This is a genomic window from Aureimonas altamirensis (assembly GCF_023702225.1).
GTDB lineage: Bacteria > Pseudomonadota > Alphaproteobacteria > Rhizobiales > Rhizobiaceae > Aureimonas > Aureimonas altamirensis_B.
On record NZ_JAMQCO010000006.1, the window covers coordinates 172,120 to 228,547 of the forward strand.

The following is a 56,428-nucleotide window of genomic DNA, read 5'->3' on the forward strand; positions in this document are numbered from 1 at the left end:
CCGCCCCATATTACTTCCGGCTTGCTGAACGGCTCCCGGACGGGCATCGATAAGCCATGAACGATCCCTCCGTCAGCCTGTTGCTCGTCCTGGCCGCCACCTTCCTGATGGCAGGGCTCGTCAAGGGCATCACCGGCATGGGCCTTCCAACGGTCGCGATGGGCGTCCTCGGCGCGCTCATATCGCCCCTCGCGGCGGCCGGGCTGCTTCTGGTGCCGTCCTTCGTCACGAATGTCTGGCAGCTTCTGACCGGCGGAAACCTTTCCGCAATCGTCGCACGCCTGTGGACCATGATGCTTGCCGTGGCCGCCGGAACGCTGGCCAGTGCCGGCATTATCAGCGGTACCGGCACAGGTGCGGCCACCGCGGCACTGGGAGCGACCCTTATCCTTTATGCTGGCTACACCCTGCTTGCCCGCCAGATCACCATTCCGCCCAGGCACGAACCGTGGCTTTCTCCGCTTGTGGGGTTCGTCACGGGGCTCGTGACGGGCGCGACCGGCGTCTTCGTCATCCCGGCGGTCCCGTATCTGCAGGCGCTCGGCCTCGAGCGCGACGATCTGGTCCAGGCGCTGGGCCTGTCGTTTACCGTGTCCACCGTCGCCCTTGCACTGGGAATAGGCATGCATGGCGGTTTGGAGTTCGCTGATATCGGCCTGTCCGCGCTGGCGGTCCTTCCGGCATTGGCGGGCATGGCGCTTGGCCAGAGGCTGCGCAAGCGGATCAGCCCGACGGCATTCCGGCGCGGCTTTCTGATCTGTCTGCTGCTGCTTGGCTGCGAGATGCTCTTGCGGAGCATCCGCGTCTGAGTGGTGCGGGTGGTCGGGGTCGAACCGACACTCCTTTCGGAACCGGATTTTGAGTCCGGCGCGTCTACCAATTCCACCACACCCGCACGGTGCAACGTGCCGGACACGCAATCGATTCCGGCAGGGACGTGCTCCTATACGACAGCTTCGTCCGCATTTCCAGATACCGTCTCTCATTCTTGAATAGCTCGACCAGTGCTGCATACTGGTGTTGAGGGCAGGAAGGGAATCGCCATGGGCAAGCTTCTTCGCGGCTGGCGTCTCGTCGCCGTTCTGGCGGTGGTGGCGCTCCTTCTCTTCCTCCTCTTCGGGCGGGGCGGCGACGATCTCGGCAGCTCCTTCGCCAGCGGCAACGGCCGTATCGAGGCGGTGGAAATCGACGTCGCCACGAAATCGCCCGGCCGGCTCAGGTCCATCGACGTGGAGGAGGGCGCCTTCGTTACTGCGGGGCAGGTTCTTGCCCAGATGGATACCGATCAGCTTACAGCGCACAGGCGTCAGGCCGAAGCGGAATTGCGCCGCGCCACCATCGCCGTCGAAACCGCGAATGCGCAGGTGGCGCAACGCGAAGCGGAGCTGCGCGCTGCCGCCGCCGTGGTGGAGCAGCGCAAGGTGCAGCGCGACGCCGCGCAGCGCCGCCTGGAGCGCTCGGAACGCCTGTCGCGCGGCAATACCGTATCGCAACAGGTGCTGGACGACGACCGCACCGCCCAGCAGGGAAGTGTCGCGGCTCTGGCCGCGGCCGAGGCGCAATACGCGGCCGGCGAAGCCGGCGTCAACGCGGCGCGGGCCTCGGTCGTGGATGCGGAGGCGGCCGTGGATGCCGCGCGCGCCGCCATCGAAAGCATCGATGCCGATATCGCCGACGCCACCCTGACGTCCCCGAAGGACGGGCGGGTACAATACAAGGTCGCCCAGCCGGGCGAGGTTCTGGCGGCGGGCGGGCGCGTGCTGAACCTCGTGGATCTGACCGACGTCTACATGACTTTCTTCCTGCCTACGGCACAGGCGGGACGGGTGTCCATCGGCAGCGAGGCGCGCCTGGTTCTGGATGCGTTGCCCGACGTGACCATCCCGGCGACGATCTCCTTCGTCGCCGATGTCGCGCAGTTCACTCCGAAGACGGTGGAGACGGCCGACGAACGGGAGAAGCTGATGTTCCGCGTGCGGGCCCGGATCCCTGCGGATCTGCTGCGAAAGTATATCGACATGGTCAAGACGGGCCTGCCCGGGGTCGCCTATGTGCGGCTGGACCCGGATGTGGAATGGCCGGCGCGCCTGTCCGACAACCTGGCCGAGTAGGCCCGCATGGACGCTGTCGCGCCCGTTGTACGGCTTGGAGGGATCCGCCTCGCCTACAAGGCGGTCAAGGCCCTGGACGGGATCACGCTCACCATACCGGCCGGCATCACGGTCGGGCTGATCGGGCCCGATGGCGTCGGCAAATCGAGCATGCTCTCGCTGATCGCCGGCGCGACGGAAATCCAGACGGGCACGGTTTCTGTACTTGGCGGCGACATGGCGGATGCGGAGCACCGCCGCCTTGCCGGTCCACGCATCGCCTACATGCCGCAGGGGCTCGGCAAGAACCTGTATCCGACCCTGTCGGTCTTCGAGAATGTCGATTTCTTCGGTCGTATCTTCGGCCATGACAAGGCCGAGCGGCAGCGGCGTATCGCCGATCTCCTGGAGGCAACCGGGCTGACGGCCTTCGCCGGGAGGCCGGCGCAGAAATTGTCGGGCGGCATGAAGCAGAAGCTCGGCCTGTGCTGCGCGCTGATCCACGACCCCGATCTTCTCATTCTCGACGAGCCGACGACCGGCGTCGATCCGCTGTCGCGGCGCCAGTTCTGGGAGTTGATCGACGTCATTCGCAAGAGCCGCCCCGGCATGAGCGTGCTGGTGGCAACGGCCTACATGGAAGAGGCGGCCCGCTTCGACTGGCTGGTAGCAATGAACGACGGCAAGGTTCTTGCCACCGGCACGCCGGACGAGATCCTGGGACGGACCGGGCAACACAGCCTCGATGCGGCTTTCATAGCGCTCCTGCCCGAGGCGGAACGCCGCGGACATGCCGACATAGCTATCGCGCCGCGCGTGCCCGATGCGGATGAGGAGATCGCCATCGAGGCCGAACATCTGACCATGCGTTTCGGCGATTTCACCGCTGTCGACGACGTCAGTTTCCGTATTCCGCGCGGGGAGATCTTCGGGTTTCTGGGTTCCAACGGCTCGGGAAAATCGACCACCATGAAAATGCTGACCGGGCTGCTGGCGGCCAGCGAAGGTACGGCCCGGCTGTTCGGCCGCGAGGTGGACGCGAGCGATCTCGATATCCGACGCAAGGTCGGTTACATGTCTCAGGCCTTCTCGCTCTATACCGAGTTGACCGTCCGGCAGAACCTGGCCTTGCACGCAAGGCTGTTCCGGCTTCCCGAAGGCGAGATCACCGACCGTGTCGACGACATGCTGGCCCGCTTCGACCTGGAGGACGTCGCAGACAGCTATCCGGACGCCCTGCCGCTCGGCGTGCGCCAGCGGCTTTCGCTCGCCGTAGCGCTGATCCACAAGCCCGACATCCTCATCCTGGACGAGCCGACCTCGGGCGTCGACCCGGTCGCGCGCGACGCGTTCTGGCAACAACTGATCGACCTGTCACGCAAGGACAAGGTCACGATCTTCATCTCGACCCATTTCATGAACGAGGCCGAACGCTGCGATCGGATTTCCCTCATGCATGCCGGCAAGGTGTTGAAGTCGGACACGCCGGACGGGATCGTGAGGGCCGAGGGCGCCGCTACCCTTGAAGAGGCGTTCATCGCCGTTCTGGAACGCGCCATGGGTCCGCAGCCGAAGCCTCGCGCCCCGGAAGCCGGCACGAAGTCGACCGGCGAGGCAGCCGTCAGGCGTACGCGCCGCCGCTTCGACCCCCGCCGCATGCTCAGCTACACGCACCGCGAGCAACTGGAACTCCGGCGCGACCCGATCCGCGCGACGCTCGCCATCCTTGGCAGCGTCATCCTGATGTTCGTCATCGGTTATGGCATCAACATGGATGTCGAGGATCTGAGCTTCGCCATACTCGACCGCGACGACTCTTCCATCAGCCGCGATTACGCGCTGAATATCGCAGGCTCCCGCTATTTCATCGAACACGCGCCCCTGACGAGCTACGAAGAGATGGACCGCCGCATGCGCGACGGCGAACTGAGCCTAGCGATAGAGCTGCCGCCCGGTTTCGGGCGCGATCTGCTGCGTGGCGGACCGGTGGAGGTGGGCGCCTGGATCGATGGTGCGATGCCGATGCGCGCCGAAACGGTCAGCGGCTACGTGCAGGGCATGCATCAGCAATGGCTGGCGCAGAAAGCACGCGCGCTTTACGGCGACAGGGCCGCCGCCGGCAGCTTCAATATAGAGACGCGTTATCGCTACAACCCGGACGTCCGCAGCCTGAACGCCATCGTTCCGGCGGTCATACCGCTGTTGATCCTGCTTATCCCGGCCATGCTGGCGGCACTGTCCGTGGTGCGGGAAAAGGAACTAGGCTCCATCGTGAACTTCTACGTCACGCCCGTCACACGACTGGAATTCCTGCTCGGCAAGCAATTGCCCTATGTCGTTCTCGCGATGCTCAGCTTCGCGCTTCTGACGGTTTTCGCCATCGTCGTCTTCCGCGTGCCGCTGACGGGCAGCTTCCTGACCCTGGCGACCGGCGCCCTCATCTATGTCGTTATCGCGACGGGAATGGGCCTTCTCATCTCGACATTCATGTCCAGCCAGATCGCGGCGATCTTCGGAACCGCGCTGCTGACGTTGATACCGGCCGTGCAATATTCGGGGATGATCGACCCGGTATCGTCCCTGCAGGGCGCCGGGGCCTTCATCGGCAGGATCTATCCCACCAGCTACTTCATGACGATCTCGCGCGGGACCTTTTCCAAGGGGCTCGGCTTCGCCGAACTCGGCGGGGCGTTCGTTCCGCTGCTCGTGACCGAGCCGGTCCTGCTGGTGGCCGGAGCGCTCCTCCTGCGCAAGCAGGCCCGCTGATGGGCGCGATCTTCCACCTCGGCGTCAAGGAACTGCGCGGCTTGATCCGGGATCCGATGCTGTTGATCCTGATCGTCTACGCCTTCACGCTGTCGGTCTATACCGGGGCCCGGGCGCTTCCCGAGACGCTCAACCATGCCCCGATCGCCATCGTGGACGAGGATCGCTCGCAAATCTCCGAGCGTATCTTCACGGCCTTCTACCCGCCTTATTTCACACAGCCCGCCGACATCCTTCCATTCGAGATGGATGCCAGGATGGATTCCGGCCGGGATACGTTCGCGCTCGACATACCGCCGCAGTTCCAGCGCGACCTGTTGGCCGGCCGTCAGCCGACCATCCAGTTGAACGTCGACGCGACCCGCATGTCGCAGGCTTTCACGGGGAACCGGTCCATCCAGGAGATCGTGACCGGCGAGGTCGGGCAGTATCTGGCGCGCAGCGGCGGCCGCACCGAACTGCCGGTAGAACTGTCCTTGCGCGCGCGCTTCAACCAGGAACTCGACAAGGGCTGGTTCGGCTCGATCACCAACGTCATTTCCTCGATCACGCTGCTATCGATCGTATTGACGGGGGCTGCGCTGATCCGCGAGCGCGAGCATGGCACGGTCGAGCACCTGCTGGTCATGCCCGTGACGCCGTTCCAGATCATGGCCAGCAAGGTCTGGTCCATGGGCCTCGTCGTGCTGATCGCGGCGACGGCCTCGCTGCTGCTGGTGGTGCGCGGGCTGCTCGGCGTTCCGATCGAAGGCTCTGCGACGCTGTTCCTGTTCGGCGCCGCCTTGCAACTCTTCGCGACGACGTCGCTCGGCATCTTCCTGGCCACGCTGGCCGGCTCGATGCCGCAATTCGGCATGCTGCTCATCCTCGTGCTGCTGCCGCTCCAGGTTCTGTCCGGTTCCATGACCCCGCGCGAGAGTATGCCGGACATCATCCAGACGATCATGCTGGCCGCGCCGAACACCCATTTCGTGATCCTGGCACAATCGGTTCTGTTTCGCGGGGCGGGCCTGTCCGTCGTGTGGCCGCAATTGCTGGCGCTGGCGGCCATCGGCACGGCCCTTTTCGCCATTTCACTGCGGCGGTTCAGGACGTTCCTGCGCTGATTCTCAGGCTGCCGCCTGCTCTCGGAGCCTTGTCAGTGCCTCGACAAACCGGTCGATGCTGCCGGCGAGCGGCCCGGAATTGTCGATCCGTACATGAAGGCGCGCGGATGCCGGAACGTCCAGCGGTACGGCGCGCGCCAGCCGCGCATCCACCTGCTCCTCCGTCTCGCGTCCGCGTGCCAGAAGCCTGGCGCGCAACACGGCGCCGGGCGCCGTGATCTCGATGACGGCGAGGCACGGAAAGATCTTCGCGGCGGGAGCCAGGGCCCGCCGCGACAGGTTGGCGACGGCGATGCCGCCGGCACGCGTGTGATCCAGCGCCGAAGCGGGCAGGGCGTAGGACAATTCGTGCGCGTTCCAGGACAGGCTGAAACGTCCCGTCGCCTCGGCCGCCCGAAAAGCCTCCGGCGTCATCGCCTCGTTGTCCTCGCCCCCACCTTGCGCGCGGGTAATGATACGCCGGACGAACAGCATGTCGGGATCGCCGGCCGCGCGTTCGGCAACCGCCGCCAGGACGGTGTCCTTGCCGGCTCCGCTGGGGCCCACCACGGCCACGAGGCAACCTTCCGGCTCACGCAACGCGCAGACCCTCCCGCCAGACTCCGGCGACGATGGGCGGCTCGCCCTGCATGGTGCGGATTCGAACCATATCCGCACGCAGGCCCGGCGCGAGGCGGCCCCGGTCGTTCATGCCCGCGGCCTTGGCCGGGGTATCCGTGACGAGGGCGATGGCGTCGGGCAGGCTCATGATATCGTCTTCGGCAAGAAGGAATGCGGCCTGCAACAGGCTGAAGGGCACGTAGTCCGACGACAATATGTCGAGATGGCCGGTCTCCACCAGATCGCGGGCCGATATATTGCCGGAATGGGAGCGCCCGCGCACCACGTTGGGTGCGCCCATCAGCACGCTCATGCCGGCCTCGTGCGACAGGCGCGCCGCCTCCCGCGTGGTCGGAAATTCGGCAAGCCGGATTCCCAGCTCGACGCCCTCCGCCACATGCTCGGCGGTCGCGTCGTCATGCGAAGCGATGGGGATGGCCCGCTCACGGCATCGCGCTGCCAGGCTGCGGCGGTTGGGCGCGGCGAAGGAGGCCGATTCCGCCAGCCGCCGATCGCAGAACCGCTGGAAGTCGGCGTCGCTCATGCGGCGCTTGCCCTGATAGTAGGTCTTGTAGGCATCCAGGCTGACGAATTGCCGCTGCAAGGGGGCGTGATCCATCAGCGAGGCCAGTCGCACGCGCTCATTTCCGGCGATCGCATCGAACTCGTCCACCACATCCGGCACCGACACCTCGCAGCGCAGATGGATATAGTGATCGGCGCGCAGCCGCCCGGCGTCCATCGCGGCTCCGATGGCGCCGGCCATCTCGCGCGCGTCCTCGCCCTTCAGTTCGGTATCCCCGTCGAGGCCGACGCGCAGCGCGTCGAAGACGGTGGTTATCCCGGAGGCGGCGATCTGCGCGTCATGCGCCTGCAGCGCCGCCATGATGTTCCAGCGCACTTTCGGACGCGGCACGAAATGGCTTTCGACATGGTCGGTGTGCAGCTCAACGCAGCCCGGAACGAGCGTGTCTCCGCCCAGATCCTCGCCATGTGCGGCGCCGTCAGAGATGTCGGCAATGCGGCCATCGCGGATCTGGACCGCGCCGTGCACGATCCTGTCGCGAAGGACGATCCGTGCGTTACGCATCACTGTTTCCTGGGTCACGGGATAAACTCCGGATGGGGCGCGCGGACGGCGAGAGGGCAACGTGCGGCCACGGTGAAGGGGGCGCCCGGATAGGGCTCGATGAAGAGGGCGAGCGCGTCGAGCGTGAGCCTGTCGCGCAGGAAGGGCGCGAAGCGCCGTTTCAGATGCATCAGGAGGGGGGCGCTTTCCGCGCCGAGCCGCCCTGTCAGCGTCATGTGGAAACGGAAATCGTCCAGCACATGCGGGTAGCCGAAGCGGTCGAGATTGGCGCGCTGACGTTCCGTCAGCCGGTCGGGCCGGCGCTTCGACCGCTCCTCCTCCGTCATGGATGCGCGAAACGGCTCGAAATGGCGCACGGTGTCGGCTGCGAGGGCCTGGAGGTCGGCGTCTTCGACGGCCGGCGCCAGCGCGATGTATCCGCCGGGCATGGTCTTCACCTCCAGCGGCGGCATGGGGATGGCCGCGCGTCCGGACGTGAAGTCGGCGAGGGCGTCGGCGAGCATGTCGAGGTCGCGTCCGGCCGCCAGGCGAAAGGGGGCCTTGATCGTGGCGTGGAAGCCGTATCGCGCCGGCTCCGCGACCGTCGGGTCGATCCCGATATCGGGTGCGCGTGCGGGGCCGCCGGTAAAGGGATTACGGCCGAGCCATTCCGCCGCAGCAAGCGTCAGGGGGGAATCCGCTGCGGGAGTGTAGTAGAGGCCGGCGCGCATCAGATCACCATCCGGCGCAGGCGCTGCGATATGAGATCCATGATCGAGACGGTGACGACGACGATAATCAGGATGGCCGCCGTTTCGGCGTAATAGAAGCCGCGCACGACCTCGAACAGAACCTGTCCTATTCCACCGGCTCCGATGAGGCCGAGAACGGTTGCCGAACGGATGTTGGATTCCAGCCGATACAGCGAAAACGACATCCAGAGCGGCAGCACCTGCGGTATGACGCCGAAGATCACCTCCTGCACGCGGCTCGCGCCGGTGGTGCGGATGGCCTCGATGGGGCGCGGGTCCACTGCCTCCACCGCTTCGGAAAACAGCTTGGCGAGAACGCCGGTCGTGTGCACGAAAAGGGCCATGACGCCGGCGAACGGCCCGAGGCCGACGGCCACCACGAACAGCACGGCGAAGACCACCTCGTGGATGGCGCGGCACAGATCCATCAGCCGTCGCGTCGGCTGCAGCACCCACCACGGCACCATGTTGTGCGCGGAAAGGATGCCGAGCGGGATGGAGAAGACGACGGCCAGGAATGTGCCCCAGATCGCGATCTGGATGGTGACGAGCATCTCTTCCAGATAGAAGCGCCAGTCGGCGAAGTTGGGCGACAGGAAGCCGCTCAGATAGTCCGCCATATTGCCGGCATCGGTGAAGAGATAGGGCCAACGCTCCATCTCGGCCGGGCCCCAGCTCCAGGCAAGGGCCACGACCACTCCGGCGGCAAGCGCCGGCATCTGCCAGCGGGCGCCCTTCGCCGTCCGTGCCGGCGACGCGGCCCCGGCTCCCGTCATGTTCGCGGTATCGCTCATCTTCGATCCTTTCCGGCGGACGGCGACGGCGCGCCGCCGTCCGCTTCGGCGTGAAAACCGGGGTCAGCCCTGCGGCGCGGCGGCCAGCTTTTCCTCGAAGGTCTTCTTCATCGATTCCAGCTCGGCGATGCGGCCGGCGCGCGCCTCTTCCGAAAGGCTCGTGTCGGAGCGTGCCTGGCCGATCGCCTTCTCCGCTTCCATCACGCGGATCGGGAGCAACTGGTCGTCGCTGGATGCGCGGAACGGGGCCCATTGCAGCCCGGCAAGCACGGCGCGCTCATGGGCGACGTCGCCGGTGGAGTCGTCGGTGCCGTAGGTCAGGATGAAATCGCGCACCTTCTCTTTGGTCTCGTCGGACAGATCCTTGCGCCAGACCAGCGGATCGGACGGGATCAGGGGCGAGCGCCAGATTTCGCGGATTTCGGCGAAGGCGTCCGGAGCGTTCGCCTCGATCAAGGCCATGGATTCGGTGTTGTTGGCCGCTGCGTCCAACTGGCCCTTGGCCACGGCCATCGCATTCGTTTCGTGGTTTGCGTTGGTGACGTTGCGGAAGCAGGATTTCGGGTCCACGTCGCGCGCCGAGAAGACGAAGGTCATCGGCACGAGGAAGCCGGACGTGGAATTGGGATCGCCAAGCCCGAAATTGAGGCTGTTGTCGCATTTCAGAAGATCGTCAAGCGACTGGATGGGCGAATCCTTGGGCACGATGATGACCGACCAGTAGCCGGGATCGCCGTTCTCGGCGACGGTCTGGGCGAAGACCTCGCCATCGGCGCGGTCCACCGCCTCCATCGCCGACTTGTTGCCGTACCAGGCCATCTGCACCTTGCCGAAGCGCATGCCCTCGATGACGCCCGCATAGTCGGACGCGAAGAACGGCTTGATCGTCAGGCCGGTCTTCTCGGCCATGTCGTCGAGGAAGGGCTTCCAGTTCGAGCGCAGGTTCTGCTGCGACTCGGTCGAGATGATGCCGAAGTTGATGTCTTCGGCCAGCGCGCTGGTGCCTGCCATGAGGGCGAGCGAAAGGCCCGCAATGCTTTTCATGATCGCGTTCATCTGATGTCTCCGGTTGTATCTTCGTCAGGCGGGTTCGGGGACGCGCCTTGCGTTGCGCCACTGGGCCGGGCTCGGCCGCGGGGCGTCTGCGGGCTCCGCCGGGCTGTCCGGCAGGACCAGCTCTTCCGAGGCCGCGCCGTAAAGCTCGGCCAGGAAGGCATTGGAAAGAGCGGTGGAAGGGCCGTCATAGACGATGGCCCCGTCGCGCATGGCGATGGTGCGCGGGCAGTAGCGCCGCGCATACTCCACCTGATGCAGCGACACGAGGACGGTAATCCCCTCGCGTTCGTTGATGTCGGCCAGAACGTCCATCACGCGGCGCGCCGACGAAGGGTCGAGCGCGGAGATGGGCTCATCCGCGATCAGGATGCGCGCGCCCTGCACCAGTGTGCGGGCGATGGCCGCGCGTTGCTGCTGGCCGCCCGAGAGGGTGGAGGCGCGCTGCCGGCCCAGATGTCCGATATGCACGCGCTCCAGCGCGCTGCGGCCAAGCTCGCGCTCCGCCTTGTCGAACAGGCCGAGCGTCCCGCGCCAGCGCGGAATGCGCCCGAGGCAGCCGACCAGAACGTTCGTCAGCACCGAAAGGCGGCCGACGAGGTTGAATTGCTGGAAGATCACCGAGATATCGCCGCGCATGGTGCGCGTCTGCGTCGACAATCGTCCGCCCTCTTGTGTCGTCCTGCCGAAGATGGCGATCCGGCTGGCCGCGCCATCACCCTTTTCGAGCCCGGCGATATGACGGATCAGCGTACTCTTGCCCGATCCGGAAGCACCGATCAGGGCGACCATTTCGCCGGGCGCGATCGCCAGGGAAACGGCATCCAGCGCCTGCGTCGTGCCGAAGCGCTTGGAAAGGCTCGCGACTTCGATTGCGTTCATGGAAGGGTCCTCTTGCAACTGCAGGAAACTGACGGTTGAGGATCAGGCGGTGATGACGGCGGGATGAACATTCGATGACAGCCCGCCGGGCGACACCGGCGATGTCCGCGCCGAAAAGCCGGAGACGTCGACGATGCGCGTGGCGACGGCATCGCGGACCGGCCGGTCGTGGAAAATGCCCAGTATGGCGACGCCGCCGCGCAATTTTTCGAGGATCATGTCGGTGACGACATCGCGGTTGGCTGCATCCAGCGATGCGGTGGGCTCGTCCAGCAGCAGCACCCGGTGATCGGTGATGAAGCCCCGGGCGATGTTGACGCGCTGCTTCTCGCCGCCGGAAAACGTGGCCGGGGGAAGATCGTACAGGGCTTCCGGCAGGTTCAGCCGCTGCAGCATGGCACGAGCGCTGTCGCGGGCTTCCTCGGCAGGCGTTCCCCGCGCGACGAGCGGTTCGGCGACGACATCGACGGCGCCGATGCGTGGCAGGGCCCGCAGAAACTGGCTGACATAGCCGATCCCGTCGCGGCGGGCGGCCATGATGGCGCGCGGATCGCCTTCGGCGATGTCGACGACGCCATCCGAAGTCGCCAGGCCGATAAAGCCCGTATCGACGGCATAATTGCCGTACACCATCCGCAGGATCGACGATTTTCCGATCCCGGAAGGGCCGCCCAGCACGACGCATTCGCCGGCCGGGACGTCGAATGAGACATTGGCGACGACCGGCAGCACGATGCCGCCGCGCAGATGCATCACGAAACTCTTGCCGACGCCGCGGACGCTGAGGGCGGGTTGTTCGAGGGCCATGGGTCAGCTCTCCAGGACGGAAGAAACGAGAAGCTGCGTGTAGGGGTGGCGGGGATCGTCGAGCACGCGGTCCGTCAATCCGGCCTCCACGAGCCGGCCGCCCTTCATCACCAGCATGCGCTGCGAAAGCAGCCGCGCGACCGCCAGATCGTGGGTCACGATGATGACGGCCAGGTTCAGCTCCGCCACCAACTGCCGTAGAAGATCCAGCACCCGGGCCTGTACGGAGACGTCGAGCCCGCCCGTCGGCTCGTCCATGAAGACCAGCCGCGGATGGGTGACGAGGTTGCGGGCGATCTGCAGCCGCTGCCGCATGCCGCCCGAAAAGGCCGACGGCCGGTCGTCCATGCGCAAAGCGTCGATCTCGACGCGGCCGAGCCAGTCTTCGGCGGTCGCGCGCAGGCGTCCGTAATGCCGCTGGCCGACGGCCATCAGGCGTTCGCCGACATTGGCGCCGGCCGATACCGCCATGCGCAGCCCCTCTGCCGGATTCTGGTGAACGAAGCCCCAGTCCGTGCGCATCAAAAGGCGGCGCTCGGCTTCCGACAGGCTTTCGATGTCGGCAAAGCGCCCATCGCGCATGCGGTAGAAGACGTTGCCGGCGCTGCGCGGCAGACGTGCCGAGATGCAGTTGAGCAGCGTCGTCTTGCCGGAGCCGGATTCGCCCACGATGGCAAGCACTTCGCCCGGCCAAAGGTCGAAGTCGATATCCGTGCAGCCGATGAAAGTGCCGTATCGCCGCTCGAGGCCGCGCACGGACAGGATGGGTTCCGCGGTCATTCGGCGGCCTCCGCGACTTGATCGGCCGGCCCTGCGTGGCCGGAAGCGATCCGGCTTTCGCAATGGTCGGTATCGGAGCACACGAACATGCGCCCGCCGGCATCGCTGGTCAGGATCTCGTCCAGGTACACGCCGGTCGCGCCGCACAGCGCGCAGCCGCCGGAGAATTTCTGGACGGTGAAGGGGTGGTCCTCGAAATCGAGGCTGCGGACCCGCGTGTACGGCGGCAGCGCATAGATGCGTTTCTCGCGTCCCGCCCCGAACAACTGGAGCGCCGGCGACATATGCATCTTCGGGTTGTCGAACTTCGGAATGGGCGAAGGGTCCATCACGTAGCGCTCCTCGACATGCACGGGGTAGGCGTAGGTGGTGGCTATATCGCCGTGGCGCGCGATGTCCTCGTACAGTTTCACATGCATCAAGCCGTATTCTTCCAGCGCATGGAGCTTGCGCGTTTCGGTCTCTCTGGGCTCCAGAAAGCGCAACGGTTCGGGGATCGGCACCTGATAGACGATAGTCTGCCCTTCCTTCAGCGGCGTCTCGGGTATGCGGTGGCGCGTCTGGATGATGGACGCCTCCGCCGTGCGCGTCGTCGTGGCGACGCCGGCGGTGCGCTCGAAGAAGGCGCGTATGGAGACGGCGTTGGTGGTGTCGTCGGCACCCTGGTCGATGACCTTCAGCCGATCCTCCGGGCCGAGGATCGCCGCCGTCACCTGCACCCCGCCTGTGCCCCAGCCGTAAGGCATCGGCATCTCACGCGCGGCGAAGGGTACCTGGTAGCCGGGTATGGCGATGGCCTTCAGCAGGGCGCGGCGGATCATCCGCTTCGTCTGCTCGTCCAGATAGGCGAAGTTGTATTGCGGCAGCACGGTCATTCGGCAGCCTCCCGATCCTGTTCCCGAAGGCGGCGCAGAAGTTCCAGCTCGGCCTGGAAGTCGACGTAATGGGGCAGCTTGAGATGTTCGACGAAGCCGGTCGCCTGGATATTGTCCAGGTGCTCCATCACGAACTCCTCGTCCTGCGCCGGTGCCTTGCGCTCTTCCTCGAATTCATCCGCGCGCAACGCGCGGTCCACGAGGCTCATGGACATGGCCTTGCGCTCGGACTGGCCGAAGGCGAGGCCATATCCCCGCGTGAAACGCGGCTTCCCGCCATCCGCGCCCTTGAACTGCGAGACCATCTGGCATTCCGTCACGCGGACCTCGCCGATGGCGACCGCGAAACCGAATTCCGGCAGTTCCACCTCGACAGTCGCGAAGCCGATGCGCACTTCGCCCACGAAGGGGTGCGTGCGGCCGTAGCCGCGCTGCGTGGAGTAGCCGAGCGCCAGCAGAAAACCTTCGTCGCCCCGCGCCAGCGCCTGTAATCGCCGGTCGCGCGTCAAGGGAAATGCCATCGCCTCGCGGGTGATGTCGCCGGGCGCCTCGACGCCTTCGGGCCCGTCCGGCTCGATCAACCCGTCGGCGCCGAGAAGGTCGGTAACGCGCGAGAACGTTTCGTCTTCATCCGGCTGGCGGGTTTCCGGTGCCGGCACGGGCGCATCCGAAGCCATCTCCGGATCGATCAGCCGGTGGGTGTAATCGAAGGTCGGCCCCAGGATCTGCCCGCCCGGTATATCCTTGAAGGTCGCCGAGACGCGGCGCTCGATCCGCATGGAGGCGGTGTCCAGCGGAAGCGCGGCGGCAAGGCGCGGCAGCGTCGTGCGATAGGCGCGCATCAGGAAGATCGCCTCGATCAGGTCGCCGCGCGATTGCCGCACGGCCATCGCCGCCAGCTCCGGATCGTAGAGCGAGCCTTCTGCCATGACCCTGTCGACAGCGAGCGACAGCTGCCCCGCGATCTGATCCAGGGTCAGCGCGGGTACGCCCGGATCGCCGCGCCGACGCGCAGCCATCAGCCGATGGGCATTGCGGATGGAGGCTTCGCCCCCTTTGACGGCGACGTACATCAGGCTACCTCGCTGATACGGGTGGTGCGGGGCAGGGCCATCGCTTCCGAGCCGCAGACGAGGACGAGGTCGAAGCCCAGCGGAAACAGGCCGCGATTGGCGGCCATGCCGGCGACGAAGTCCTGCGGCAATCCTGCCACGCGGACACGGCGGGTCGTTTCGATGCCGGGACCCGAAAGCTCCAGCGCGGTGCCCCCGTCGAAGCTCTCGACCGTCAGGAGCACGGTCGATGACCGGTCCGGATAGTCGGCCGTGCCGATGGCGAAGCCGTCGAAGGAAAAGCTCGCTCCGGAGGGAAAGCAGGCGAAGGCCGACATGGCGGCATTCGACGCAAGCGTCGCCCCGGTGTGGAAAGCCAGCCATGCTGCGGCGTCAGTCCGGATACAGGCATGGAGGAAGACCGGCGTCTCATGGTCGCACAGCGTCGCCAGCACTGCTGCCATGGCCGGCGGCAGGCCGGGACCGTAGGCGACCCCGTCCAGCGAGGCGATGGTTCCCGGCTGGGCGAAGGCGTCCATGAGGCGCCGGAAAACCGATTGCGCGTCGAAGACCGGGTTGCGAAAGCCGCCATCGTGGATGGCGTCGACAAGGGGCGTCATTCGTCGTCTCCACGAACCATGGTGAAGAAATCGACGCGGGTCGCTTCGGCTTGCGCCCGCTCGTCGAGGGCAAGGGCCCGGCGCGCGGCGATGGCCGGCTCGATCAACCGGGCCTCGACGGCATCGCGATAGGCGTGCGTCTGCCAGAGGGCGTCCACATGCGCCGCCCTGGTGCTGCGCTCGCCATGCCGGCCCAGCAGCATGGAATGCCCGACCGCCCCATCCGCAAGGCGTACCGACGCGCGTGTCACGCTGGCTTCGCCGAGGTTGAACGGAGCGCCCGCACCGCCGATCCGCCCGCGCAGCATCACCGAGCCGATCTCCGGTCCGCGCAGAGTTTCGGCTGACGGCATGTCGACGGACAGCGCCTCGTAGAGCTGGTCGAACCTTGCGGGGGGACAGAGAGCGACCGCGTCGATTGCGCGCTTCCTCCGGACTGTCTCGTCACTTTGCATATCCATTCTCCAAACATGTCTACTTGTATAGACAAGTGACACTCTGTATCTATTGGATACGCCATGGCCGATGACGGCTTGATGACACCGGAGGTTTTGTTTTGGAGCGGCAGGATGGATTGGCACGCTGGCGCTGGGTCGCCGACCAGATCGAAGACGCGATCCGCAACGGGGAGTTTGTCGGAAAGCTGCCCGGCGAGGTCGCGCTCGCAGAGCGATACGGCGTCAACCGCCATACCGTACGACGCGGTCTTGCCGCCCTCGGCGATGCCGGGTGGCTGAGGACCGAGCGTGGCAAGGGCACCAGCATCGTGCGTATGGGAGAGGCGAAAATTCCCTATCCTATCGGCACGCGCACGCGGTTCTCGGAGAATATGGGGCGGTTGTCCCGCAGCGTCGGCGGGCGTCTGATCCGCGCCGAAAGGGTGCAGGACGCGGCCTTGGCCGCCGCCCTCGGCCTCGCGCCATCGACGGTGCTGCACCGTCTGGAGTGCCTTTCGGTCGTCGACGGCGTACCGCTTTCCCTGGCAACGAACTGGCTGTCCGCCAAGGACTATCCGGGCGTCGTCCAGGCCTACGCGGAGAGTGGTTCCATCACCCAGGCCCTGTCGCGCGAAGGGCTGGTCGATTACGTGCGGTCGGAGACCCGCGTCACCGCCGAAGCGGCCGGACCCGAGGATGGGGAATTGCTGCGCTGCACGTCGCAAGCAATACTGCTGATTACCCGTTCCATCGATTCGACGCCGGAGGGAAAGCCGGTACAGATCGTTCGCACCCGCTTTCCGGCCGACCGGATGGAACTCGTATTCGGCATGCCCTGAAGCCTATTTCCGCAGCGCAAGGAAACGCTCATGAGCTTCGACCTGATCATCCGCAACGCGACGCTGCCGGACGGACGGCGCGGTATCGACATCGCCGTCCGCGACGGTTGGATCGAGGCCGTCGAAGCCGGCGTGGGCGGGGAGGCGGGAGACGTGGTGGACGCGGGCGGCAAGCTGGTCTGCCCACCTTTCGTGGACATCCATTTCCACATGGACGCCACGTTGTCGCTCGGCATTCCGCGCCTGAACCGCAGCGGGACGCTGCTGGAGGGTATCCGGCTCTGGGGCGAGCTGAAGCCTCTCCTGACCCGGGAAGCGGTCGTCGAGCGCGCCCTTCGATATTGCGATCTGGCGGTTTCGCAGGGGCTGCTCGCGGTACGCAGCCATGTGGACGTGTGCGATGACAGGCTGGTCGGGGTCGAGGCGCTGCTCGAGGTCAGGGATGCGGTCCGCGACTATCTGGACCTGCAACTCGTGGCTTTCCCCCAGGATGGCCTGTTCCGCGCTCCGAATGCCGAGGCGAACCTTCTGCGCGCGCTGGACATGGGCGTCGACGTCGTGGGCGGCATCCCGCATTTCGAGCGGACGATGGAGGCCGGCGCCCGGTCGGTAACCCGGGCGTGCGAAATCGCCGCGGAGCGGGGCCTGATGGTAGACCTGCATTGCGACGAGACCGACGACCCGATGTCCCGCCATATCGAGACCCTGGCGGCCGAGACCGTGCGCTTTGGGCTTCAGGGCAGGGTGGCCGGCTCGCATTTGACCTCCATGCACTCGATGGACAATTACTACGCCTCCAAGTTGCTGCCGTTGATTGCCGAGGCGCAGATCCATTGCGTGCCGAACCCGGTTGCCAACATCGTGCTGCAAGGTCGGCACGACACCTATCCGAAGCGGCGCGGCATGATGCGCGTGCCGGAATTGTGGGCGATGGGAGTCAACGTCGCCTTCGGACAGGATAGCTGCATGGACCCATGGTACTCGATGGGCAATGCCGACATGCTGGATGTGGCGCATATGGCCGTTCATACCGGGCATCTGACCAGTCGCGAGGCCGTCGCCAGATGCTTCGATGCGGTGACGCATGCCGGCGCATCCGCCTTCGGGCTCGATTCCTATGGGCTGGAGAAGGGATGTCACGCCGATCTGGTCATTCTGGATGCTGCGGACGCCATCGAGGCGGTGCGTCTTCGCAGTCCACGCCTGCGCGTCTACCGGCGCGGCCGGCTGATCAGCCGGGCCGAACCGCGCCGCGCGGAACTGAACCTGCCGGGCCGTCCTGCCATGGTGGAGCCGTCGGCCTACGCACCGCCGCTCGGCTGAGCGTTCAACCGTTCAACCACCATATTGCGGCGTTGAGCAGGCTGGCGAAGGCGACCCATGCGATATAGGGCACGAAGCACCATGCGGCGCGGCGCTCTACTGTCCACGCGCGAAGGGCGAACGCGATGGACGCGGCCAGCATCGCAAGAGCGATCGCCAGCGCCGGACCCAGCAGGTTCGCGCCGAAGAAAACCGGCGTCCAGGCGAAGTTCAGGCCCATCTGCAGGAACCAGAGCGTCAGCGCCGGGCGATCCCGCTTGCGCCAGACGAGCCATCCGGCGATGCCGATAAGGACATAGAGCAGGGTCCAGACGGGCGCGAAGATCCAGTTGGGTGGGTTGAACCACGGCTTCTGCAGGCTGTCATACCACGCCCCCGGAACGTTGTTGGCGCCGATCAGAAGGCCGCCGCCCACGGCGATCAGCAGAAAATTGACAAGGGAAACGTATCTGGTTTTCATCGGGTACCACGATGTGCGCAACTCGGATAACCGCTAGGTAGTTTGTCCGGGACCAAGCGAAAGGGGCGCTCCCGTGTCGGAATGCAATATCATCGAAAGGCCGCTTCTCGTGCTGCTTCATGCCTTCGGCTCCAGCCGCGATGCATGGCGGGACATCACACCCGGTTTCGAGGAGGCATTCGACGTTTTCGCGCCCGACCTGCCCGGCTTCGGAAGCGCTGCCGGCCAAGGCGCCCGCAGCATCGGCGAGACCGTCGGCGCACTGGCCGGCGAGATCGCCCGACGTACGGGCCGCATGGGCTGGATCGTGGCCGGCCACAGCATGGGCGGCAAGTTCGCCACCATCCTCGCGTCCGGCACGGCAGGCAGGCTGCCGCCGGCGCGCGGCGTCCTGCTGCTGGCGGGGTCGCCGGCTTCGCCGGAGCCAATGAGCGACGACAGGCGAGCGGAAATGATCGGCTGGGCCAGGGATGGCCGCATCGACGAGGCCGAGGCCGCCGAATTCGTCTCGGCCAATATCGGCGCGCCCTTGCCGGCCGATGCAGCACGGCGCGCCGTGGCGGACGTCATGGCCAGCTCCGCCGCGGCATGGACCGGATGGCTGGAAACCGGCAGTCGGGAGGATTGGTCAGCGGCAGTCGGCAGGCTCGACATGCCATGCCTGATCCTCGTCGGCTCGCAGGACGGCGATCTCGGCGAAACGGGGCAACGGACAACCAACATGACCGTCTACAGCGATGCGGAACTGAAGGTGGAAGAGGGCTGTGGGCACCTTCTGCCGCTCGAGCGGCCCGACGCGGTGGTGGCCGCCCTGAGGACGCTTCAGCGCCGCGTGGAAACGGCCGGTGCCGCAACCGGATGACCGGCATCGGCCGGGGCCTGCTCGGCGTAGCGCTGAGCCATCCAAGCACAGGCGAATAGCTGAATCTGATGGAAGATCATCAGCGGCAGGACCATCATGGCCAGTGTCGGCCCCGGCATCAGGATGCCGGCCATCGGAATGCCCGTCGCCATGCTTTTCTTGGAGCCGCAGAAGACGATGGCGATCTCGTCCTCGCGGCTGAATCCGAGCTTCCGACTCGTCCAGGTGGTGGCCACCAGGACGATCAGCAGGATGACGCAGGAAGCCAGCACCGTCAGGGCAAGGTCAGGCCAACCTATGCTGGACCAGACGCCCGCGTTCATGCCTTCGCTGAAGGCCGCGTAGACGACCAGCAGGATCGACAGACGATCCACGAAGGCGGTCAGCGGCCTGTGGCGCGCAAGGAAGGCCCCGATCAGCGGGCGCGCCGCCTGTCCGGCGGCAAACGGCGCCAGGATCTGCAGAGCGATCTTCTGCACCTGGTCGAGGCCGAAGCCCAATCCGGCAGAGTGCATCAACGCCATCACCAGAAGGGGTGTCACGAGGACGCCGACCAGGTTGGACAGCGACGCACTCGTCAGCGCGGCCGGTACATTGCCCCCGGCTATGGACGTGAAGGCGATGGAGGATTGAACGGTCGAGGGCAGAAGCGTCAGGAACAGGATGCCCGCCACCAGCGGATCGGACATCACCGGCTTCAGGACGAGGACGGCCAACAGGCCTAGCAGCGGGAAAAAGGCAAAGGTGAACAGGAAGACAAGCCCCTGGAGCCGCCAGTGAAGAAGCCCTTGCCATACGGCCTTGGGCGAGAGCCGCGCCCCGTACATGAAGAAAAGCAGGGCGATTGCGCCGTAGACGACCCATTCGAAAACCTCGGCCGCCTGCCCACGTGCCGGAAACACGACGGCGATGGCAACAGCGCCCAGAAGAAGAAGTGTCTGCCGGTCGATGGGTAGGCGCAGGCGCATGATGTTCCAGCCATTGGCGATTTCAGGTCGGGCGTAACGAGAGGTACACTTATTGCCCCTGCGATCACGTTTCCGTCAAGGGCAACCTTCACATGCTGCTGTGCGGCGCGGCATATTTGGCTGCCTAAGCATCGATCTTGCCGAACAGGAAACTATTGGTTAACGCCTTTACCAGGGACGCGAATGCAACTGCAGAATACCGGCAGGCTGGCTTAGGCAGGGGGCACTGCATTGAGAGGCATTGCAGAGCGCGTCCATGAACGCGCGACTGTCCCGTTGGTCGCATGGTTTCTGAAACCCGACAATCCGGCCGACGGCTCCATCGTCGAAGACCTTCTGCGCACGACATCCGGCGGGGTAACGGTCGTGGCCTTCGGCTGCGTATGCCTGACGCTGCAGGTGGCCATCTATGCCTACTCCATGCCGGCGGCGGCGCTGCCGCTTCTGATCCTGGTGATGGCGGCATCCTCGGCGCGTATGCTGGCGTTGCATCGCGCCCGCAACGGCCTTGCGGCTTCGAACCTCGTCGTATTCAGCGCGATCGCATGGGCCTCGACGGTCGGGCTCGTCTGTGCGCTCTGCATGCTCACTGGAGAAATCGTGCTGAGCACCGTCGCGGCCCTGACCACGACGGGCTTCGCCTTTACGTCGGCCTACAACAATGCCGGCATACCACGGCTGGCCCGCGCGCAGGTGCTGATCGTCGGGGTGCCGTTTCTTCTGGCCAGCGTGTTTACCGGCCTGCGCGAAATGTCCATCATTCTGGCCATGGGGCCGATCTGGCTTCTGGGGGTCATGCATCTCGTCACGGGTGCGCACAAAAGCGTGGCAGCCACGATCACCACCCAGAAGCGCAACAGCTTTCTTGCCATGAACGACGACCTCACCGGCCTTGCGAACCGGGTATCGATCCTCGGCACCATCGAGGACATGGCGCGGGATGCCGGGGCCGGAGGACCGTCCGAACGGCCCTACGTGCTGTATCTCGATCTCGACGAGTTCAAGCCGATCAATGACAGGTTCGGACACGCTATGGGCGACCATGTCCTGCGAACGGTCGCCGGCCGCCTGCGCGATGCCCTCGGAGCATCCGGCCACATCGGCCGCGTCGGCGGAGACGAATTCGTCGTCGCCCTGACGGCGGCAACTGCGGGTCATGCGGCGGAAGTCGCCGCCCGCCTGGGCGAAGCTGCCCGTCTTCCCGTCGATCTCGGCGGCGGACGCGTGGTGCGGATCGGCGCCACAATCGGCGGAGCGTCAGTTGACCGCTCGGGCGTCGATGCCGCCCTGGCGAGGGCGGATGCACGCCTTTACGAAGCGAAGCGCCAGGGCGGCGGCGTCAGCCGGTTCGATTGACGGCGACGCGCTCGGCGAGGACGGTGACGGCTGCAGCCTGACCGGCCTCAGGCGCGCCTGCGTGAGGGCATCTCCAGCACGTGGGGATAGAGTTCCTTCCGGAACACGGTTTCCAGCCGTCGCAACTCCGACACGACATCCGGGTGGTCGTCCACCCGGATGTCCCATAAGGGATATTCTTCGGCCGCGACGATATACACGTTCGCCGACCTCTCTCCCGCCCGGTCGCCGCCCGCCTCGACGCCGGCCGCGATCGCCGCGATCAGGCGGTTTACCAACTCGGCCTGCGGATCCTGCTCGAAAGCTTGCAACATGGCGTCCAGCACGCCCGGACCGGTAAGCCTGTTACCCTGAACACTGACATTGCGGCCTGTCCTGTGGCCGGCCCAGGGAAGGCAGTCTTCGCCGGTGAAGGCATGGGCACGGCCCTCCTTGTCGACGGCGGCGACCTGCCGCCTGTGGCGTTCCGCATCGTCGTCCAGCACGGTCTCCACCGTCCCGCGCGCGGAGACACTGAGCGACAGGAGGGTACAGCCGTCGATGCCGAGATAGGGGTTCACCAGCGCCTGCGTCGCAAAGGCCCCGAAACCGGGATAGGCGTAAGACAGGAACTTGCCGACCGCCGGCATCTCGGTCGCCGCCGCCACGCCGAACTGACTGGTTCGAGGACATTTGGCGACGATGGATAAAGTCATTGAGCGGCTCCGTTTGCAGAACGGCACTAGTTAGACGCAAAACGGCGATCGGGAAGGCCTCCCGTTCAGGCGGCGGTGCAGGCGCTTAACGCACCGAGGGTCGATTGCAGCGATTGCATCTCCATCTCGCGGTACAGGTCCATCTCGTCCAGCACGGACCGGCCCAGGGCCTTCTCGAATGAAGCCTTGCTGCCGTTGGCCGCCACGTCCGACCGGGCGTCCGTTCCAAGGTTCGACTGGAAGATGCCGGCCGCCGAGACGGGCAGGAAATCCTCGTAGACGAGGGGGTCGCAAACGGCGTGGCCGGCTGCCAGAAGGGTTTCGATATCGTCGCCGGTTCGTCCGGCGCGCGCAGCGGCGCGTCCGTTTTCGGTCGGGGAGTAGCGGAAGAACGCCAATCCTTCCGAACGCATTTGCTGCCAATCGTCCGGAAAGGCGCGGAGGCGGTCGATGAGGACCGCCATGTAGCCCGACGCGCCGGAGCCGGCTGTGCCCGTGGAGCCTGCCTGTCGAACGTCGGCCAGAAGCGCGTCGTACAAGGTGCGTCCTTTCGGCGTCAGTGCCGCTCCGCGCTGCTCGATCTCGCCGAAGCGGGCGGTGTGCCGCCCGGCTGCGTGCCCATCCGCCTGTGGAAACAGAATGTCCTCCTCGAGCGCCTTGAAGCTGGTTTGCCGCAGAAGGATCGGGCACCGGCGCGGAGGCGGGCCCTCGATCACCGCCTTCGGCACGATGCCCCGTGCCGGCATGGCCGCCTGTACGGCGTCGATATCCAGGGTGCGGGGCGTCAGATGGTTGATGTGCGGGCCCTTGAAGCAGACGATATCGGCGATCAGCCGGTGCGCGGCCGCAAGCTCGGCGTAGGTGGCGGGGTCCACCGTCGCCTCCGAATGCCAGCGGAAGGTTTCGAGCGCCTGCGTGACGAAGCGCTCGGCCTGGCCTTGCGTCAACCCGCCTTGCGCCTCATGCATCGATGCCAGCTCCAGCGCCTCCGGCGTGAAGATGCGGCGCTTCTCCAGTATGGCGGCGGCCTTTGTCCGCAGGGCGTCGTCGTGGATCAGGTCGAGCCGGAGCAGCGAGGTGAAGACGCGGAACGGGTTCTTCGACAAGGCCGCGTCGCCGATCGGCCGGAATGCCGTCGAATGAACCGGAATTCCCGCGACGGCAAGATCGTAATAGCCGACCGGGTGCATCCCCATGACGGCGAAAAGCCGGCCGATGTGAAAAAGCTCCGCTGCCGTGCCGAGCCGTATGGCGCCATGCCGCTCGTCCGACAGGCGATCCAGCTCTCCGGCGCGCGCCAGGCGCGTCGCCAGGTCCGCGTCCGCCTTCAGGGCGTTCGAGTTCACTTCGGCCACCAATTGCATGAGCGTGCCGTATTGCGGCACCTCGTGCCGGTACATCTCGGACATCGCACGCGAGAAATCGGCGCGGATTTCGTCGGCTGGCATGAAATCGCGGGAGGTCATGGATGGCGGCTCCTTCGGTCTGCGAATGCGTATGCTGGGCTTACTCGCGCGCGGACGGGAGGCCCGCAAGCGATGGATGGTTCCCATGCCATTCCAGGTCGGAATACCGAAGGGGACGCACCCGTTTTGAGTAGGTCGCTCGCGCATTTGCCGAATTGATGGGCGTCTGCGCTCCGCACAGGATGGCGGCCGGAAAACGCGCCGGGATCGCCATGAAGACGAAGCCGAAAGTCCTGATCGTCAGTGAGAATGCGTCGATGATGTTCGGCGGCGAGGCATCGCTGCCATGGCATTATTTTACCAGGCTGCGAGCAAGGGGCGTCGATACCTGGCTTGTCGTCCACGAGCGTACGCGCGCCGAACTTACGCGTCTGGCGCCGGAGGCGCTGGATCGTATCCATTTCATCCCGGACAACCGGTTCAACATCTTCTGCTGGAAGATGGGGGCCAGGATGCCGGCCCAGCTCGGCGATATCACCTTCGGATATGCCAGCCGTATCGCCAACCAGATCGAGGCGCGCCGCCTGGTGCGCCGGCTCGTCCGCGACCATGCGATATCCATCGTCCACCAGCCCATTCCCGTTTCCCCGCGCGAGCCGTCCCTGATGGTCGATCTGGGCGCGCCGGTGGTGATGGGGCCGATGAACGGCAATATGTCCTATCCACCGGCCATGCAGGCAAAGGCCAAGGGAACGGTCCAGAAGATACTGGGCTCGGCGAGGGCGCTTTCCGACCATCTGCACGGCTTGATGCGCGGCAAGCGCGAAGCGGCCCTCCTGCTGGTCGCCAACCAGCGCACGCGGCTGGGCCTGCCGCCGAAATGCCGCGGCGCGGTGGTGGAACTGGTGGAAAACGGCATCGACACCGAACTCTGGCAGCCGCGGAGCGCATCGCCGTCCGGCACGGACGGCGGCATGCGCCTTCTGTTCCTGGGCCGGCTGGTGGACTGGAAGGCGGTGGACATCGTTCTGGAGGCGCTCGGGCGGTTGCCGCCGCGATGCGACGCCACGCTGGATATCATCGGCGATGGCCCCATGCGCCAGCCCTTGCAGGCGCTGGCGGAACAACTCGGCCTTGGACAGAAGGTCCGGTTCCACGGTTTCCTGCCCCAGCCCGAATGCGCCGCGGCGATGCGCAACGCGGATGCGCTTGTGTTGCCGAGCCTCTACGAGTGCGGCGGCGCGGTCGTGCTGGAGGCGATGGCGGCGGGCGTTCCCGTGATCGCCACCGCCTGGGGCGGGCCGATGGATTATCTGGATGCAAGCTGCGGGATTCTGATCGAGCCTACAGGCCGCGACGATCTGGTGGCCGGCTTCGCCTCTGCCATAGGACGGTTGGCCGCCGATCCGGCGCGGCGCGGCGCCATGGGAACCGCCGGCCGCAACAGGGCGCTGCGCAACTTCGACTGGGACGACAAGATCAGTCGGATGCTCGTGCTTTACGAGGCGGTCGCGGCCGGGCGGCCGCTGACCGACGCCGACGTGGAGCCGTCACGGCCGGCGGACAGGTTGGTGCAGCACCAGTTCATCCTCCGGCCGTCGACGCAGCGGGAATCCTGAAGGTGGGTCAGCGGTTCCGGACGCCGAAACCGCCGGCAATGGGCGTGACGACCGTCACGGCCTCGCCGGGCTCCAGCACGGTCTGATCGCAAGCCTTCAGAACCTCGATCGACCCGTCCAGGCGTCGAACCTCGGTCCGCCCGCATTCGCCGGCCGCGCCGCCCATGATGCCCCTGGGCGCGATCGAGCGATGCGACGACAGGATGGCGCAGTCCATGCGCTGCAGGAAACGAATGGTGCGCGTGGTGCCTTCGCCCGGGTCGAAGGCGCTTTCGCCGCGCTCGCCCCGGCGCAGGCCGAACTGCTCCAGCATCACCGGATAGCGCATTTCCAGGATTTCCGGATCGGTCAACCGGGAATTGGTCATGTGCACGTGCACTCCCGAGGTTCCGGCGAAGCCGCGCCCGTCATTGGTGCGTCCGGCGGGCGAGCCCGAGCAGATCGTCTCGTAGTACTGGTACTCGTCATTGCCGAAGGTCAGGTTGTTCATCGTGCCCTGGCTGTTGGCGATGGCGTCCAGCGCGCCGAAGATGGCGTTGGTGACATGCTGGGAGGTCTCGACATTGCCGGCGACCACTGCGCGCGGATAGGCCGGCTTGAGCATCGAGCCCTCCGGCACCACGATGCGGATGGGCCGCAGGCACCCCGCATTCATGGGGATCGGCGCTTCGACCATGACGCGGAAGCAGTAAAGGACCGCGGCGCGCGTGACGGGCTCCGGCGCATTGAAATTGTTGGCGATAGCCTCGGACGTCCCCGTGAAATCCACCGTCGCCGTACGGCTGGCACGATCCACGGTGATCTTGACCTTGATCGTCTGCCCCGTGTCGGTGTCATAGCTATATTCGCAGTCGTCCAGCCGGCCGATCAGCCGCGCGACTTCCTCGGCGGCGTTGTCCTGCACATGGCCCATATAGGCTTCCACGGCAGGCAGGCCGAACTCCGCCACCATGCGGCGCAGTTCCGCTGCGCCGCGCTCGTTGGCGGCGATCTGCGCCTTCATGTCGGCGATGTTCTGCGCCGGGTTGCGGGCCGGGTAGGGGTGTTCGGTCAACAGCCGCCTCAGCGCTTCCTCCTGGAAGACGCCGTCCGCCACGAGACGGAAATTGTCGATGAGCACGCCTTCCTCGTCGACGGTGGTGGCCAGCGGCGTCATGGAACCGGGCGCCGTGCCGCCGACATCGGCGTGGTGCCCGCGCGAGGCGACCCAGAATATGATGCGCTCGCCGTCCTCGTCGAAGACCGGACTGACGACGGTGATATCGGGCAGGTGGGTGCCGCCATTATAGGGGGCGTTCAGGGCGTAGACGTCACCCGGCCGGATCGTGCCCTCGTTCAGCCGGATCACGGTCTCCACCGAACGATCCATCGAACCGAGATGCACCGGCATATGCGGAGCGTTGGCCACGAGCGCGCCGTCGGCGTCGAAGACGGCGCACGAGAAATCCAGCCGCTCCTTGATGTTCACCGAGTGGGCCGTGTTCTGCAGCGCCACGCCCATCTGCTCGGCGATGGCCATGAACAGGTTGTTGAACACCTCCAGCAGGATCGGATCCGCCTGCTCGGTGCCGATTGCGCCGGCGCGAACCATTTTCTCGTGTCGCTTCAGCACGATGTGGTCGGCCGCCGTCAGGCGCGCCGTCCAGCCCGGCTCGACCACCACGGTCTGGTTGGGCTCTATGATCAGGGCAGGCCCGCGGACGGCGTCGCCTGCGGCAAGGCCCTCGCGGCGGAAGACGCCGGCTTCCCGCCACGCGCCACCGGAAAAGAACCGGACGCGCTCGTCGCTTTCGGCGGCGCGCTCCGCGTCGGCGTCCGCTTCGGACACGCTGTCTCCGGGCTGCCGGTCCCAGCCTTCCACTTCCACGGCCTCGACCGTGATGGGCTTGCCCGGCGAAATGAAGCCGAACTGCGCCTTGTGCATCGCTTCGAATTTGGCGCGCGCGGCATCCTCGTCGCCATCGAAGGGCACGTCCAGCGTCGTATCCGTTCCGTCGTAGCGCAAGTGCAGTTTGGTTCGTGTCTGCGTCGCGTCGTGCGTCACGCCTTGCTCTGCCAGTTCGCCCAGGACGGCCGCACGCAACTCGGCCGTGAGGGCGGAGACGGCCTTGCGGCTGTCCGCGCCGAACGGCCGGACAAGACCCTGCTGGCGGCTGGCGGTCACCGTCGCGAGGCCCATGCCGTAGGCCGACAGGAGGCCGGACAGGGGATGCAGCAGGATATGCTCCATGCCGAGCGCGTCGGCCACGAGGCAGGCGTGCTGGCCACCTGCGCCGCCGAACGAGTTCAACAGATAGCGCGTCACATCGTAGCCGCGCTGCACGCTGATCTTCTTGATGGCGTTGGCCATGTTCTCGACCGCGATGGTCAGGAAGCCTTCGGCCACCTCTTCGGCCGAGCGCCCTTCGCCGGCCGTGGCGGCGATCTCGGCGAATTTCCTTGCCACCGTCTCGCGGTCCAAAGGCTGGTCCTGCGCCGGGCCGAAGATAGACGGGAAATATTGCGGATTGAGCTTGCCCAGCATCACGTTGGCGTCCGTCACCGTCAGCGGGCCGCCGCGCCGATAGGCCGCCGGGCCCGGATCGGCCCCGGCGGAATCGGGGCCGACGCGGAAGCGTCCCTTTTCGGCATGCAGGATCGATCCGCCGCCTGCGGCCACCGTATGGATGCGCATCATCGGCGCGCGGATCCGCACCCCGGCGACTTCGGTGTCGAAGGCGCGCTCGTACTCGCCCGCCGAATGGGCGACGTCGGTGGAGGTGCCACCCATGTCGAAGCCGATCACGCGCGAGAATCCGGCCTGGCCCGCGGTCCGCACCATGCCGACGACGCCCCCCGCCGGCCCCGACAGGATGGCGTCCTTGCCGCGAAAGCGATCGGCCGCCGTCAGCCCGCCGGACGACATCATGAATTGCAGCGTCGGGCCGGGGTCTCCGGCGGGAGTTGCCCCCAGCGTACGGGCCACGCGCGAGACGTAACGCCCGAGGATGGGCGACAGATAGGCGTCGACGACCGTCGTGTCCCCGCGACCGACCAGCTTGATGAGCGGCGATACCTCGTGGCTCACCGAAACCTGCGAGAAGCCGAGGGACCGCACCAGTTCCGCCACGGCAATCTCATGCTGCGGATTCGTCCAGGCATGCATGAGCACGATGGCGACGGCGTCGAAGCCATCCGCGCGCGCAGCCTTGAGGGCAGGGCGAAGGCCATCCAGGTCGAGCGGGCGCTCCACCGAACCATCCGCCATCAATCGCTCCTGCACCTCCTCGACCCGCTCGTAGAGTTGTTCGGGCAGGATGATCTCCTTGGCGAAGATATCGGGCCGCGCCTGATAGGCGATCCGAAGCTGGTCCCGCAGCCCTTGCGTGATCAGCAGAAGCGTCCGCTCGCCCTTGCGCTCCAGAAGCGCATTGGTGGCCACCGTCGTTCCCATGCGCACCGTGCCGACCCGCCCAGCGGGGATGGGAGCGCCGGCCTCGACGCCGATCAACCGGCGAATGCCCTCGATGGCGGCGTCCTCGTAGGCTTCCGGGTTTTCGGAAAGCAGCTTCATCGGATGCAGTTCACCGGATGGAGCGCGCCCGATGACGTCGGTGAAGGTGCCCCCACGGTCGATCCAGAAATCCCACATGCGCTCAGCCATAGCCCAATCTCCACCTGCCGACATCACGTCGATAATTTGTTGACAAAATGCAGACGTGTAAGTCAAGCTCTGTTTTTAAGCATGCACATTTGGTAATCGGCTTTGGATGCCGGATGCTCGAACCATCGGAAGAGGGAAGCAACGCATGACCAATCTCATTCGTGTCGGCCTTGTCGGCGCCGCCTGCCTTACTGTCGGCATGGCCTCCGCACGGGCGGAAAACTGGGATATGCCGACGCCCTATGCAGACGGCATCTTCCATACGCAGAACATCGCGGAATTCGCGGCCGACGTCGGCGAGGCGACGGGCGGCGACGTGACGATCACGGTCCATTCGGCCAACTCGCTGTTCGGCCATGCGGAGATCCGCGATGCCGTGCGCGACGGATTGGTTCCGATCGGCGAGTTTCTCCTGTCGCGCCTGGCCAACGAGGATCCGATCTTCGCGCTGGACTCGATTCCCTTCCTCGCCTCGTCCTATGAAGAGTCCGAGGCGCTGTGGGCAGCATCGCGCGAGGCCGTGTCGGCCAAGCTGGCCGAGCAGGGGCTGACGTTGCTCTACGCCGTACCCTGGCCCGGCCAGAGCTTGTATCTCAAGCAGGAGATCACCGATCCGGCGCAGCTTCAGGGCCTCAACTTCCGCGCCTACAACGTCGCCACGGAACGCCTGGCCACCCTTGTCGGCGCAACGCCGACGCAGGTGGAGGAAACCGACGTGCCGACGGCCTTCTCGACCGGCCGCGTCGAGGCGATGATCACCTCGCCTTCAACCGGCGCGAACGCCAAGGCATGGGATTTCGTCAGCAACTACATCGACGTGCAGGCATGGCTTCCGAAGAATGTCGTCGTGGTCAATACGGACATGTTCGACGCCCTGAGCGATGAAGACCGCAACGCCGTTCTCGAGGCGGCCGCCGCGGCCGAAACGCGCGGCTGGGAGATGTCGCGGGCCGAGACCGACGAAAAGATCGCCGAGCTCGAAGCCGGCGGCATGGTCGTGTCGAAGCCGTCGGAGGCATTGGCGGCCAAGCTCCAGGAGGTCGGCGCCACGATGACCGCCGAGTGGGAGCAGCAGGCGGGTGACGAAGGCCGCGCCGTGGTCGAGGCATATCGCAACCGTTGATCCAGTGTGCGGGCGGCTTGCCGGCCGCCCGACCCCCGTCCGCTGCCGGAGACGATATCCACATGCGCAAGGCTCTCGACGCCCTCTACGGCGTCTCTCTTATCGGCGCCTGTCTTTCGATGGTGCTGATAGCGGCTCTCGTCTCCGTCCAGATCCTGGGGCGGGTGGCCGACAGGGTCGCCGTCCTGTTCGGGGGTGCGCGATACGGGTTCGCGATCCCTTCGCTGGCCGAAATCGGCGGGTTCCTCTTCGTGGCTTCCGCATTCCTGGCGCTGCCCGCCGCGCTGCGCTCGGCGGGGCATGTTCGCGTCACGCTGGCGTTGCGGCTGTTCGGCGACAGGGGGGACAGGATCATGTCCATCCTCGTTCTCGGCGTCGGCCTCTGCCTCGCCGCTTTCGCGGCCTGGGCCATCGGTGTCCAGACCTTCGCTTCCTTCGAGCGCGGATCGGTATCCTATGGCCTCGTGCCGATCGCCTTGTGGATTCCGCAGGCCGTGATGACCCTGGGCCTGACCATCTTCGTCATCGCCCTTCTGGACGAACTGGTTACGGCACTTTCCGGCCGGGAGCCGGCCTTTCGCAAGGTCGAGAAGGAACGCGAGACCGGCGAGGGGGCACATTGATGGATATCGGGCTCCTTTCCCTCGTTCTCGTCGTCGTCCTGTTCGGCCTGCTCCTCTGCGGGCTCTGGGTCGGCTTCGCACTTATGGCGGTTGGTCTCGTCGCCATGGAAATCGCGTCGTCCGCACCGGTCGCCTCGGTCTTCGCGCGGCGTGTCTGGGGCGCCATGAATTCATGGGATCTGACGGCGTTGCCGATGTTCATCTGGATGGGAGAAATCCTGTTCAGGTCGCGGCTGTCGTCCAACCTCTTCGGTGGTTTGGCGCCCTTCACGCGGCGGCTGCCGGGCGGCCTCCTGCACGTCAACGTCCTCGGCTGCGCGCTTTTCGCCTGCGTTTCCGGCTCTTCCGCGGCCACGACCGCAACCGTCGGGCGCATGTCGCTGCCCGAGCTGAAAAGCCGCGGCTACGATAATTCGCTTGCCATCGGCACGCTTGCAGGGTCGGGCACGTTCGGCTTCCTGATCCCGCCGTCGATCATCATGATCGTCTATGGCGCGGCGACGGAACAAAGCATCGCCCGCCTGTTCCTGGCCGGCATCGGCCCGGCCGTCCTGCTGGCCATCCTGTTTTCCGGCTTCGTGATGATCTGGGCGAGCCTCAACCGCGACAAGTTGCCGCCGCCGGAGCCGGCGCCGAGCTGGGCCGAGCGGGGGCGGGCGCTGGCCATGCTGCTGCCGACGGTGCTGCTGATCGCAGCGGTGATCGGCTCCATCTATGCCGGCCTTGCTTCGCCCACGGAGGCGGCCGTGATCGGCGTGGTCGGATCGCTCCTCATTGCCGGTCTTTCGGGCGGTCTCGACAAGGACAGCTTCGTCTCCGCACTGCGCGGGGCGGCGATCACCAGTTGCATGATCGCCTTCATCCTGGCTGGCGCATCCTTTCTGACCATCGCGATGGGCTTCACCGGAATTCCGCGCAGCCTTGCCAGCATGATCGGCGAGATGGGCCTGTCGCCCTACGCGCTGCTCGCCGTGCTGCTGGTGTTCTTCATCATCATCGGCTGCTTTCTGGACGGCATCTCCATCGTGGTCCTGACGACGTCGGTCATCCTGCCCATGGTTCTTGCCGCGGGAATAGACCCCATCTGGTTCGGCATCTTTCTGGTCTTGGTGGTGGAGATGAGCCAGATAACGCCGCCGGTCGGGTTCAATCTCTTCGTCATACAGTCCATCACCGGGCAGAACATCTTCCGCATCGCGCTCTATGCGCTGCCTTTCTTCCTCCTCCTGGTGCTGGCGACCGCCATCATCACGGTCTTTCCGGGAATTGCGTTATGGCTTCCGGGCACGATGATGAGCAATTGACGGCGGCGCCCGGCATCGGACCGGTCGTTTCGTCGGCACACCTGGCCGATTCTGGCTTGCCGGCGCTGTCGGAAGTCGAGTTCGCGCTGACCATGTCCAACCACGCTTTCCAACGCTGGATCGTCCGTTGCACGGCGGCCGCCGGGGGCCCGACCATGTCGCCCATGGAGGTGCTGATCGTGCATCTCGTGCATCATCGCGCCCGGCCCAAGACGTTGGCCGATATCTGCCTCGTCCTCAATATCGAGGACACGCACGTTGCCAGCTATGCGATCAAGAAGCTCGTGGCGCACGGCCTGGTCAAGGCAGGCCGCGAGGGCAAGGAAAAGACGGTCGCGATCACCCGGGAGGGCGCGGCCCTGTGCCGTCGCTACCGCGAGGTGCGCGAGGCGCTTCTCGTCCAGACGGCGCGCCAGCTCGGCTTCGAGGCGGGCGAGTTGTCACGCGTGGCGGCGCTGATGCGGGCGCTGTCCGGCGCCTACGACCAGGCGTCGCGCGCTGCGGCGTCCCTGTAGCGCGTGCGTTTCGCGTCCTTCCTGGCGCGCAACGCGCGCCTTGTCCTCGCTGCCGGCCTCCTCGTGGGCATCCTGGCGCCCGACCTGGCGGAACTGTTGCGCCCGGCGGTCGGCCCGACCGTCATCCTGCTCCTGTTCATCGCCGTGCTTCGCATGGGTCCGCAAGGCGTCTCGGCGGGCCTGCGCGGGCTGCCCAACGCGGTGGGCCGAACCCTCAGGCTTCAGCTTGCCGTCCCGGTGGCGCTCGCCGCAATGCTTGCCGCCGCCGGCGTGCTGGCCCACCCGATCGCGATGGGATGCGTCCTTGCGCTCGCCGCGCCCCCGATCACCGGCAGCGCCAACATAACGCTCATGGTCGGCGGAGAGCCGGGGCCGGCGTTACGGCAACTGGTGGTAGGCACCGTGCTGCTGCCGCTGACGATCGTTCCGGTTTTCCTGATGGTGCCGGCCTTCGGCTCTCCGCAGGCTGTTATGCGCTCGGCCATGGAACTGCTGGCGCTGATCGCGCTGGCCGGTGCGGCAGCGCTGGCGCTGCGACACTTCAGGCTGGTGAGGGGGACGCCGCGGGCGCTTCTGGTGATGGATGCTTCCGCGGCCTTCCTTCTGGGTGCGGTCGTGGTGGGACTGATGTCGGCGATCGGCCCCGCATTGCTGGGCCGACCCTCCGTCTTTGCGGCAACGCTTGGCGCGGCCTTCATCGTCGGCTTTGCGCCCCAGCTTGCCGCCAGCTGGTTGGCGAGCCGCAGCGATCCGGATGCGGCAACGGCCATCGGCATCACGGCGGGCAACCGCAACATGGCGCTTTTCCTCAGCGTCCTGCCGGCCGCGACGGTGGACGATGTCCTGCTGTTCGTCGGCTGCTTCCAGATCCCGATGTATCTGACGCCGTTCCTGCTGGCGCGATGGTACGGCCGGATCAACCCGACGGTTGGTCCAGGTCGAGGTGCAGGAACCGGCTGAAGTCGTTTTCCGCGTATGCGCCGAAGGGGCCGCCATCGCTGAAGCCGCGCCGGCGATAAAGGGCGATGGCAGGCTCGAATGCGTCGCCCATGCCGGTTTCGAGGCTCAATCGACGTATGCCTTTGGCCCGAGCCGTCCGGATGATCGTATCCAGGATCGCGGCGGCGGCGCCCATCCGCAGAAAGTCCGGGTGCGTGCGCATCGACTTGACCTCGGCGGTGTCGCCGCCGAGCAGTTTCAAGGCACCGATGGCGGCTACACGATCTCCGGACCATGCCGTCCAGACGGTGACGTCCGGGGATTGCAGGCCCGACAGATCCAGCGCGAAGACGGCGTCCGGCGGAGAGCTGGCATGCATTCCGGCGAGATGCAGGGCAAGGAGGCTGCGGGTTTGCTCACCCGTAAGGTCGTCGATCCTGATGTCGAGCATGGCGGGCCGGTCCGAGGCGAGGAGGATAGGTCAGGCGGCAACTCGCACGAAACGACACCCCGTGGCAACGCCGCTGATCATAAATGGCATAAGATAGATTATGGAACCTAAACACCATCGTGTCCTCATGGACGCCTGTTTCACCTCGGCACTGGACAACACATCCGGCAGTAGCAACAATATGACAGTTTTACGACAATTCGGATGGAGTGTGACGGCTTGGGAATCTGGATCCTGTTCCTGCTCGTATGGACGTCCCTCCTGTTCGCGCTGGGGCTGCAGTGGCCCCGTCTCACCATGGAAGACGGCGTCGTCGAATCGATCAGCGCTGCGCTCTTCGCCATCGCATCCGCAGTGGCCCTGGTACGGTCGATGACGTCGCGGACCATCAAGCTTCAGGACAGGATCCTGCTGGCGCTCCTGGTGCCGTTCTGCGCCTTGCTCGCGTTGAGCGAAATCAGCTTCGGCGCAAGGGTCGGTCTGGTTTCCCCGCCGGATATGTATGGTGGTGGCGAGTTCGACGGCGGCCATGATGTGATCATCCTGACGCTCCGGTTGTTGAGAGACAATCCGACCTGGGCGGCGCTTGCCGCGACGGCCCTGTTGTTCTGCCTGATCGCCTTTGTAATCCTTGGTTGGCGTTACCGTAAGGAAGCGGCCTTGTTTGTCCGGTCCAACACGACCGAGATCAACATGCGCTTCGCCTTGGCTTTCGGAGTTCTGGTCGTTGCCGTCGGTCTGGACCTCGTGCCTTCCTTCAAGGCGGGCATCCTCGAGGAAATGCTTGAACTGACCGTGGGCTTGTTGCTCGTTTCGGCGGTCACCTTTCGTCCGCGAGCCGCCTTGGCGGGCCTTCGCTTGAGGTCCGGCGACGGGTTCAAGAATTAGAAAGCCGAGAGCGTATCGGCGCCTTGAACATTGGCCGGGCGGCGGATAGCCTTGGTTTCAGCAGCCGGATTCGATTGCCGATGCGCCGTGCGCGCTCACGCCCACCAGGCGTTCCGCAATCGCCTTCTTCTTGTCCGGGCGCAGCCTGCCAACTCCGCTCGGAGACGACCTTATGCTTCGCCCGATTTTCGGCAGCGCTGCCGCTGTGCTTTGCCTCGTCCTGACCGGCGGTTCGCCGGCCGCCGCGCAGACCGCGCCGACGCTCTATTTCTCCGCCATTCCCGACGATGACGAGACGCGCCTGACGGAGCGCTTCGGCAAGGTCGCCGATTACCTGTCGGAAGCGCTCGGCGTTCCGGTGCAGTACATTCCCGTCAAGAGCTATGCCGCCTCGGTCACGGCCTTCCGCAACGACCAGATCCAGCTGGCCTGGTTCGGCGGATTGTCCGGCGTACAGGCCCGGCTGGCGGTGCCCGGCTCCCGGGCGCTGGCCCAGGGCGACGAGGACATGAAGTTCGTGTCCTATTTCATCGCCAACGAAAGCACCGGGCTGGAGCGGTCGGACGCGTTTCCGCTCGGCGCGAAGGGCATGAGCTTCACCTTCGGCGCACAGACGTCCACCTCCGGCCGCTTGTTTCCCGAGTTCTACATCCACCGGGAGACCGGTTCCGCGCCCGACGAATTCTTCTCCCGCGTCGGCTTTTCCGGCGATCACGGACAGACTCTCCGGCTCGTTTCAACGGGTGCGTTCGATGTCGGAGCGCTGAATTATACCGTCTACGACACGGCAGTCGCCGAGAATGCGCCCGAGGTGGCCGGAACCCGCATCATCTGGCAGACGCCGCCTTACCCGGATTACAACTGGACGATCCGTGGCGATGTCGACGAACGCTATGGCGAAGGCTTTTCTGACAAGGTCAAGGCCGCGTTGATCGGCATGGACGATCCGGAGTTGCTGGCCTCGTTTCCGCGGGCCGCCTTCGTCGAAACGTCCAACGAAGCCTATGCGCCCATCGAGGAAACGGCCCGCGCCCTCGGCCTTCTCGACTGACGTCGCCCGTGCTGCGCCTCAAGGACGAGACATTCGGCTATGGCGGTACGACCGTCCTGTCCGGGGTCGACTTCACCCTGTCGCCCGGTGAGCGCGTCGTGCTTCTGGGGCGCAGCGGCGCGGGAAAAAGCACGCTTCTCAACGCTGTCCATGCAAGGCTCGTCCAACGATTTCCGGAGGTTGCCCTGGTGCCCCAGGAGCATGGGCTGGTGCCGCAATTGTCGGTCTTCCACAATGTCTACATGGGCCGGCTGGATCGGCACGGCGCGCTCTACAACCTGGCAAACCTGGCAATGCCCTTCGCGCGGGAGCGGCGGGCAATGGCCGAAATTCTGGAAACCGTCGGGCTTGCAGGGTTAGAGGGCAAGGCCGTCGCAAGCCTGTCCGGGGGGCAGAAGCAGCGCACGGCCCTGGCGCGGGCCATGCACCGCGGCGGGCCCATCCTGATCGGCGACGAACCGGTTTCGGCCGTGGACGAACGCCATGCCGAGGCGCTGGTGGCCACGCTGTGCAGCCGGTTCGATACGATGTTGCTGGCGCTGCACGATGTTGCCCTGGCGCGCGGCTTCGCCAGCCGCCTCGTCGGGATCCGTGGCGGGCGGATATTGTTCGACGGGCCGGCCGCCGAAATCACGGACGAGGCCATCCATGACCTCTATCGCGCCTGAACGCAGGCGTCGGCTCCGGATCGGGCGGCGCGGCCTTACGGCTCTTTTCGTCGGCATCGCCATCGTGCTCGCACCGGCGGCGGATTTCCAGATATCGGGGCACGACCCATGGGCGGAGCTTGCCCGCATGGGCGCCGGGCTGCTTCATCCGGACTTTTCCGCGCTGGGCGCCCTCTCCTATGCCGCAGCGCTGACGATCGGCTTCGCCATATGCGGCGTGGCGCTGGGCGCGGCCGCCGGCTTCGTCATGGCGCCATTCTACGCGCAATGGCCGATCCGGATGTTCTGCGTCTCCATACGCGCGATCCACGAACTCTTCTGGGCCCTGATGCTGATGCAGGTCGGCGGCCTTTCCGCAATGACGGGCATCCTTGCCATCGCCATTCCCTATGCGGGCATCTTCGCAAAGGTCTTCTCGGAATATCTGGACGAGGCCGATCCACGCCCGGCGGCGGCCATGCCCGTACGGGCCGATATCGTCTCGGTGCACTTCTTCGCACGCCTGCCGCTGGCCGCACGGGAATGCCGGACCTACCTGATGTATCGTCTGGAATGCGGGTTGAGGTCCAGCGCCGTGCTTGGTTTCATCGGCCTGCCGACGCTGGGCTTCCAACTGGATACCTTCTTCCGGCAGGGCCTGTACGGCGCTGTCGCGGCGGTGCTGATCCTCTATTACGTCGTCATCGCGACGATGCGGCACTGGATGCGCCCGCGCCTGGTTCCCTGGTATCTGGTCGCCTCCATCGCCCTCATGGCAAGCCTGGCGACCCCGCCCATGGCATCCGGCGCGTTCTGGCGCTTCCTGACCGTCGATATCGTTCCGGCGCCGCTGCGCAACGGCGACCTGTCGAGCCCCGATACCTGGTCGCGCCTGGGCGACTGGCTGCATATGCTGCTCGTCGGACAGGCCCTGCCCGGCCTTGCCGCGACGATGATCGTGGCGCAGATCGCGCTGGTGCTGGCCGGCATCGTCGCGCTTGTCGGTTTCGGCTTTCTCGTCGCGCCGGTGGTCGGCCGCCTTCCGGCCTGGTTCGGGCATTTCGGGCTGGTGGTCGGGCGCTCGACGCCCGAATACATGCTCGCCTATATCGCGCTGCAGGTCTTCGGTCCGTCGATGCTGCCGGCTGTTATTGCCCTCGGCCTCCACAATGGGGCGATCATCGCACATCTGCTCGGACGGCAGGCCGAGGCTGTGCATGAGGGGCTGCGCGCCGACGCGCCGCGTGGCATCGTGCTTTACGCTTATGAGCTTCTGCCGCGCGTCTACGGCTCGTTCCTTGCGCTCTGCCTCTATCGATGGGAAATCATCGTGCGGGAGTCCGCTATCGTCGGCCTGCTGGGCATCGCGACACTCGGCTTCTACGTGGACATCGCCATCCAGGAAATCCGCATCGACCGCGCGCTGGTGCTGCTGTTCGTCTGCGTGCTGGCGACGCTGGCCATCGACGCCGCCTCACGCCGCTTACGCGCGGCAACGGGGCTGGATCGGCTGACATCCATCACGCATCGCGCTTCATGATCCATTCCAGGTCCGGATCGGCCACGAAGCGCCATTTGCGCAGGGGCCCCGCCATGACGTTCAGGTAATACATGTCGACGCCATAGGGCGCGGCGCATGGGTGGTGCCCGCGCGGCACCAGCACCACGTCGCCATCCGCGACGGCCATCGCTTCGTCCAGCGCACGATCGTCGGTGTAGACCCGCTGCAGGCCGAAGCCGTTGGCAGGAGAGAGCCGGTGATAATAGGTCTCTTCCAGATAGGTGATACGGGGGTAATCGTCTTCATCGTGCCGGTGGCTGGGGTAGCTCGACCAATGGCCGGCGGGCGTGAACACCTCCGTCACCAGCAGACTATCGCACCAATCTTCAGCTTCCATCGCTATATTGTTGATATAGCGTGTATTCGTGCCCTTGCCGCGCTCGGTCAGCGTAATGCCGTCCGGGCCGATCCGGCGGGGCTCGTGGCCCCCGCGCCCCGGTGCAAGGCAGACGGCCAGCGTGCAATCCGTCTGCGCGCGCGCCTGCCAATCCTGCCCGTCGGGTACATAGAGGCAATGCGGCGGCGTACGCTCGAAGACGTCCATGCGGTTGCCGAGGACGCCCCAATCGCGGCCGGCCGCATGGAACTCGGCCTTGCCCTCCACCATGACCAGGATGGCCTCGTTGCCGCCGGTCGCCTCCGCCGCCGTATCGCCCGCGCGCAGGCGGTACAGGGAGAAGCCGACGTGGCGCCAGCCGGCGGATTGCGGCGTGATCTCGTGGACCTTTCCATGCGTGCCGAACGGTTTGCGTAGAAGTTGAACCATCGTGTCGTTTCCCTTGCCCATCCTTGTTCAGGCGGCGGCCTTGTCCAGTCCGGCTTCGCGGCTCATCGCGCGCAGGGAACGCAGCCCCATGTCCTGGTAGACGAAGGGATCCCGCACGAGGCTGTCCTGCTCTGCCTCGATCACCAGCCAGCCCTCATAGCCGTGCCGTGCGGCGATCTCCAGAACGGGTCGGAAATCGACGCAGCCCTCGGCATCGCCCGGCACGGTGAACGCTCCCTGCCGGACGCCTTCCAGGAAGCTCAAGCCCTCTGCACGCACCTTGTCCATGATGGGGCGGCGCACATTCTTGGCGTGGATGTGGGTGACGCGGTCCATGTAGCGCGCCGCGATCTCGGCCGGGTCCGCACCACCAAAGGTGCAATGGCCCGTATCCAGCAACAGGCGCGTATGCGGCCCGGCCATCTCCATGAAGCGGTGGATGTCTTCGGCGGATTCGACGATCGTTCCCATATGGTGGTGATAGGCCATCAAGACCCCCTGCCCGGCGGCGAATTCCGACAATGCCTCGTAGCCGGACGAGAAACGCCGCCACTCCGCCTCGGTCAGGATCGGCCTGTCGTTGACGGCGATATCGTCGCGCCCGTGCACGGTGTTGGAGCATTCGCAGGCATTGATGCGGTCGCCGCCCGCCGCCTTCACGAAATCGATGAAGCCCTGCAACGCGGCCTTCTCCGTTTCGATGTCGTTGACGAGAAGGTTGGTCGAGTGCCAGCCCCCCGCAAAATGCAGGCCGTAGCCGCCCAGCACCGTCCCGAGCTCCGCCCCCTCGGCCGGCATCTTGTGGCCGCGCTCTATGCCGTCGAAGCCGATGCGCCTGCAATCGGAAAGGCAGTCGTCCAGCGTCAGGTGCGCCCCGATGGAATGGTCGTCGTCATTGGACCATGCGATGGGGTTCGTGCCGTAGAGGATCATGCTTCATGCTCCGGATGGTCTAGTCGACGAGGTTCTGTCGCGCGCGGTTTTTGCCGTAGCGCGCAAGGGCCGCCTCGCCCTGCGGGCCGCGCGGCGCTTCCGGCACGGCGACGTCCCACCAATGGCCGCCGCCGGCCTCGCCCGGGCCCGGCTGCGGATCGGTGTCGATGACGATGACGCTGGGTCGGTCGCGCCCGCGCGCCGCACGCACCGCCGCTTCCAGGGCCGCGATGCCGTCCACCTTTTCGGCATGGGCGCCCATGGAGGCCGCATGCGCCACGAAATCGATTTCCGGTTCGGCCATGCCGCGGCAGTCGCGGTAGAGATTGTTGAACGCCGCGCCGCCGGAAGCCGCCTGCAGGCGGTTGATGCAGCCGAAGCCGCGATTGTCGGTCAGGACGACGGTGAAGGGCAGCCGCATCATCACCGCCGTCGCCAGCTCCGAATTGGCCATCATGTAGGAGCCGTCGCCTGTGAAGCAGACGATATCCCTGTCGGGCAGGGCCATCCTGGCGCCCAGTGCCCCGGCCAGCTCGTAGCCCATGCAGGAATATCCGTACTCCATGTGGTAGCCGCCCGCCGATGCCTGCCAGAGCAGCTTGAGCGCGCCTGGCATGGTGCCGGCGGCGCATAGCACCGTCGTCTGCGGCCCGGACGCACGCTGCACCGCGCCGATCACCTGCGCGTCGGTGGGCAGGCGGTTGACGCCGTCGCCCTCCGGCGCTGCGCAGTGCGCGTCCACCCGTGCCAGCCATGCGACGCGCGCAGCCGGGTCGAACCAGCCGGACTTGTGGTCGCCGAGTGCGGCGGACAGGCGCTCCAGCCCAACCCGGGCGTCCGCGACCAGCCCGTGGGCGCCGTGCTTGGCGGCGTCGTAGGGCTGCACGTTGAGCGATACGAGGCGGCGTCCCGGCGCCTGGAACAGCGTCCACGAGCCGGTCGTGAAATCCTGGAACCGGGTGCCGACGCCCAGGACGAGATCGGCAGTCTCGCACAATCGGTTGGCGCTCGCGGAGCCGTCCACGCCGGCCGCGCCGAAGTTAAGCTTGTGGGCTTGCGGCAGCGCGGATTTGCCGGCCTGCGTTTCCACGACGGGGATGCCATGCCTTTCGGCAAATTGCGACAGCGCGTCCTGCGCCCCGGAATAGATGACGCCGCCGCCACACACGATGACGGGCTTGCGCGCGCCGCGCAGCAACGACGCGATCTCGGCCAGCTCGCCGGCATCCGGCTCGGGGCGGCGGATGCGCCAGACCCGTTCCGCAAAGAAGGCCGACGGCCAGTCATGCGCCTCGGTCTGGACATCCTGGCAGAAGGCCAGCGTCACCGGGCCGCATTCGGCGGGATCTGTCATGATCCGCATGGCGCGCGGCAAGGCGGTCAAAAGTTGCTCCGGCCGGGTGATCCTGTCGAAATACCGGCTGACCGGCCGGAAACAGTCATTGGCGCTGACCGTGCCGTCCGTGAAGTCCTCGACCTGCTGCAGCACAGGGTCGGGCCGGCGGTTGGCGAAGACGTCGCCCGGCACCAGCAGCAGCGGCAGCCGGTTCACATGGGCCAGGGCGGCGGCGGTGACCATGTTGGTCGCGCCGGGGCCGATCGAGGACGTGACGCACATCGCTTGCCGGCGCGCCCTGGCCTTGGCGAAGGCGATGGCGGCGTGCGCCATGGTCTGCTCGTTCTGGCCGCGCCATGTCGGCAAGGCATCGCCCGCCCCTTCCAGCGCCTCGCCGAGCCCCGCCACATTGCCATGGCCGAAGATGGCCCAGACGCCTTCGATGAAGCGGGCCCCGTCTTCGTTGCGCTGGGCGGCCAGCCACCGCACCATGGCCTGCGCCGCCGTCAGGCGGATCGTTTGTCCATTCTCGCTCATGCAACCTCGCGCCGGCCCGCCTGGGCCTCGTCCCACAGCCGGCACAGGCGGCCGTATCGCTCGGCCACCGCGTCGACGACCGCTTCATCGCTCAACTCGCCCTTCAACCACGCACGGGCAGCATCTGCGAAAATGGTCCTGCCGACGGCAAAGCCCCGCACCAGCGGAAACGAGGCCGCCGCCGCGAACGATGCGGCGAGCTCTTCCTCCGGCGCATCCAGGCCCAGGACGAGGATGCCGCGCGTATTGTCGTCGTGCCGCTCGATGGCGGCGATCGCCCGCTCCCACGCCAGGGAGCTTTGCAACGGCTCGAGCTTCCACCAGTCGGGATAGACCCCGATCTGGTAAAAGCGGTCGATCAGCCGGGCATTGGTGTCGGCATCGACGAGGCCGACCTTCGAAGGGATGATCTCCAGCAGGAATTCCAGCCCGTTGCGCCGCGCGGCGGTGAACAGGCGCGTAACCGTTTCTTCCTGTGTCGCGCGCATCTCCGCCGTATCGTCCGGATGGCAGAAACACAGCACCTTCGCCACCTGGCTGCGGGGCCACTCCTCCAGCCCGCCGCAGTCGGGGCCAAGCTCGGGCTCCAGCGTCAGCGGGCGGGAGCCCGGCCATTCGCAGGGGCGGCCGACCCAGAGCCCGGTGCCCGATGCCGCCTGGAGGGCCTGCCGGCCGATCCGGTCATCGCACAAAATGCCATATCCGGCGGCGCCACCGGCAACCCGCTCGGCGGCCGCAAGGCAAAGGCGCTTGAAGGCGCCGCCCCTGGCCGCCGTGTAGCCGTCCATATCCTCAAGCTGGATACGATGGTCGAAGGCGAAGACCCTGAGGCTTGGCCATGCGCCCGCCCGGTTGGTGGACCAGTGAAGCTGTTCCAGCGCAGCATCGTTGCGCAGGTCCGGGCGGACGACACCGCGCCGAAGAAAGAAATCCAGTTCCCGCCGGCTGGGATAGGCCGGCGTGCAGCCATGCCGCGACACGGCGAAGGCGCCGCAGGCGTTTGCGTATTCCAGCGCGCGCGGCCATGTCGCATCGCCGAGCCAGCCGAGCAGAAGGCCGGCGAAAAATCCGTCGCCCGCGCCCAGCACGTTAAAGACCTCGATGGGAAAGCCGGGGCCGGCTTCCGCCAGATCGAGATCGTCCGGGATTGCGCCGGACATCGCCACCGCGCCCCGTGCGCCCCGCTTGCAGACCAGCGTCGCGGCGGTCACGGCCCGTACGGCGCCGAGCGCGGCAAGCGTGTCCGTCGTCCCGCCGGCGATGTGGAACTCTTCTTCCGTGCCGACGATCAGGTCGAAGAGATGCAGTGTGGATTGCAGCTTTTGCGTTACGCGCGTGCTTTCCACGAAGCGGCTTTCGCCTTCGCCATGCGTGGCGACGCCCCACAGATTGGGCCGATAGTCGATGTCTAGGGCCGTCCTGGCGCCGCTTTCGCGGGCAATACGCAACGCCTTCAGCACCGCGGCTTCGGTGCCCGGGTTGGAAAGATGCGTGCCCGTGGCCACCAGGGAGCGCGCCGATGCGATGAAATCGGGGTCGATGTCGTCTTCGGCGAGCGCCATGTCGGCACAGTTTTCGCGATAGAAGATCAGCGGAAACGAGTCTTCGTCACGGATGCCCAGCAGCACCAGGGCCGTCAGCCGGTGCGCGTCGGTGGTGACACCGCGTGTGTCCACCCCTTCACGCCGCAACTGCTCGATAATGAACCGCCCCATATGCTCGTTGCCGACCCGGGTGATGACGGCGCTTTTCAGGCCCAGCCGCGCCGCGCCGCAGGCGATGTTGGTGGGGCTGCCGCCGATATATTTCCGGAACGACCCCATATCCTCCAGCCGGCCTCCGATCTGGGCGCCGTAAAGATCGACGCTGGACCGGCCGATGGTGATGACATCTAGAGATCTATCCATGAATTCAGACCGTTCCGCCGAGTTCTTCGGACAGGGATTGAAGCTCCTTGCCGCCTGCCATCAGGTTCTGCAGTTCTTCGGTGGTGATGCCGCCCTTGTCGAAGGTGCCCAGCGTCCTGCCGCGGTTCAACACGGTGAACCTGTCTCCCACCGCCATGGCGTGCCGGGTATTGTGGGTGATGAAGATGACGCCTAGGCCGGCGGCGCGCACCTGCCCTATATACTTCAGCACCATGGATGTCTGCGCGACGCCGAGCGCCGAGGTCGGTTCGTCGAGGATCAGCACCTTCGCGCCGAAATGCACCGCACGCGCAATGGCGACGCATTGCCGCTCGCCCCCCGAAAGCGTGCCGACGGCCTGCTGCGGCTCGCGCACGTCGATGCCGATGCGCTTCATCTGCGTCCGGGTTATGTCGTCCGCCTTCTTCAGGTCGATACGGCGGAAGGGCCCGAAACCCGTTGTCGGCTCCTGTCCCATGAAGAAATTGCGCGTCACCGACATCAGCGGGATCATCGCCAGATCCTGATAGACGGTGGCGACTCCTGCCTCCAGCGCGTCGCGCGGGCTGGCGAGGATGCGCGGCTTGCCGTCGATCAGGAATTGCCCGCTGGTCGGGCGGTGCACCCCGGCCAGCGTATTGATGAGCGTGGATTTGCCGGCGCCGTTGTCGCCCAGAAGGCACAGCACCTCGCCTGCCCCGACATGCATGGAGACGCCGTTGAGCGCGATGACGGAGCCGAAATGCTTGACGAGGTCGCGCACCTCGATCAGCGGCGTCGTGGTGGCGGACATCAGCGTTCCCCCGTGACGCGCTTGCGGATGACGTTGTTGAACACGACCGCCAGAAGCAGCATGCCACCCAGGAAGACCAGATACCAATCCTGGTCGATGCTCGTGTAGGTCAGGCCGATCAACACCATGCCGAAGACGATGGAGCCGAAGAAGGCGCCGATAGCCGAGCCGTAGCCGCCGGTCAGGAGGCATCCGCCGATGACGGCCGCGATGATGGCCTCGAACTCCTTCTGGAAGCCGCGCCGCGCGTCCGTGGAGCCGGCGTCCAGCACCGTCAGGATGGCCACGAGCGTGGCGCAGGAGGCGGTGATGATGAAGAGGATCGTCTTGACCCGGTCCACCGGCACGCCCACCTTGCGCGCGGCACGCGGATCGCCTCCGGACGCGAAGATCCAGTTGCCGAAGGGAGTGCGCAGCAGAAGCCAGGTTGCGAAGAGCGCGAACAGCACGAACCAGAGAATCTCCACCGGCACGCCCGGTACGGTGGGCTGGCCATTGGGAAAGGCGGCGATCGCGCCGCGCTCCGCCAGCCATCGGAACAGTCCGCCGAAGGCATCGCCGGAAAAGACGGGCGTCAGCACGCTGCCTTCCGCCGCCTCGCGCATGCCGCGCAACTGCGTGGAACCGCCGCTGGCCCATTTGAGGCCGACCAGCGTCAGGCCCCGCAGGATGAACAGGAACGCCAGTGTGACGATGAATGACGGCAGGCCCGTGCGCAGCACGATCTGGGCGTTGACGCTGCCGACCAGAATGGCAAAGCCGAACGCAACGAGGATCGCCAGCGGCAGCGGCAGCTCCCACACGACGAGGGCCGCGCCGAAGACCAGCCCGGCAAAGGCGACCATCGATCCGATGGACAGGTCGAACTCTCCGCCGATCATCAGGAGCGCCGCACCGATGGCGAGGATGCCGAGCTGCGCTGCCGGCGCCATGAAGTTCATGACGCCGGCCAGCGTGAACATCGCAGGGTTGGCGTAAAGGACGAAGAAGATCGTCACAAGCACGAGGCCCGCGACCGCGCCGAGTTCGGGCCGGCGCAGAAGCGCCGTGGCGAAGGAAGTGCGCTTGAGACGCTCGTCTTCGTCGATCATCAGCGGATGCCCTTGGCGGCGTTCTCGATCACCTCGGCCGCGGTGTCCCTGGTGACGAAGCTCGGACCGGAGGCGACGTTGCCGGCCGGCATGGTGCCGTAGCGGGCGTTGAGCGCCAGGAAGGACACGGGCAGATAGCCCTGCAGATAAGGCTGCTGATCGACCGCGAAATCGGCCTTGCCGTCCGCGATGGCCTGCAGGAAGCCGGGCGACATGTCGAAGGTGGCGACATGCACCTTCCCGGTCAGGCCCAGCCGCTCGGTGACGGCTACGGCCGGCTCTCCCACCAGTGGCGCCGACAGACCGACGATGGCATCGACGGACGGGTCGCTGGACAGCGCGGCCTGGATCTTCGCTTCCGTTTCGGATGGATCGGTGGTGGTGGGCAGCACGGTGACCTTGCCGCCGCCGAGCCCTTCGGTGACGCCCGCGCAGCGTTGGTCCAGGGCTGCGTTGCCCACCTCGTGGTTGACGCAGAGAACGTTCTTGAGGCCCATCTCCTCGAACCGCGCACCGACGGCCTGCCCGGCGGCGGCCTCTTCCTGTCCGACATGCAGGCGGATGCCGAGCTGGTCCACTGCCGCTATGCCGGAATTCATGGAGATGACCGGGATTCCTGCGGCCACCGCCCGCTCGATTGCTGGGCCGAGCGCGTCCGGATCGGGGTTGGAAACCACGATGCCGGCCGGGTTCTGGTTGACGGCGGCCTCGATGAGCTGCGCCATCTGCACCATGTCGAAGGTTTCCGGGGCGCGATAGTCGACCGAGACGTTCATGTCCCCGGCGGCCTGCGTCATCCCGTTCTTGACGATGGACCAGAACGGATCGGATGCCTGTCCGTGCGTCACGGCGATGATCTGGATGGCGTCCTGTGCCTTGCTGGGCTGGCTGGTGGCGACGAGCGCGCCCGCCATGGCAGTACCGACGACGAGCGCCTTGATGAAGCGTTTCATGACCTTCCTCCCGAATGCGCGGCCGTTTCGGCCCGCCCTATCATGCCTGCGGCTTTTGCAGCGCGCTTGCGGCACATGGGGAATCAGTATCACGACGCTCGCTAAAATCAATCCATTCGTTTCATTTCATATAAAATGGAATGACTTGCGCTTTTGTCATCCGGCGCGGCGGTCGGCCAGCGTGACGACGAGCGTCAGGGCAAGCGTCAATGTCGCCGAAAGAGAGCGGAAGCCGCGGAAGTCGCCTTCGACGACTTCCAGCCAAATATCCGCATGGGCGCATAACGGACTGAAGGGACTGTCTGTAATGGCGACGAGCGGCACGCCCGCCCCGGCCAGTTTCCGCCCCCAATCCACCGTCACCGGTGCATAGGGGGTAAAGGACACCGCAATCGCCGCATCGCGGGGTGTGGCGAAGGAGATCGTTTCCGGATCGGTCCCCATGGCCGACCCGACCAGCGTGTTGCGCACGCCCAGATTGCCGAGCGCGTAGCTCATGTACGAGGTAACCGGAAACGAGCGGCGCTGACCGACGAGATAAATGGTTTCCGCCTTGGCCAGCAACGCGGCCGCCTTGTCCAGAAGGGCAAGATCCGTGCGCTCGTGAAGGCCGGCCACCGATTTGTTGGCGGCGGCGCACAGGCCGTCCAGCACGGACCCCGCATCGGATTGCGCAAGTTCGCCGGTGCGCAGCGCCAGCATGCGTTCGTCGTAGTTGGATACGTGGTTGCGGAGCCTTTCGCGGAACAGCGCCTGCATATCGGTAAAGCCGGCGAAGCCGAGAGCCTGGCCGAAACGCACCAGCGCGGACGGCTGCACGCCGGCCTCCTCCGCTATGCGCGCCGTGGTGCCCAACGCCACGTCGTCTGGCCGCGCCATCACGAAGCTAGCCACCTGACGCAAGCGTTTCGGCAGCCGGACCTGCCCGCCGGAAAGACGTTCTTTCAGTTCCGCGAAATTGCGGGGCGGCGTAGCCACGTCGTCGATCATCGAACCCGTTCCGATCCTGCACGCAAAGAATACACGTTCCAATATGTTGCGAAAGTGACATATTGCTTCTATTTTGCCGGGCGGGGAGGATCAGCAGCATGTCTACGCTCGGCATTGGCCTTGTCGGTACAGGATTCATGGGCAAATGCCACGCTCTGGCCTGGAACGCGGTGGCCGCGACCTTTGCAGAGACGCTGCGCCCCCGCCTGGTCCATCTGGCCGAGGCCGAAGCCGACCTGGCGGGGCGGAAGGCGACGGAGCTTGGTTTCGCCAGGGCGAGCGGCGACTGGCGCGCGCTGATCGACGATCCCGACGTGGACGTCGTCTCGATCGCCGCACCTAACCCGCTGCACGCCGACATCGCCATCGCGGCGCTTCAGGCGGGCAAGCACGTCTGGTGCGAGAAGCCGATGGCCACTACACGTGCCGACGCCAAGGCAATGCGCGATGCCGCCGCGGCAACGGGCCGCGTCGCGGCGCTTGGCTACAACTATATCCAGAATCCGGCGATCCGCCAGATGGAGGCCCTCGTGGAGGGCGGCGTGATCGGGGCCGTCAATCACGTCCGCCTCGAGATGGACGAGGACTTCATGGCCGACGCGGATGCCCCCTTCGCCTACAAGAACGAAGCGCGTTCGGGGCATGGCGCGCTGGACGACTTCGCCGTCCATCCGCTGTCGCTTCTCTGGCGGCTGGCCGGGCCGGTATCGGCGGTGATGACGCATCAGGCGCGTCCCTACCCAAGCCGCTCGGGCCGACCGGTGGAAACGCACGAGATCGCGACGAGCCTTATGCAACTGGCCAGCGGCGCTTCGGGCCTTTTGGTCGCCAACCGCGCGGCATGGGGCCGAAAGGGACGGATCGCCATACAGCTTTTCGGATCGCGCGGGACGATGCTCTACGATCAGGAGCGCATGAACGAGTTCCAGCTCTTCACTCGCGAGGGCCCGGACCCTACGCAAGGCTTCCGCACCATCCTGTCCGGTCCCGTCCATCCGCCCTACGACCGGTTCGTTCCGGCCCCCGGCCATGGGCTGGGCTTCAACGACCTGAAGGTCATTGAAGCGCATGAGGTGATGGCCGCCATCGAAGGCAAGCCCGCCCGCATTGTGGATTTCGACATGGGCCTTGCCATCGAGGATACCGTCCACGCCATGGCGCGCTCGCACGCCGAACGCGCCTGGGTCGCCATTTGAAACTGCATCGAACTCGGATCGGCACACAATGACACTCGATATCGGCGTTATCGGAACCGGCGCCATCGGCCGGGAACACATCGCACGGCTGCACGGCAAGCTTGCCGGAGCGCGCGTCGTGGCGTTGCACGACATGGACTCCGAAAGCTCCAGGGCGGCCGCCGCGGCTCTGTGCCCCGATGCCCGCCTGCACGACAGCGGACAGGCTCTGATATCCGACCCGGCGGTCGAGGCCGTCCTGGTTGCGTCCTGGGGGCCGAGCCACGAGGAATTCGTGCTGGCCGCGATTGCCGCCGGCAAGCCCGTCTTCTGCGAAAAACCGTTGGCCACGACGGCCGACGCCTGCCTGCGCATAGTGAAGGCGGAGGTGGCCGCCGGCCGCCCGCTGGTGCAGGTGGGTTTCATGCGCCGCTACGATGCCGGCTACCGGATGCTGAAGGAGATCGTCGCGGCCGGACGCATCGGCGCGCCGCTGATGCTGCATTGCGCCCATCGCAACCCGACCGTACCGGCGCACTACACCGGCGACATGGGCATCACCGATACCTTCATCCACGAGATAGACGTGCTGCGCTGGCTGGTCGGCGAGGACTATGTATCGGCACAGGTGGTCAAGGGGCGCAGGAGCCGGCATGCGGGGCCGGACCTGGAAGACCCGTACCTCGTCATCCTCAAGACGGTATCGGGCGTCGTCATCGACACGGAAATCTTCGTGAACTGCCAGTTCGGCTACGACATCCAGTGCCAGGTGGTGGGCGAGGACGGAACAGCCAGCCTGCCGGAGCCGCCCGCCGTGCCGATGCGGCAGGCGTCGATGGCTTCCAGCGCCATCATGATGGATTGGAAACTGCGCTTCATCGACTCCTACGATGTCGAATTGCAGGAATGGGTAAACGCCACGCGCCAAGGCCGCGTGACCGGCCCGACGGCATGGGACGGGTACTTCGCTGCAGTCACATCGGATGCCTGCGTGGAGGCCAAGAAGACGGGGCAGATCGTGGCGATCGAAGCGGTCGAGGCTCCGGATTTCTACCGGACGTAGAGGCTCGACACGGCATCGACGACCCATTAGGAGTGATGTCCTTCGGACCTGATTCCTATGGAAAATTCATTGTCCATGACATTCGACGATGCCGGACGCAGGCGGCTTGAAGCGCAGAAGCGCCTGGGCTTCATGTTCGACAGCGCGCCGAGCTTCATGGCGCTGCTGAGCGGGCCGGAGCATATATTCGAGATCGCCAATCCCGCCTATCTCGCCATCGTCGGCGACAGGCCCATCATCGGGCTGCGGGTGGCCGACGCCCTGCCCGATGCGGCGGCGCAGGGCTATGTCGAAATCCTCGACCGTGTGTACGAAAGTGCCCTGCCCTACAGCACATCGGGTTCCCACTTCCGTCGGCAGGGACACCCGGGCGGGCCGGTCGTCGATCTGTACCTGGATTTCGTGTTCCAGCCGATGATCGACGACAACGGACTTGTGGAGGGAATATTCGTCGAGGGCTTCGATGTCACCGCCCGCGTGCTCCAGGTCAAGCGGCAGGACGCCCTGATCGAACTCGGCGACCGGATCCGCGACCTCGACGAGGTGCCGGTGATCGCGCAGACCGCCGCCGAAATCGTCGCCCGCGTGATCGGCGCTTCACGCGCGGGGTTCGGCACCGTCGATGCGGCCCGCGAGACCGTTCTGATGCATCCCAACTGGTGTGCCGAAGGCGTGGAGCCCGTTACCGGCCTGCACCATTTCCGCGACTACGGGTCGTTCATCGAAGACCTGAAGGCAGGGCGCCCCGTCATCATAGGCGATGTCGCAAAGGATCCCCGCACCCGCGATTCCGCCGAGGCGCTGCACGCCATCGGCATCAGCGTTCTCGTCAACGTACCGATCCTGGAGCACGGCGTGCTGGACCTGGTCGTCTTTGCCCATTATCCGCAAGCGCGCGAGCTTTCGAACGAGGATCTGGATTTCATCCGTCAGGTCGGCGACAGGGCCCAGGCCTCCATCAGCCGCGCCGGTGCGCGCCGCCATCAGAACGTACTCAACCAGGAACTCAGCCACAGGCTGAAGAATACGCTGGCCATGGTGCAGGCCATCGCCTCGCGGACGCTGAAGGGATTGGCGGACGAGCCTGCGGTCCATATCTTCATGCAGCGGCTTCACGCGCTCGCTTCCGCGCACAACGTTCTTTTGCAACAGAACTGGTCGGGCGCACCGGTGGCCGACGTCGTGGGCTCTGCCCTCGCCAGCATGGAGGCGGTGGACCGCCTGGACATAGAGGGGCCGCCGCTGCACCTGGGCTCGCGCGTCGCCCTGTCGATGTCGCTGCTGCTCCACGAACTCGGAACCAACGCGCTGAAATACGGCGCCCTGTCCAACAGCGACGGCACGGTAGAGATTCGCTGGTGGACGGAGGTCCGGGACGGGGTCGACAGCTTCGTCTTTCGCTGGACCGAGAAAGGCGGGCCCGGCGTTTCGGCCCGAACGGGGCGTGGCTTCGGCTCCCGCCTGATCGAGATGGGGCTGATGGGCAGTGGCCACGCGGAGATGGATTTCCGGCCCGGGGGCCTCGTCGCCGAACTGACGGCTCCTCTGGAGCGGATCGGCGACATGTAGCCCGGCTGGCGTCAGGCCGTTTCGAGGTTGCCGGGCACCGCGTGCCGGTCGTCCACGGCCGCGAGGGCGAATGCTATGGAAGCTTCCAACAGAACGGCATCGACATCGGGATAGACCTGAAATGGAATGTCGGCGCCGACTCCTTCGATGGCGCTGAGCGCGATGGCCTGTCTGATGGATGGTTCGATGAGATCCATCGCATGCGCGCCCGAGCCGACGAAGGCGACCGGCAGAGGGTCGATAAGCGTGAACAGGCGGCCGAGGCCGTAGCCCAGCGCTTCGCCTGCCCGCTCGAAGGCAGCGCGCGCGCGCATGTCACCGGCACGGGCGGAATCCGCCAGCGCCTGCATCTCCACGTCGCTGACGCGGCGCGAAAGCCCCTTGCCGGCTTCTTCGCCCGTTGCGGCGCGCAGGATGGCGTAATCGCCGGCATAGGCCTCGATGCACCCCGCGTTGCCGCAGCGGCACGGCGCGCCGCCCGGAATATGGTTCATGTGGCCGAATTCCACCGCCGATGAATGAGAGCCGCGAAACGTCGTGCCCCCGAGGCGCAGGCCCATGCCGACGCCGAAGCCGATGAAAAGTGTCGCGAAATCGCGCATGACACCTCCGCCCGACCAGCGGAAGCGCTCGGGCATGAGGCCGCAATCGTTCATCACCACGACCGGAGCGCCGAGGCGGTCGCGCAGCGGGCCGCCGAGGTCAATTTCGCGCGTGCCGACGATGGGCGACCACAGAAGACGCCTGCTTTCGGCATCGCAAACGCCCTGCGCCGCAACGACGACCAGCTTCAGCGGGCCCCCCGCCGTATCGGCGATGGCCGTCGCCGCCAGCCCGGCGACAAGCTCGACCAGCCCTGTCCCGTCCATGGCCATCAGGTCCGCGGACGTGTGACGCGTGGCAAGGACGGACCCCGCATAATCGGCCACGGATACGGAAACCTCGCCGACCGCGATCTTGACCGCCGCGATACGGGCCGCGCCGGCATCGACGCTCAGCTCGATTTCGGGTCTGCCCCGGCGCGCGCCCTGCTGCAACGCCAGGCTCTCCTTCAACAGCCCCTCGCGGACGAGATCTGTGGCAATGGCCGCCGCGCCGGACATGGACAGGCCGGTCTCCGCCGACAGGCGGCGGCGGGTAGAGCGTTGCCACCGCCGCACATGCTCCAGCGCGATACGCCGGTTCTGACGCCTGACGGCCTCGGAATCCGCCTTCGGCAACATGCTGTTTCCTCCCCCTGCCACGGCCCGCACTCTCAAGGGTGCTTGCGCGCAAGTTGACACAGGCTGAATAGTCTGTCAGCTTTTTTCCGCGCCGTGGAAAAAAGGCGTGACGAGGTGGGAAACTCGTCGGGAGAGGTTCGCCGCCGGATCGGGCGGCATGGGAGGATCAGATGAAAACCATTCGTATCGCGCTTGGCTGCGCGGCGCTTTCCCTTGTGCTGGGCTCGGTCGCTTCGGCCCAGGAGGGCAAGACCGTGGGCGTATCGTGGTCCAATTTCCAGGAAGAGCGCTGGAAGGTCGACGAGGCCGCCATCAAGGAGGCGCTGGAAAAGGCCGGCGCCAAGTACATTTCTGCCGACGCGCAGTCTTCGGCGGCCAAGCAGTTGACGGACGTCGAAAGCCTGCTTAGCCAGGGCGCGGACGCGCTGATCGTTCTGGCGCAGGATTCCAGCGCCATCGGCCCGGCGGTGCAGCGCGCGGTCGACGAAGGCATTCCGGTAATCGCCTACGACCGGCTGATCGAGAATCCGGACGCGTTCTATATCACCTTCGACAATGTCGAGGTTGGCCGCATCCAGGCCCGCGAGGTCGAGAAGGTTGCCCCGACCGGCAATTACGTCTTCATCAAGGGCAGCTCCGCCGATCCGAACGCCGACTTCCTGTTTTCCGGCGCGATGGAAGTCTTGAAGCCGAAGATCGACTCCGGCGAGATCGTCAATGTCGGGGAAGCCTATACCGACGGCTGGTTGCCCGAGAACGCCCAGGCCAACATGGAGCAGTTCCTGACGGCCAACAACAACGAGGTCGCGGCCGTTGTCGCCGCCAATGACGGCACGGCCGGCGGCGCCATCGCCGCATTGGAAGCGCAGGGCCTTGCAGGTTCCGTGCCGGTGTCCGGGCAGGATGCCGACCATGCCGCGCTCAACCGCATCGCACGCGGCACGCAGACGGTCTCGGTCTGGAAGGATTCCCGCGAACTGGGGCGCGAGGCGACCGAGATCGCCCTTCAGCTCGCCGACGGCACCGGCATGGCCGATATTGAAGGCGCAACCACCTTCAACGGCGGTCCGAACGGCGTGGAGATGAATTCGCTCTTCCTGACGCCGGTCGCGATCACGAAGGAGAACCTCGGCACCATCATCGACTCCGGCTGGGTATCCAAGGACGTCGTTTGCCAGGGCGTTGCCGCCGGGTCCGTGCCGGCCTGCGACTGAGCCGGCCGCCTTCGGTAGCACGCAACGAGGAGTCCGATCGCATGTCCGATGCAACAGTGGAGCGCCGCCATGATGGCGGCGCCGGATTGCCGACGCGCGCGCTGCGCGCCACGGAGGTGGATACGCGCATGCTCGGCATGCTCGGTGCGCTTCTGGTCATCTGGCTGGTCTTTCACGTCCTGTCGGGTGGCATCTTCCTGACGCCGCGCAATCTGTGGAATTTGTCCGTGCAGACTGCGTCCGTCGCCGTGATGGCGACGGGCATGGTGCTGGTGATCGTGACACGCAACATCGACCTTTCGGTCGGCTCGATCCTCGGCTTCACAGGCATGATCATGGCGGTGACGCAGGTGCAGTACCTGCCGCCGCTCCTGGGCTTCGAAGCGCCGTTCAACTGGTTCATCGCCAGCCTTGCAGGCGTGGCGGTGGGTGTCGCGATCGGCGGCCTGCAAGGCGTCATCATCGCCTATGCCGGTGTGCCGGCCTTCATCGTTACGCTGGGCGGTCTGCTCGTCTGGCGCGGCGGAGCATGGTGGCTCACATCCGGAAAGACGGTCGCACCGATGGATTCCACGTTCCGCCTGATGGGCGGCGGAGCGGACGGCTCTCTCGGCGAAACATGGACCTGGGTCATCGCTGCCCTCGCCTGCACCATCGTCTGCATCTCGTTTCTTGCCGGCCGCCGCCGTCGCCGCCGCTTCAACTTCCAGCAACGGCCCGTGTGGGCGGAGCTGCTGCTCGGCGGCATCGCCTGCGGCGGCATCCTGGCCAGCGCCGCGGTGCTGAATGCCTACAAGTGGCCATCCGCGATCGCGAACCGGTATGCTCAGGCCAATGGCATCGCCGTTCCGGATGGCGGCCTGTCCATCGGCTACGGCATCGCCATTCCGGTGCTGATCGCCGTCGTGGTCGGCATCGTCATGACCTTCGTGACGACACGCACCCGCTTCGGCCGCTACGTCTTCGCCATCGGCGGCAACCCGGAAGCCGCGGAACTGGCCGGCATCAACACCCGCTGGGTGCTGACCAAGGTCTTCATGCTGATGGGGGGGCTTGCCGCCCTCGGCGCGATGATATCCACCGCGCGGCTCAACGCGGCCACCAATGCGCAGGGCACGCTCGACGAACTGTACGTCATCGCAGCGGCGGTGATCGGCGGGACATCGCTCGCCGGCGGCGTCGGCACGGTGGCCGGCGCGATGATCGGAGCGGTCGTGATGCAATCGCTTCAATCGGGAATGGTCTTGCTGGGGATCGATTCGCCTTTGCAGGCGATCATCGTCGGCATCGTTCTCGTCATCGCAGTCTGGATCGACGGCATCTACCGCAGGAGGACGGCATGATCGCAACGACGATCGAGGATATCGCCGACCATGGGCGCGGCGTTTCGGACGCCATCGACCGTACCGGCGCGCCGCTCGTGGCGATGGAGGACATATCCATCGCCTTCGGCGGCATCCATGCGGTGGAGCGCGCCTCGGTAGATCTGTATCCGGGCGAGGTCGTGGCACTGCTTGGGCACAATGGCGCCGGCAAATCGACGCTCATCAAGATCCTGTCCGGGGCGTACCGGCGCGACAGCGGCGATATACGGGTCAGTGGCGATGCTGCATCCATCGCCAATCCGCGCGATGCCAAGGCGTATGGAATCGAGACGATCTACCAGACGCTGGCGCTGGCCGACAATGTCGATGCGGCGGCCAATCTGTTCCTCGGCCGGGAGATCATGACGCCCTGGGGCACGCTGGACGATGCGGCCATGGAGGCCGAGGCCCGCAAGGTCATGGGACGCCTGAACCCGAATTTCCGTCGGTTCAAGGAGCCGGTGAAGGCGTTGTCCGGCGGACAGCGCCAGTCGGTCGCCATCGCGCGGGCCATCCTGTTCAACGCCCGCATCCTCATCATGGACGAGCCGACGGCCGCGCTCGGGCCGCAGGAGACCGCGCAGGTGGGCGAACTCGTCAAGGAACTGAAGAAGGACGGTATCGGCATCTTCCTCATCAGCCACGACCTGCACGACGTGTTCGACCTTGCCGACCGTGTCGTCGTCATGAAGAACGGCAAGGTCGTGGGAGAGGCGCTGACCTGCGATGTCACCAAGGACGAGGTGCTGGGGATGATCATCCTGGGCAAATGCCCGCCGGGCGCGACGCCGGGCCCCGGCGCGATGGCGGATTGAGAAAGAGGCTTGTCATCATGAGCAGACTTGCAGTCGTTACCGGCGGCAATACCGGCATCGGCCGTTACCTCGTCACGGCGTTGGCCGGCGCGGGATACGACGTCGCCTTTTCCTGGATCGACCGGCCCGAAATGGCCGACAGCCTCGTCGCCGAGGTGGAGGCCTGCGGCCGTCGCGGCTTCGGACGCAAGTGCGATGTCGGGCAGGAAGCGGATGTCGTCTCCTTCTACGATGCGGTGGTGGAGTGGGCCGGCACGGCCCCGCATCTGCTGGTCAACAATGCCGGCGTGCAAACCTGGGGCCCATTGCTGGAGACGACGTCGGATGATTGGGACATGGTCCTGCGCACCAACGTCAAGGGGGCATTCCTGAACACGCGCGAGGCCGGCAAGAAGATGATCGCTGGCGGCATCGCCGGCTCGATCGTCAACATCGGATCCGGCTGCAACAAGCTGGCCTTCGCCAACCTGGTCGCCTACACGGCGTCCAAGGGCGGCATCGAGCAGTTCACGAAAGTCTCCGCCGTGGAGCTTGGCCGTTACGGCATCCGCGTCAATTGCGTGGCGCCGGGTGCGATCCTGAACGAACGGACCGCGGCGGAAACGGGCGACTATGCCGGAAGCTGGGGCGCCATCACGCCGCTTGGCCGGGTGGGGACGGTGGAGGACATCGCGGGGCCGGTGCTCTTCTTCGCCAGCGACGCCGCGGGCTTCGTAACCGGGCAGACGCTCTGGGTGGACGGC

The 56,428-nt window shown here is 66.0% G+C and carries 52 protein-coding genes and 1 tRNA gene (1 of these 53 cut by a window edge); 25 read left to right on the forward strand and 28 right to left on the reverse strand.

Annotated features, from left to right (window positions below; genetic code table 11):
- Positions 1 to 56: 56 nt before the first annotated feature.
- Positions 57 to 809, forward strand: coding sequence for a sulfite exporter TauE/SafE family protein (locus NDN16_RS11865; protein WP_251113791.1), 753 nt, complete (start codon positions 57 to 59; stop codon positions 807 to 809).
- 1 nt (position 810) lies between these two features.
- On the opposite strand, the gene NDN16_RS11870 is transcribed toward NDN16_RS11865, so the two are convergent.
- Positions 811 to 895, reverse strand: a tRNA-Leu gene (locus NDN16_RS11870).
- A gap of 148 nt (positions 896 to 1,043) precedes the next feature.
- On the opposite strand from NDN16_RS11870, the gene NDN16_RS11875 reads away from it, so the two are divergent.
- From NDN16_RS11875 to NDN16_RS11885, 3 genes are read left to right on the forward strand one after another with little or no spacing between them, the layout of a single operon-like run.
- Positions 1,044 to 2,111 (forward strand): HlyD family secretion protein, encoded by a 1,068-nt coding sequence (locus tag NDN16_RS11875; RefSeq protein ID WP_251113792.1) that lies wholly within the window; start codon positions 1,044 to 1,046, stop codon positions 2,109 to 2,111.
- Between the two features lie 6 nt (positions 2,112 to 2,117).
- Positions 2,118 to 4,856, forward strand: coding sequence for a ribosome-associated ATPase/putative transporter RbbA (gene rbbA / locus NDN16_RS11880; RefSeq protein WP_251113793.1), 2,739 nt, complete (start codon positions 2,118 to 2,120; stop codon positions 4,854 to 4,856).
- Positions 4,856 to 5,962 (forward strand): ABC transporter permease, encoded by a 1,107-nt coding sequence (locus NDN16_RS11885; protein WP_251113794.1) that lies wholly within the window; start codon positions 4,856 to 4,858, stop codon positions 5,960 to 5,962. Before rbbA ends, NDN16_RS11885 begins: the two co-directional genes overlap by 1 nt.
- 3 nt (positions 5,963 to 5,965) lie before the next feature.
- Here NDN16_RS11885 and phnN read toward each other — a convergent pair whose 3' ends face one another.
- The 12 genes from phnN to phnG form a co-directional block, all read right to left on the reverse strand.
- Entirely contained in the window at positions 5,966 to 6,541 is a 576-nt protein-coding gene (gene phnN / locus NDN16_RS11890) for a phosphonate metabolism protein/1,5-bisphosphokinase (PRPP-forming) PhnN (protein WP_251113795.1), read from the reverse strand.
- Positions 6,534 to 7,670 carry an alpha-D-ribose 1-methylphosphonate 5-triphosphate diphosphatase gene (locus tag NDN16_RS11895; protein ID WP_251113796.1) on the reverse strand — a complete coding sequence of 379 codons (1,137 nt, stop codon included), beginning with the start codon at positions 7,668 to 7,670 and terminating at the stop codon, positions 6,534 to 6,536. The genes phnN and NDN16_RS11895 overlap by 8 nt, the downstream gene beginning before the upstream one ends.
- Positions 7,667 to 8,362, reverse strand: coding sequence for a DUF1045 domain-containing protein (locus NDN16_RS11900; protein WP_251113797.1), 696 nt, complete (start codon positions 8,360 to 8,362; stop codon positions 7,667 to 7,669). The genes NDN16_RS11895 and NDN16_RS11900 overlap by 4 nt, the downstream gene beginning before the upstream one ends.
- A complete protein-coding gene (phnE, locus tag NDN16_RS11905; RefSeq protein WP_251113798.1) occupies positions 8,362 to 9,177 on the reverse strand; it encodes a phosphonate ABC transporter, permease protein PhnE in 816 nt (271 codons plus the stop codon). The genes NDN16_RS11900 and phnE overlap by 1 nt, the downstream gene beginning before the upstream one ends.
- A gap of 63 nt (positions 9,178 to 9,240) precedes the next feature.
- Positions 9,241 to 10,233 carry a phosphonate ABC transporter substrate-binding protein gene (phnD, locus tag NDN16_RS11910; RefSeq protein ID WP_251113799.1) on the reverse strand — a complete coding sequence of 331 codons (993 nt, stop codon included), beginning with the start codon at positions 10,231 to 10,233 and terminating at the stop codon, positions 9,241 to 9,243.
- 24 nt (positions 10,234 to 10,257) lie between these two features.
- Entirely contained in the window at positions 10,258 to 11,112 is an 855-nt protein-coding gene (gene phnC / locus NDN16_RS11915) for a phosphonate ABC transporter ATP-binding protein (RefSeq protein WP_251113800.1), read from the reverse strand.
- A gap of 42 nt (positions 11,113 to 11,154) precedes the next feature.
- A complete protein-coding gene (gene phnL, locus NDN16_RS11920) occupies positions 11,155 to 11,919 on the reverse strand; it encodes a phosphonate C-P lyase system protein PhnL (RefSeq protein WP_251113801.1) in 765 nt (254 codons plus the stop codon).
- 3 nt (positions 11,920 to 11,922) lie between these two features.
- Positions 11,923 to 12,699 (reverse strand): phosphonate C-P lyase system protein PhnK, encoded by a 777-nt coding sequence (gene phnK / locus NDN16_RS11925; RefSeq protein WP_251113802.1) that lies wholly within the window; start codon positions 12,697 to 12,699, stop codon positions 11,923 to 11,925.
- On the reverse strand, positions 12,696 to 13,574 hold the full coding sequence (locus tag NDN16_RS11930; RefSeq protein ID WP_251113803.1) for an alpha-D-ribose 1-methylphosphonate 5-phosphate C-P-lyase PhnJ: 879 nt from the start codon (positions 13,572 to 13,574) through the stop codon (positions 12,696 to 12,698). The genes phnK and NDN16_RS11930 overlap by 4 nt, the downstream gene beginning before the upstream one ends.
- A complete protein-coding gene (locus NDN16_RS11935; RefSeq protein WP_251113804.1) occupies positions 13,571 to 14,647 on the reverse strand; it encodes a carbon-phosphorus lyase complex subunit PhnI in 1,077 nt (358 codons plus the stop codon). Before NDN16_RS11935 ends, NDN16_RS11930 begins: the two co-directional genes overlap by 4 nt.
- Entirely contained in the window at positions 14,647 to 15,246 is a 600-nt protein-coding gene (gene phnH, locus NDN16_RS11940) for a phosphonate C-P lyase system protein PhnH (protein WP_251113805.1), read from the reverse strand. Before phnH ends, NDN16_RS11935 begins: the two co-directional genes overlap by 1 nt.
- Positions 15,243 to 15,701, reverse strand: coding sequence for a phosphonate C-P lyase system protein PhnG (gene phnG, locus NDN16_RS11945; RefSeq protein WP_251113806.1), 459 nt, complete (start codon positions 15,699 to 15,701; stop codon positions 15,243 to 15,245). The genes phnH and phnG overlap by 4 nt, the downstream gene beginning before the upstream one ends.
- Positions 15,702 to 15,802: 101 nt before the next feature.
- On the opposite strand from phnG, the gene phnF reads away from it, so the two are divergent.
- Both phnF and NDN16_RS11955 read left to right on the forward strand, forming a co-directional pair.
- On the forward strand, positions 15,803 to 16,522 hold the full coding sequence (gene phnF / locus NDN16_RS11950; RefSeq protein ID WP_251113807.1) for a phosphonate metabolism transcriptional regulator PhnF: 720 nt from the start codon (positions 15,803 to 15,805) through the stop codon (positions 16,520 to 16,522).
- 30 nt (positions 16,523 to 16,552) lie between these two features.
- The gene (locus tag NDN16_RS11955; RefSeq protein ID WP_251113808.1) at positions 16,553 to 17,845 is read left to right on the forward strand and encodes an amidohydrolase family protein; all 1,293 of its coding nucleotides are present in this window, start codon (positions 16,553 to 16,555) and stop codon (positions 17,843 to 17,845) included.
- Between the two features lie 4 nt (positions 17,846 to 17,849).
- On the opposite strand, the gene NDN16_RS11960 is transcribed toward NDN16_RS11955, so the two are convergent.
- Entirely contained in the window at positions 17,850 to 18,305 is a 456-nt protein-coding gene (locus NDN16_RS11960) for a TspO/MBR family protein (RefSeq protein ID WP_251113809.1), read from the reverse strand.
- A gap of 73 nt (positions 18,306 to 18,378) precedes the next feature.
- Between NDN16_RS11960 and NDN16_RS11965 the strand changes: the two genes are divergently transcribed.
- Positions 18,379 to 19,167: an alpha/beta fold hydrolase gene (locus tag NDN16_RS11965; RefSeq protein WP_251113810.1), complete on the forward strand. Its 789-nt coding sequence runs from the start codon at positions 18,379 to 18,381 to the stop codon at positions 19,165 to 19,167.
- Here the strand turns inward: NDN16_RS11965 and NDN16_RS11970 are convergent.
- Positions 19,128 to 20,135, reverse strand: coding sequence for a bile acid:sodium symporter family protein (locus tag NDN16_RS11970; RefSeq protein WP_251113811.1), 1,008 nt, complete (start codon positions 20,133 to 20,135; stop codon positions 19,128 to 19,130). The genes NDN16_RS11965 and NDN16_RS11970 overlap by 40 nt on opposite strands.
- A 231-nt stretch (positions 20,136 to 20,366) precedes the next feature.
- Between NDN16_RS11970 and NDN16_RS11975 the strand changes: the two genes are divergently transcribed.
- Positions 20,367 to 21,491, forward strand: coding sequence for a GGDEF domain-containing protein (locus NDN16_RS11975; RefSeq protein ID WP_251113812.1), 1,125 nt, complete (start codon positions 20,367 to 20,369; stop codon positions 21,489 to 21,491).
- 47 nt (positions 21,492 to 21,538) lie between these two features.
- Here NDN16_RS11975 and NDN16_RS11980 read toward each other — a convergent pair whose 3' ends face one another.
- Both NDN16_RS11980 and hglS read right to left on the reverse strand, forming a co-directional pair.
- The gene (locus NDN16_RS11980) at positions 21,539 to 22,186 is read right to left on the reverse strand and encodes a DUF1028 domain-containing protein (RefSeq protein ID WP_251113813.1); all 648 of its coding nucleotides are present in this window, start codon (positions 22,184 to 22,186) and stop codon (positions 21,539 to 21,541) included.
- Positions 22,187 to 22,251: 65 nt separating this feature from the next.
- Positions 22,252 to 23,652 (reverse strand): 2-oxoadipate dioxygenase/decarboxylase HglS, encoded by a 1,401-nt coding sequence (gene hglS / locus NDN16_RS11985; protein ID WP_251113814.1) that lies wholly within the window; start codon positions 23,650 to 23,652, stop codon positions 22,252 to 22,254.
- 212 nt (positions 23,653 to 23,864) lie between these two features.
- Here hglS and NDN16_RS11990 point away from each other — a divergent pair, with 212 nt between their 5' ends.
- Positions 23,865 to 25,211, forward strand: coding sequence for a glycosyltransferase family 4 protein (locus NDN16_RS11990; protein WP_251113815.1), 1,347 nt, complete (start codon positions 23,865 to 23,867; stop codon positions 25,209 to 25,211).
- Positions 25,212 to 25,218: 7 nt separating this feature from the next.
- On the opposite strand, the gene NDN16_RS11995 is transcribed toward NDN16_RS11990, so the two are convergent.
- Positions 25,219 to 28,854: a hydantoinase B/oxoprolinase family protein gene (locus NDN16_RS11995; RefSeq protein ID WP_251113816.1), complete on the reverse strand. Its 3,636-nt coding sequence runs from the start codon at positions 28,852 to 28,854 to the stop codon at positions 25,219 to 25,221.
- Between the two features lie 145 nt (positions 28,855 to 28,999).
- Here NDN16_RS11995 and NDN16_RS12000 point away from each other — a divergent pair, with 145 nt between their 5' ends.
- From NDN16_RS12000 to NDN16_RS12020, 5 genes are all read left to right on the forward strand, one after another.
- Positions 29,000 to 29,977 carry a TRAP transporter substrate-binding protein gene (locus NDN16_RS12000; RefSeq protein WP_251113817.1) on the forward strand — a complete coding sequence of 326 codons (978 nt, stop codon included), beginning with the start codon at positions 29,000 to 29,002 and terminating at the stop codon, positions 29,975 to 29,977.
- A gap of 62 nt (positions 29,978 to 30,039) precedes the next feature.
- Positions 30,040 to 30,600 (forward strand): TRAP transporter small permease, encoded by a 561-nt coding sequence (locus NDN16_RS12005; protein ID WP_251113818.1) that lies wholly within the window; start codon positions 30,040 to 30,042, stop codon positions 30,598 to 30,600.
- The gene (locus tag NDN16_RS12010; protein WP_251113819.1) at positions 30,600 to 31,904 is read left to right on the forward strand and encodes a TRAP transporter large permease; all 1,305 of its coding nucleotides are present in this window, start codon (positions 30,600 to 30,602) and stop codon (positions 31,902 to 31,904) included. Before NDN16_RS12005 ends, NDN16_RS12010 begins: the two co-directional genes overlap by 1 nt.
- The gene (locus tag NDN16_RS12015) at positions 31,874 to 32,419 is read left to right on the forward strand and encodes a winged helix DNA-binding protein (RefSeq protein ID WP_251113820.1); all 546 of its coding nucleotides are present in this window, start codon (positions 31,874 to 31,876) and stop codon (positions 32,417 to 32,419) included. Before NDN16_RS12010 ends, NDN16_RS12015 begins: the two co-directional genes overlap by 31 nt.
- A gap of 3 nt (positions 32,420 to 32,422) precedes the next feature.
- Positions 32,423 to 33,379, forward strand: a complete 957-nt coding sequence (locus tag NDN16_RS12020; protein WP_251113821.1) for a hypothetical protein — start codon at positions 32,423 to 32,425, stop codon at positions 33,377 to 33,379.
- On the opposite strand, the gene NDN16_RS12025 is transcribed toward NDN16_RS12020, so the two are convergent.
- Positions 33,336 to 33,809, reverse strand: a complete 474-nt coding sequence (locus tag NDN16_RS12025) for a GNAT family N-acetyltransferase (RefSeq protein WP_251113822.1) — start codon at positions 33,807 to 33,809, stop codon at positions 33,336 to 33,338. The genes NDN16_RS12020 and NDN16_RS12025 overlap by 44 nt on opposite strands.
- Positions 33,810 to 34,028: 219 nt before the next feature.
- Between NDN16_RS12025 and NDN16_RS12030 the strand changes: the two genes are divergently transcribed.
- From NDN16_RS12030 to NDN16_RS12045, 4 genes are all read left to right on the forward strand, one after another.
- A complete protein-coding gene (locus tag NDN16_RS12030) occupies positions 34,029 to 34,697 on the forward strand; it encodes a hypothetical protein (protein ID WP_251113823.1) in 669 nt (222 codons plus the stop codon).
- A gap of 172 nt (positions 34,698 to 34,869) precedes the next feature.
- Positions 34,870 to 35,748 carry a putative selenate ABC transporter substrate-binding protein gene (locus NDN16_RS12035; RefSeq protein ID WP_251113824.1) on the forward strand — a complete coding sequence of 293 codons (879 nt, stop codon included), beginning with the start codon at positions 34,870 to 34,872 and terminating at the stop codon, positions 35,746 to 35,748.
- Between the two features lie 8 nt (positions 35,749 to 35,756).
- On the forward strand, positions 35,757 to 36,416 hold the full coding sequence (locus tag NDN16_RS12040; protein WP_251113825.1) for an ATP-binding cassette domain-containing protein: 660 nt from the start codon (positions 35,757 to 35,759) through the stop codon (positions 36,414 to 36,416).
- Positions 36,397 to 37,935, forward strand: a complete 1,539-nt coding sequence (locus NDN16_RS12045; protein WP_251113826.1) for a PhnE/PtxC family ABC transporter permease — start codon at positions 36,397 to 36,399, stop codon at positions 37,933 to 37,935. Before NDN16_RS12040 ends, NDN16_RS12045 begins: the two co-directional genes overlap by 20 nt.
- Here the strand turns inward: NDN16_RS12045 and iolB are convergent.
- The 8 genes from iolB to NDN16_RS12085 form a co-directional block, all read right to left on the reverse strand.
- A complete protein-coding gene (gene iolB / locus NDN16_RS12050; RefSeq protein WP_251113827.1) occupies positions 37,916 to 38,722 on the reverse strand; it encodes a 5-deoxy-glucuronate isomerase in 807 nt (268 codons plus the stop codon). The genes NDN16_RS12045 and iolB overlap by 20 nt on opposite strands.
- A gap of 27 nt (positions 38,723 to 38,749) precedes the next feature.
- Positions 38,750 to 39,655: a myo-inosose-2 dehydratase gene (gene iolE, locus NDN16_RS12055; RefSeq protein ID WP_251113828.1), complete on the reverse strand. Its 906-nt coding sequence runs from the start codon at positions 39,653 to 39,655 to the stop codon at positions 38,750 to 38,752.
- Between the two features lie 19 nt (positions 39,656 to 39,674).
- Positions 39,675 to 41,528, reverse strand: coding sequence for a 3D-(3,5/4)-trihydroxycyclohexane-1,2-dione acylhydrolase (decyclizing) (iolD, locus tag NDN16_RS12060; protein ID WP_251113829.1), 1,854 nt, complete (start codon positions 41,526 to 41,528; stop codon positions 39,675 to 39,677).
- Positions 41,525 to 43,435: a bifunctional 5-dehydro-2-deoxygluconokinase/5-dehydro-2-deoxyphosphogluconate aldolase gene (locus tag NDN16_RS12065; protein WP_251113830.1), complete on the reverse strand. Its 1,911-nt coding sequence runs from the start codon at positions 43,433 to 43,435 to the stop codon at positions 41,525 to 41,527. The genes iolD and NDN16_RS12065 overlap by 4 nt, the downstream gene beginning before the upstream one ends.
- Before the next feature lie 4 nt (positions 43,436 to 43,439).
- On the reverse strand, positions 43,440 to 44,228 hold the full coding sequence (locus NDN16_RS12070) for an ATP-binding cassette domain-containing protein (protein ID WP_251113831.1): 789 nt from the start codon (positions 44,226 to 44,228) through the stop codon (positions 43,440 to 43,442).
- A complete protein-coding gene (locus NDN16_RS12075) occupies positions 44,228 to 45,319 on the reverse strand; it encodes an ABC transporter permease (protein ID WP_251113832.1) in 1,092 nt (363 codons plus the stop codon). Before NDN16_RS12075 ends, NDN16_RS12070 begins: the two co-directional genes overlap by 1 nt.
- Complete coding sequence (locus NDN16_RS12080; protein ID WP_251113833.1) at positions 45,319 to 46,272, reverse strand: sugar ABC transporter substrate-binding protein; 954 nt, start codon at positions 46,270 to 46,272, stop codon at positions 45,319 to 45,321. Before NDN16_RS12080 ends, NDN16_RS12075 begins: the two co-directional genes overlap by 1 nt.
- Positions 46,273 to 46,428: 156 nt before the next feature.
- Positions 46,429 to 47,262, reverse strand: coding sequence for a MurR/RpiR family transcriptional regulator (locus tag NDN16_RS12085; RefSeq protein ID WP_251113834.1), 834 nt, complete (start codon positions 47,260 to 47,262; stop codon positions 46,429 to 46,431).
- Between the two features lie 98 nt (positions 47,263 to 47,360).
- Here NDN16_RS12085 and NDN16_RS12090 point away from each other — a divergent pair, with 98 nt between their 5' ends.
- From NDN16_RS12090 to NDN16_RS12100, 3 genes are all read left to right on the forward strand, one after another.
- Positions 47,361 to 48,458, forward strand: coding sequence for a Gfo/Idh/MocA family protein (locus NDN16_RS12090; RefSeq protein WP_251113835.1), 1,098 nt, complete (start codon positions 47,361 to 47,363; stop codon positions 48,456 to 48,458).
- Between the two features lie 28 nt (positions 48,459 to 48,486).
- On the forward strand, positions 48,487 to 49,500 hold the full coding sequence (locus tag NDN16_RS12095; protein ID WP_251113836.1) for a Gfo/Idh/MocA family protein: 1,014 nt from the start codon (positions 48,487 to 48,489) through the stop codon (positions 49,498 to 49,500).
- 75 nt (positions 49,501 to 49,575) lie between these two features.
- Positions 49,576 to 51,069 carry a sensor histidine kinase gene (locus tag NDN16_RS12100; RefSeq protein WP_251113837.1) on the forward strand — a complete coding sequence of 498 codons (1,494 nt, stop codon included), beginning with the start codon at positions 49,576 to 49,578 and terminating at the stop codon, positions 51,067 to 51,069.
- Positions 51,070 to 51,080: 11 nt separating this feature from the next.
- Here the strand turns inward: NDN16_RS12100 and NDN16_RS12105 are convergent, their stop codons facing one another.
- Positions 51,081 to 52,292: an ROK family protein gene (locus NDN16_RS12105; protein WP_251113838.1), complete on the reverse strand. Its 1,212-nt coding sequence runs from the start codon at positions 52,290 to 52,292 to the stop codon at positions 51,081 to 51,083.
- Between the two features lie 170 nt (positions 52,293 to 52,462).
- On the opposite strand from NDN16_RS12105, the gene xylF reads away from it, so the two are divergent.
- The 4 genes from xylF to NDN16_RS12125 all read left to right on the forward strand — a co-directional run.
- Positions 52,463 to 53,506 (forward strand): D-xylose ABC transporter substrate-binding protein, encoded by a 1,044-nt coding sequence (gene xylF / locus NDN16_RS12110; protein WP_251113839.1) that lies wholly within the window; start codon positions 52,463 to 52,465, stop codon positions 53,504 to 53,506.
- Positions 53,507 to 53,547: 41 nt separating this feature from the next.
- On the forward strand, positions 53,548 to 54,849 hold the full coding sequence (locus NDN16_RS12115; protein WP_251113840.1) for a sugar ABC transporter permease: 1,302 nt from the start codon (positions 53,548 to 53,550) through the stop codon (positions 54,847 to 54,849).
- An 83-nt stretch (positions 54,850 to 54,932) separates the two neighbouring features.
- Entirely contained in the window at positions 54,933 to 55,685 is a 753-nt protein-coding gene (locus tag NDN16_RS12120) for an ATP-binding cassette domain-containing protein (protein ID WP_251113904.1), read from the forward strand.
- A 17-nt stretch (positions 55,686 to 55,702) separates the two neighbouring features.
- Positions 55,703 to 56,428, forward strand: the 5' portion of a protein-coding gene (locus NDN16_RS12125) for an SDR family NAD(P)-dependent oxidoreductase (protein WP_251113841.1). The gene runs 36 nt beyond the window's last position; 726 of the gene's 762 nt are visible here — the first part of the coding sequence; it begins with the start codon at positions 55,703 to 55,705; its stop codon lies off the right edge, out of view.

Excerpts from the sequence above, each read along its gene's own strand:
- phnE (WP_251113798.1), bottom strand. The coding sequence starts at position 9,177 with ATGAGCGATACCGCGAACATGACGGGAGCCGGGGCCGCGTCGCCGGCA.
- NDN16_RS12075 (WP_251113832.1), bottom strand. The coding sequence starts at position 45,319 with ATGATCGACGAAGACGAGCGTCTCAAGCGCACTTCCTTCGCCACGGCG.
- iolB (WP_251113827.1), bottom strand. The coding sequence starts at position 38,722 with ATGGTTCAACTTCTACGCAAACCGTTCGGCACGCATGGAAAGGTCCAC.
- xylF (WP_251113839.1), top strand. The coding sequence starts at position 52,463 with ATGAAAACCATTCGTATCGCGCTTGGCTGCGCGGCGCTTTCCCTTGTG.
- phnK (WP_251113802.1), bottom strand. The coding sequence starts at position 12,699 with ATGACCGCGGAACCCATCCTGTCCGTGCGCGGCCTCGAGCGGCGATAC.
- phnH (WP_251113805.1), bottom strand. The coding sequence starts at position 15,246 with ATGACGCCCCTTGTCGACGCCATCCACGATGGCGGCTTTCGCAACCCG.
- NDN16_RS12015 (WP_251113820.1), top strand. The coding sequence starts at position 31,874 with ATGGCTTCCGGGCACGATGATGAGCAATTGACGGCGGCGCCCGGCATC.
- phnC (WP_251113800.1), bottom strand. The coding sequence starts at position 11,112 with ATGAACGCAATCGAAGTCGCGAGCCTTTCCAAGCGCTTCGGCACGACG.
- NDN16_RS12105 (WP_251113838.1), bottom strand. The coding sequence starts at position 52,292 with ATGTTGCCGAAGGCGGATTCCGAGGCCGTCAGGCGTCAGAACCGGCGT.
- NDN16_RS12045 (WP_251113826.1), top strand. The coding sequence starts at position 36,397 with ATGACCTCTATCGCGCCTGAACGCAGGCGTCGGCTCCGGATCGGGCGG.
- NDN16_RS12100 (WP_251113837.1), top strand. The coding sequence starts at position 49,576 with ATGACATTCGACGATGCCGGACGCAGGCGGCTTGAAGCGCAGAAGCGC.
- NDN16_RS12065 (WP_251113830.1), bottom strand. The coding sequence starts at position 43,435 with ATGGATAGATCTCTAGATGTCATCACCATCGGCCGGTCCAGCGTCGAT.
- NDN16_RS12085 (WP_251113834.1), bottom strand. The coding sequence starts at position 47,262 with ATGATCGACGACGTGGCTACGCCGCCCCGCAATTTCGCGGAACTGAAA.
- phnD (WP_251113799.1), bottom strand. The coding sequence starts at position 10,233 with ATGAACGCGATCATGAAAAGCATTGCGGGCCTTTCGCTCGCCCTCATG.
- iolE (WP_251113828.1), bottom strand. The coding sequence starts at position 39,655 with ATGATCCTCTACGGCACGAACCCCATCGCATGGTCCAATGACGACGAC.
- NDN16_RS11970 (WP_251113811.1), bottom strand. The coding sequence starts at position 20,135 with ATGCGCCTGCGCCTACCCATCGACCGGCAGACACTTCTTCTTCTGGGC.
- NDN16_RS12070 (WP_251113831.1), bottom strand. The coding sequence starts at position 44,228 with ATGTCCGCCACCACGACGCCGCTGATCGAGGTGCGCGACCTCGTCAAG.
- hglS (WP_251113814.1), bottom strand. The coding sequence starts at position 23,652 with ATGACCTCCCGCGATTTCATGCCAGCCGACGAAATCCGCGCCGATTTC.
- rbbA (WP_251113793.1), top strand. The coding sequence starts at position 2,118 with ATGGACGCTGTCGCGCCCGTTGTACGGCTTGGAGGGATCCGCCTCGCC.
- NDN16_RS12080 (WP_251113833.1), bottom strand. The coding sequence starts at position 46,272 with ATGAAACGCTTCATCAAGGCGCTCGTCGTCGGTACTGCCATGGCGGGC.
- NDN16_RS12035 (WP_251113824.1), top strand. The coding sequence starts at position 34,870 with ATGCTTCGCCCGATTTTCGGCAGCGCTGCCGCTGTGCTTTGCCTCGTC.
- NDN16_RS11875 (WP_251113792.1), top strand. The coding sequence starts at position 1,044 with ATGGGCAAGCTTCTTCGCGGCTGGCGTCTCGTCGCCGTTCTGGCGGTG.
- NDN16_RS12005 (WP_251113818.1), top strand. The coding sequence starts at position 30,040 with ATGCGCAAGGCTCTCGACGCCCTCTACGGCGTCTCTCTTATCGGCGCC.
- NDN16_RS12095 (WP_251113836.1), top strand. The coding sequence starts at position 48,487 with ATGACACTCGATATCGGCGTTATCGGAACCGGCGCCATCGGCCGGGAA.
- NDN16_RS11980 (WP_251113813.1), bottom strand. The coding sequence starts at position 22,186 with ATGACTTTATCCATCGTCGCCAAATGTCCTCGAACCAGTCAGTTCGGC.
- NDN16_RS11885 (WP_251113794.1), top strand. The coding sequence starts at position 4,856 with ATGGGCGCGATCTTCCACCTCGGCGTCAAGGAACTGCGCGGCTTGATC.
- NDN16_RS12120 (WP_251113904.1), top strand. The coding sequence starts at position 54,933 with ATGGAGGACATATCCATCGCCTTCGGCGGCATCCATGCGGTGGAGCGC.
- phnL (WP_251113801.1), bottom strand. The coding sequence starts at position 11,919 with ATGGCCCTCGAACAACCCGCCCTCAGCGTCCGCGGCGTCGGCAAGAGT.
- NDN16_RS11960 (WP_251113809.1), bottom strand. The coding sequence starts at position 18,305 with ATGAAAACCAGATACGTTTCCCTTGTCAATTTTCTGCTGATCGCCGTG.
- NDN16_RS11935 (WP_251113804.1), bottom strand. The coding sequence starts at position 14,647 with ATGTACGTCGCCGTCAAAGGGGGCGAAGCCTCCATCCGCAATGCCCAT.
- NDN16_RS11955 (WP_251113808.1), top strand. The coding sequence starts at position 16,553 with ATGAGCTTCGACCTGATCATCCGCAACGCGACGCTGCCGGACGGACGG.
- NDN16_RS12115 (WP_251113840.1), top strand. The coding sequence starts at position 53,548 with ATGTCCGATGCAACAGTGGAGCGCCGCCATGATGGCGGCGCCGGATTG.
- NDN16_RS12010 (WP_251113819.1), top strand. The coding sequence starts at position 30,600 with ATGGATATCGGGCTCCTTTCCCTCGTTCTCGTCGTCGTCCTGTTCGGC.
- NDN16_RS12000 (WP_251113817.1), top strand. The coding sequence starts at position 29,000 with ATGACCAATCTCATTCGTGTCGGCCTTGTCGGCGCCGCCTGCCTTACT.
- NDN16_RS11995 (WP_251113816.1), bottom strand. The coding sequence starts at position 28,854 with ATGGCTGAGCGCATGTGGGATTTCTGGATCGACCGTGGGGGCACCTTC.
- NDN16_RS11865 (WP_251113791.1), top strand. The coding sequence starts at position 57 with ATGAACGATCCCTCCGTCAGCCTGTTGCTCGTCCTGGCCGCCACCTTC.
- phnG (WP_251113806.1), bottom strand. The coding sequence starts at position 15,701 with ATGCAAAGTGACGAGACAGTCCGGAGGAAGCGCGCAATCGACGCGGTC.
- NDN16_RS11900 (WP_251113797.1), bottom strand. The coding sequence starts at position 8,362 with ATGCGCGCCGGCCTCTACTACACTCCCGCAGCGGATTCCCCCCTGACG.
- NDN16_RS11930 (WP_251113803.1), bottom strand. The coding sequence starts at position 13,574 with ATGACCGTGCTGCCGCAATACAACTTCGCCTATCTGGACGAGCAGACG.
- NDN16_RS12025 (WP_251113822.1), bottom strand. The coding sequence starts at position 33,809 with ATGCTCGACATCAGGATCGACGACCTTACGGGTGAGCAAACCCGCAGC.
- NDN16_RS11990 (WP_251113815.1), top strand. The coding sequence starts at position 23,865 with ATGAAGACGAAGCCGAAAGTCCTGATCGTCAGTGAGAATGCGTCGATG.
- NDN16_RS12090 (WP_251113835.1), top strand. The coding sequence starts at position 47,361 with ATGTCTACGCTCGGCATTGGCCTTGTCGGTACAGGATTCATGGGCAAA.
- iolD (WP_251113829.1), bottom strand. The coding sequence starts at position 41,528 with ATGAGCGAGAATGGACAAACGATCCGCCTGACGGCGGCGCAGGCCATG.